This is a genomic window from Litoribrevibacter albus, assembly GCF_030159995.1.
In the GTDB taxonomy this organism is placed as follows: Bacteria; Pseudomonadota; Gammaproteobacteria; order Pseudomonadales; family Litoribrevibacteraceae; genus Litoribrevibacter; species Litoribrevibacter albus.
In genome coordinates, this window is the sequence record NZ_BSNM01000026.1 from 57,672 (window position 1) to 115,342 (window position 57,671).

Annotated in this window: 52 protein-coding genes and 1 tRNA gene (2 of these 53 cut by a window edge); 23 read left to right on the forward strand and 30 right to left on the reverse strand. The window is 45.1% G+C overall.

The window, feature by feature from the left end; all coding sequences use genetic code 11:
- From QQL66_RS19000 to QQL66_RS19010, 3 genes are all read left to right on the forward strand, one after another.
- On the forward strand, positions 1-1,010 hold the 3' portion of the coding sequence (locus tag QQL66_RS19000; RefSeq protein ID WP_284383648.1) for an acyl-CoA dehydrogenase C-terminal domain-containing protein. Its footprint begins 793 nt before the window's first position; 1,010 of the gene's 1,803 nt are visible here — the last part of the coding sequence; its start codon lies beyond the left edge, outside the window; it ends in the stop codon at positions 1,008-1,010.
- Positions 1,011-1,155: 145 nt separating this feature from the next.
- Entirely contained in the window at positions 1,156-2,070 is a 915-nt protein-coding gene (locus QQL66_RS19005; protein ID WP_284383650.1) for a prenyltransferase, read from the forward strand.
- 132 nt (positions 2,071-2,202) lie between these two features.
- The gene (locus QQL66_RS19010) at positions 2,203-4,002 is read left to right on the forward strand and encodes an acyl-CoA dehydrogenase C-terminal domain-containing protein (RefSeq protein ID WP_284383653.1); all 1,800 of its coding nucleotides are present in this window, start codon (positions 2,203-2,205) and stop codon (positions 4,000-4,002) included.
- 109 nt (positions 4,003-4,111) lie between these two features.
- Here QQL66_RS19010 and QQL66_RS19015 read toward each other — a convergent pair whose 3' ends face one another.
- Entirely contained in the window at positions 4,112-4,786 is a 675-nt protein-coding gene (locus QQL66_RS19015) for an endonuclease (RefSeq protein WP_284383654.1), read from the reverse strand.
- A gap of 214 nt (positions 4,787-5,000) precedes the next feature.
- Positions 5,001-5,486: a DUF4442 domain-containing protein gene (locus QQL66_RS19020; protein ID WP_284383655.1), complete on the reverse strand. Its 486-nt coding sequence runs from the start codon at positions 5,484-5,486 to the stop codon at positions 5,001-5,003.
- Between the two features lie 241 nt (positions 5,487-5,727).
- Here QQL66_RS19020 and QQL66_RS19025 point away from each other — a divergent pair, with 241 nt between their 5' ends.
- Positions 5,728-6,639: a LysR family transcriptional regulator gene (locus tag QQL66_RS19025; protein ID WP_284383657.1), complete on the forward strand. Its 912-nt coding sequence runs from the start codon at positions 5,728-5,730 to the stop codon at positions 6,637-6,639.
- Positions 6,640-6,936: 297 nt separating this feature from the next.
- Here the strand turns inward: QQL66_RS19025 and QQL66_RS19030 are convergent, their stop codons facing one another.
- Positions 6,937-7,917 carry a YbgA family protein gene (locus QQL66_RS19030; protein ID WP_284383658.1) on the reverse strand — a complete coding sequence of 327 codons (981 nt, stop codon included), beginning with the start codon at positions 7,915-7,917 and terminating at the stop codon, positions 6,937-6,939.
- 117 nt (positions 7,918-8,034) lie between these two features.
- Here QQL66_RS19030 and QQL66_RS19035 point away from each other — a divergent pair, with 117 nt between their 5' ends.
- The 3 genes from QQL66_RS19035 (at position 8,035) to QQL66_RS19045 (ending at position 10,778) form a co-directional block, all read left to right on the forward strand.
- Complete coding sequence (locus QQL66_RS19035; protein WP_284383659.1) at positions 8,035-8,949, forward strand: TIGR01777 family oxidoreductase; 915 nt, start codon at positions 8,035-8,037, stop codon at positions 8,947-8,949.
- A gap of 61 nt (positions 8,950-9,010) precedes the next feature.
- Positions 9,011-9,985, forward strand: coding sequence for a ferrochelatase (gene hemH / locus QQL66_RS19040; RefSeq protein ID WP_284383660.1), 975 nt, complete (start codon positions 9,011-9,013; stop codon positions 9,983-9,985).
- Positions 9,963-10,778, forward strand: a complete 816-nt coding sequence (locus QQL66_RS19045) for a hypothetical protein (RefSeq protein ID WP_284383662.1) — start codon at positions 9,963-9,965, stop codon at positions 10,776-10,778. Before hemH ends, QQL66_RS19045 begins: the two co-directional genes overlap by 23 nt.
- Positions 10,779-10,806: 28 nt before the next feature.
- Here the strand turns inward: QQL66_RS19045 and QQL66_RS19050 are convergent, their stop codons facing one another.
- Positions 10,807-11,046, reverse strand: a complete 240-nt coding sequence (locus tag QQL66_RS19050) for a hypothetical protein (RefSeq protein WP_284383663.1) — start codon at positions 11,044-11,046, stop codon at positions 10,807-10,809.
- Between the two features lie 194 nt (positions 11,047-11,240).
- Here QQL66_RS19050 and QQL66_RS19055 point away from each other — a divergent pair, with 194 nt between their 5' ends.
- Positions 11,241-11,603: a histidine triad nucleotide-binding protein gene (locus tag QQL66_RS19055; protein WP_284383664.1), complete on the forward strand. Its 363-nt coding sequence runs from the start codon at positions 11,241-11,243 to the stop codon at positions 11,601-11,603.
- A 135-nt stretch (positions 11,604-11,738) separates the two neighbouring features.
- On the opposite strand, the gene QQL66_RS19060 is transcribed toward QQL66_RS19055, so the two are convergent.
- From QQL66_RS19060 to QQL66_RS19070, 3 genes are all read right to left on the reverse strand, one after another.
- Positions 11,739-13,217, reverse strand: coding sequence for a GGDEF domain-containing protein (locus QQL66_RS19060; RefSeq protein WP_284383665.1), 1,479 nt, complete (start codon positions 13,215-13,217; stop codon positions 11,739-11,741).
- A gap of 76 nt (positions 13,218-13,293) precedes the next feature.
- Positions 13,294-16,422 carry an efflux RND transporter permease subunit gene (locus QQL66_RS19065; protein WP_284383666.1) on the reverse strand — a complete coding sequence of 1,043 codons (3,129 nt, stop codon included), beginning with the start codon at positions 16,420-16,422 and terminating at the stop codon, positions 13,294-13,296.
- A complete protein-coding gene (locus QQL66_RS19070; protein ID WP_284383667.1) occupies positions 16,423-17,514 on the reverse strand; it encodes an efflux RND transporter periplasmic adaptor subunit in 1,092 nt (363 codons plus the stop codon).
- A gap of 241 nt (positions 17,515-17,755) precedes the next feature.
- Between QQL66_RS19070 and QQL66_RS19075 the strand changes: the two genes are divergently transcribed.
- Positions 17,756-19,015, forward strand: coding sequence for a methyl-accepting chemotaxis protein (locus QQL66_RS19075; RefSeq protein WP_284383668.1), 1,260 nt, complete (start codon positions 17,756-17,758; stop codon positions 19,013-19,015).
- A 22-nt stretch (positions 19,016-19,037) separates the two neighbouring features.
- On the opposite strand, the gene QQL66_RS19080 is transcribed toward QQL66_RS19075, so the two are convergent.
- The 6 genes from QQL66_RS19080 to rpsU all read right to left on the reverse strand — a co-directional run bounded on the left by QQL66_RS19080 (position 19,038) and on the right by rpsU (position 24,962).
- A complete protein-coding gene (locus tag QQL66_RS19080; protein ID WP_284383669.1) occupies positions 19,038-19,601 on the reverse strand; it encodes a DUF4136 domain-containing protein in 564 nt (187 codons plus the stop codon).
- 193 nt (positions 19,602-19,794) lie between these two features.
- Positions 19,795-19,871 (reverse strand) — tRNA-Ile (locus QQL66_RS19085).
- An 87-nt stretch (positions 19,872-19,958) separates the two neighbouring features.
- The gene (gene rpoD / locus QQL66_RS19090; protein WP_284383670.1) at positions 19,959-21,806 is read right to left on the reverse strand and encodes an RNA polymerase sigma factor RpoD; all 1,848 of its coding nucleotides are present in this window, start codon (positions 21,804-21,806) and stop codon (positions 19,959-19,961) included.
- Between the two features lie 236 nt (positions 21,807-22,042).
- Positions 22,043-24,049 carry a DNA primase gene (gene dnaG, locus QQL66_RS19095; protein ID WP_284383671.1) on the reverse strand — a complete coding sequence of 669 codons (2,007 nt, stop codon included), beginning with the start codon at positions 24,047-24,049 and terminating at the stop codon, positions 22,043-22,045.
- Between the two features lie 72 nt (positions 24,050-24,121).
- Positions 24,122-24,586, reverse strand: a complete 465-nt coding sequence (locus QQL66_RS19100) for a GatB/YqeY domain-containing protein (protein WP_284383672.1) — start codon at positions 24,584-24,586, stop codon at positions 24,122-24,124.
- A gap of 160 nt (positions 24,587-24,746) precedes the next feature.
- Positions 24,747-24,962, reverse strand: a complete 216-nt coding sequence (rpsU, locus tag QQL66_RS19105; RefSeq protein WP_284383673.1) for a 30S ribosomal protein S21 — start codon at positions 24,960-24,962, stop codon at positions 24,747-24,749.
- A 297-nt stretch (positions 24,963-25,259) separates the two neighbouring features.
- Between rpsU and tsaD the strand changes: the two genes are divergently transcribed.
- Positions 25,260-26,288, forward strand: a complete 1,029-nt coding sequence (gene tsaD / locus QQL66_RS19110; RefSeq protein ID WP_284383675.1) for a tRNA (adenosine(37)-N6)-threonylcarbamoyltransferase complex transferase subunit TsaD — start codon at positions 25,260-25,262, stop codon at positions 26,286-26,288.
- A gap of 8 nt (positions 26,289-26,296) precedes the next feature.
- On the opposite strand, the gene QQL66_RS19115 is transcribed toward tsaD, so the two are convergent.
- Positions 26,297-27,133, reverse strand: coding sequence for a substrate-binding periplasmic protein (locus QQL66_RS19115; protein WP_284383677.1), 837 nt, complete (start codon positions 27,131-27,133; stop codon positions 26,297-26,299).
- A 106-nt stretch (positions 27,134-27,239) separates the two neighbouring features.
- Positions 27,240-27,833, reverse strand: a complete 594-nt coding sequence (plsY, locus tag QQL66_RS19120; protein ID WP_284383679.1) for a glycerol-3-phosphate 1-O-acyltransferase PlsY — start codon at positions 27,831-27,833, stop codon at positions 27,240-27,242.
- A gap of 101 nt (positions 27,834-27,934) precedes the next feature.
- Here plsY and folB point away from each other — a divergent pair, with 101 nt between their 5' ends.
- Complete coding sequence (gene folB / locus QQL66_RS19125; RefSeq protein WP_284383680.1) at positions 27,935-28,297, forward strand: dihydroneopterin aldolase; 363 nt, start codon at positions 27,935-27,937, stop codon at positions 28,295-28,297.
- 3 nt (positions 28,298-28,300) lie between these two features.
- Positions 28,301-28,816, forward strand: coding sequence for a 2-amino-4-hydroxy-6-hydroxymethyldihydropteridine diphosphokinase (gene folK / locus QQL66_RS19130; protein ID WP_284383681.1), 516 nt, complete (start codon positions 28,301-28,303; stop codon positions 28,814-28,816).
- A gap of 42 nt (positions 28,817-28,858) precedes the next feature.
- On the opposite strand, the gene QQL66_RS19135 is transcribed toward folK, so the two are convergent.
- Positions 28,859-29,632: a pteridine reductase gene (locus tag QQL66_RS19135; protein ID WP_284383683.1), complete on the reverse strand. Its 774-nt coding sequence runs from the start codon at positions 29,630-29,632 to the stop codon at positions 28,859-28,861.
- A gap of 148 nt (positions 29,633-29,780) precedes the next feature.
- Between QQL66_RS19135 and QQL66_RS19140 the strand changes: the two genes are divergently transcribed.
- Positions 29,781-30,146: a hypothetical protein gene (locus tag QQL66_RS19140; protein ID WP_284383684.1), complete on the forward strand. Its 366-nt coding sequence runs from the start codon at positions 29,781-29,783 to the stop codon at positions 30,144-30,146.
- A gap of 7 nt (positions 30,147-30,153) precedes the next feature.
- Positions 30,154-32,019, forward strand: coding sequence for an Lnb N-terminal periplasmic domain-containing protein (locus tag QQL66_RS19145; protein WP_284383686.1), 1,866 nt, complete (start codon positions 30,154-30,156; stop codon positions 32,017-32,019).
- A gap of 83 nt (positions 32,020-32,102) precedes the next feature.
- Here QQL66_RS19145 and QQL66_RS19150 read toward each other — a convergent pair whose 3' ends face one another.
- The 11 genes from QQL66_RS19150 to QQL66_RS19200 form a co-directional block, all read right to left on the reverse strand.
- Positions 32,103-32,447 carry an Abi-alpha family protein gene (locus QQL66_RS19150; protein ID WP_284383688.1) on the reverse strand — a complete coding sequence of 115 codons (345 nt, stop codon included), beginning with the start codon at positions 32,445-32,447 and terminating at the stop codon, positions 32,103-32,105.
- 74 nt (positions 32,448-32,521) lie between these two features.
- Positions 32,522-33,313: a competence protein CoiA gene (locus QQL66_RS19155; protein WP_284383689.1), complete on the reverse strand. Its 792-nt coding sequence runs from the start codon at positions 33,311-33,313 to the stop codon at positions 32,522-32,524.
- Positions 33,314-33,441: 128 nt separating this feature from the next.
- A complete protein-coding gene (locus QQL66_RS19160; RefSeq protein ID WP_284383690.1) occupies positions 33,442-33,915 on the reverse strand; it encodes a hypothetical protein in 474 nt (157 codons plus the stop codon).
- Between the two features lie 14 nt (positions 33,916-33,929).
- On the reverse strand, positions 33,930-34,532 hold the full coding sequence (locus QQL66_RS19165) for a hypothetical protein (protein ID WP_284383691.1): 603 nt from the start codon (positions 34,530-34,532) through the stop codon (positions 33,930-33,932).
- 758 nt (positions 34,533-35,290) lie between these two features.
- Positions 35,291-36,196 (reverse strand): hypothetical protein, encoded by a 906-nt coding sequence (locus QQL66_RS19170; protein WP_284383692.1) that lies wholly within the window; start codon positions 36,194-36,196, stop codon positions 35,291-35,293.
- Between the two features lie 145 nt (positions 36,197-36,341).
- Positions 36,342-36,752, reverse strand: a complete 411-nt coding sequence (locus QQL66_RS19175; protein WP_284383694.1) for a hypothetical protein — start codon at positions 36,750-36,752, stop codon at positions 36,342-36,344.
- 186 nt (positions 36,753-36,938) lie between these two features.
- Positions 36,939-37,754: an NERD domain-containing protein gene (locus QQL66_RS19180; protein ID WP_284383695.1), complete on the reverse strand. Its 816-nt coding sequence runs from the start codon at positions 37,752-37,754 to the stop codon at positions 36,939-36,941.
- A gap of 375 nt (positions 37,755-38,129) precedes the next feature.
- The gene (locus QQL66_RS19185) at positions 38,130-39,908 is read right to left on the reverse strand and encodes an AAA family ATPase (RefSeq protein ID WP_284383697.1); all 1,779 of its coding nucleotides are present in this window, start codon (positions 39,906-39,908) and stop codon (positions 38,130-38,132) included.
- 206 nt (positions 39,909-40,114) lie between these two features.
- Positions 40,115-40,546 carry a hypothetical protein gene (locus tag QQL66_RS19190; protein WP_284383699.1) on the reverse strand — a complete coding sequence of 144 codons (432 nt, stop codon included), beginning with the start codon at positions 40,544-40,546 and terminating at the stop codon, positions 40,115-40,117.
- Between the two features lie 17 nt (positions 40,547-40,563).
- Positions 40,564-40,932, reverse strand: a complete 369-nt coding sequence (locus tag QQL66_RS19195) for a hypothetical protein (RefSeq protein WP_284383700.1) — start codon at positions 40,930-40,932, stop codon at positions 40,564-40,566.
- 192 nt (positions 40,933-41,124) lie between these two features.
- A complete protein-coding gene (locus tag QQL66_RS19200; protein WP_284383701.1) occupies positions 41,125-41,271 on the reverse strand; it encodes a hypothetical protein in 147 nt (48 codons plus the stop codon).
- 218 nt (positions 41,272-41,489) lie between these two features.
- Here QQL66_RS19200 and QQL66_RS19205 point away from each other — a divergent pair, with 218 nt between their 5' ends.
- The 5 genes from QQL66_RS19205 (at position 41,490) to QQL66_RS19225 (ending at position 50,218) form a co-directional block, all read left to right on the forward strand.
- On the forward strand, positions 41,490-42,374 hold the full coding sequence (locus tag QQL66_RS19205; protein ID WP_284383702.1) for a helix-turn-helix transcriptional regulator: 885 nt from the start codon (positions 41,490-41,492) through the stop codon (positions 42,372-42,374).
- Positions 42,375-42,671: 297 nt separating this feature from the next.
- The gene (locus QQL66_RS19210; protein WP_284383703.1) at positions 42,672-43,193 is read left to right on the forward strand and encodes a DUF6988 family protein; all 522 of its coding nucleotides are present in this window, start codon (positions 42,672-42,674) and stop codon (positions 43,191-43,193) included.
- Positions 43,194-43,593: 400 nt separating this feature from the next.
- Positions 43,594-46,248 (forward strand): pyruvate dehydrogenase (acetyl-transferring), homodimeric type, encoded by a 2,655-nt coding sequence (gene aceE / locus QQL66_RS19215; RefSeq protein WP_284383704.1) that lies wholly within the window; start codon positions 43,594-43,596, stop codon positions 46,246-46,248.
- A gap of 179 nt (positions 46,249-46,427) precedes the next feature.
- Positions 46,428-48,158, forward strand: coding sequence for a dihydrolipoyllysine-residue acetyltransferase (aceF, locus tag QQL66_RS19220; RefSeq protein ID WP_284383705.1), 1,731 nt, complete (start codon positions 46,428-46,430; stop codon positions 48,156-48,158).
- Between the two features lie 26 nt (positions 48,159-48,184).
- A complete protein-coding gene (locus QQL66_RS19225) occupies positions 48,185-50,218 on the forward strand; it encodes a methyl-accepting chemotaxis protein (RefSeq protein WP_284383706.1) in 2,034 nt (677 codons plus the stop codon).
- A gap of 72 nt (positions 50,219-50,290) precedes the next feature.
- Here QQL66_RS19225 and QQL66_RS19230 read toward each other — a convergent pair whose 3' ends face one another.
- From QQL66_RS19230 to QQL66_RS19240, 3 genes are all read right to left on the reverse strand, one after another.
- The gene (locus tag QQL66_RS19230; protein WP_284383856.1) at positions 50,291-51,265 is read right to left on the reverse strand and encodes a transporter; all 975 of its coding nucleotides are present in this window, start codon (positions 51,263-51,265) and stop codon (positions 50,291-50,293) included.
- A 110-nt stretch (positions 51,266-51,375) separates the two neighbouring features.
- Positions 51,376-51,738, reverse strand: a complete 363-nt coding sequence (locus tag QQL66_RS19235) for a hypothetical protein (RefSeq protein ID WP_284383707.1) — start codon at positions 51,736-51,738, stop codon at positions 51,376-51,378.
- A gap of 94 nt (positions 51,739-51,832) precedes the next feature.
- A complete protein-coding gene (locus tag QQL66_RS19240; protein WP_284383708.1) occupies positions 51,833-53,686 on the reverse strand; it encodes a serine protease in 1,854 nt (617 codons plus the stop codon).
- A 270-nt stretch (positions 53,687-53,956) separates the two neighbouring features.
- Between QQL66_RS19240 and QQL66_RS19245 the strand changes: the two genes are divergently transcribed.
- From QQL66_RS19245 to QQL66_RS19260, 4 genes are all read left to right on the forward strand, one after another.
- Positions 53,957-54,871, forward strand: coding sequence for a DUF6502 family protein (locus QQL66_RS19245; RefSeq protein WP_284383709.1), 915 nt, complete (start codon positions 53,957-53,959; stop codon positions 54,869-54,871).
- On the forward strand, positions 54,855-56,390 hold the full coding sequence (locus QQL66_RS19250) for a DUF5666 domain-containing protein (RefSeq protein ID WP_284383711.1): 1,536 nt from the start codon (positions 54,855-54,857) through the stop codon (positions 56,388-56,390). The genes QQL66_RS19245 and QQL66_RS19250 overlap by 17 nt, the downstream gene beginning before the upstream one ends.
- An 80-nt stretch (positions 56,391-56,470) precedes the next feature.
- Positions 56,471-56,971, forward strand: coding sequence for a M48 metallopeptidase family protein (locus QQL66_RS19255; RefSeq protein ID WP_284383712.1), 501 nt, complete (start codon positions 56,471-56,473; stop codon positions 56,969-56,971).
- 126 nt (positions 56,972-57,097) lie between these two features.
- A protein-coding gene (locus QQL66_RS19260; RefSeq protein WP_284383714.1) for an ABC transporter transmembrane domain-containing protein crosses the window boundary here: on the forward strand, positions 57,098-57,671 show its 5' portion. It continues 1,205 nt past the right edge of the window; 574 of the gene's 1,779 nt are visible here — the first part of the coding sequence; it begins with the start codon at positions 57,098-57,100; its stop codon lies beyond the right edge, outside the window.

The following is a 57,671-nucleotide window of genomic DNA, read 5'->3' on the forward strand; positions in this document are numbered from 1 at the left end:
GTGTAATGAACTTCGACGGTGCAAAAGGCTGGTTGATCGGTCCTGAGAACAAAGGTCTGAACTGCATGTTCACGTTCATGAACTTTGCTCGTATCGGTACTGCACTACAAGGTAGCTCTGCAATGGAATCTTCATTCCAAGGCGCGCTAACTTACGCAAAAGATCGTTTGGCAATGCGTTCTCTTTCTGGTCCTAAGGCACCTGAGAAAGCAGCTGACCCAATTATCGTTCACCCAGACGTTCGTCGTATGCTATTGACGATCAAGTCTCTTGGTGAAGGTGGTCGTGCACTAGCTTACCTAACGGCTAAGCAAGCGGACATCGTTAAGTCTCCAAATTCTTCTGAAGAAGCGAAGAAAGAAGCTGACGAACTACTAGGTTTCCTAACGCCAATCGCGAAAGCATTCCTAACTGAAGTAGGCTTCGAGTGTACTTCTCACGGTATGCAAGTATACGGTGGTCACGGTTTCATCGCCGAGTGGGGCATGGAGCAGCTAATGCGTGACGTTCGTATTTCTATGATGTACGAAGGAACCACTGGTATCCAGGCGCTTGACCTACTAGGTCGTAAAGTTCTAATGACTCAAGGTGAGGCGTTGAAGCGCTTTACTAAGATCGTTCACAAGTTCTGTAAAGAGAACGAAGGTAACGAAGCAATCGCTCAGTTTGTTGCGCCTCTAGCAGAGCACAACAAAGAGTGGGGCGACCTAACTATGAAGATCGGTATGGCTGCAATGAAGAATCGCGATGAAGTTGGCGCGTCTTCTGTAGACTACCTAATGTACTCTGGTTATGTATGTCTTGCTTACCTATGGGCAGAAATGGCTAAAGTTGCTCAAGAGAAACTTGATGCTGGTACTGAAGAAGAAGCTTTCTACAAGGCTAAGCTTCAGACTGCTAAGTTCTACTTCGATCGCATCTTGCCTCGTACTCGTGCACATGCAGTAACTATGCTGTCTGGTGCTGAGAACTTGATGGATATGGAAGAAGAAAACTTCGCATTCCTATAAGTTTCTAAGTGCTCTTATTTTAAGAGTCCTGGATACAGAAAAAACCGCAGCCTAGGCTGCGGTTTTTTTGTTTTAGGGCATACTATCTTTGTCATTTACCTGCTAGTGTTTTCTTTTCATTGAAACGTTTGGCTTAGGTGTCTCTATGGATAGTGCTCTTTGGTTGAGATATGGACTGGGTGTCAGTCGTGCCCCTTTCTTAACCCTTTCTTTGGTTTCTATCGTATTTGCTTGGTCTTTGGCATTTTTCCAGACGGGTTTACCTTCCTTCTTTGACAGCTTTTTGATTCTTATTGCTATGATCTCGTCCCATATCGGGGTGAATGCACTAAATGAATATCAGGACTTTAAGTCGGGATTAGACTTATCCACAGATAAAACCATCTTTAGTGGTGGCAGTGGCACGCTGGTGGATCATCCGGAGTTTGCAGAAAGGGCAAAACAGATTGCATTTGGTGCCATTGGTTTGGCGGTGCTAATCGGCTTGTGGTTTGTTTTTTCGGTGGGTATTGAGCTATTGCCGGTGGGGGTGTTGGGTTTATGGATTGTGATGAATTACACCACGGTGATTAATCGTCATCCCTGGTTGTGTCTGGTGGCGCCAGGGTTTGGTATTGGTATATTGGCCACTTTAGGCTCGGTGTACATTTTATCAGGTGGCCTTAGCTGGGAGGCTGTTTTTTGGGGGCTGGGATATGCTCTGTTGTTGAATAACTTACTGTTATTAAATCAGTTTCCCGATAAGCAGGCTGATGAAGCGGTTCAGCGTTGTCATATGTGGATTGCCAAGGGACCCGTTGTGTCTTTAGCATTGTTTCGAGCGCAGTGGATAAGTGCTTTTGCATTAGTTGCTATCAGCGTTTTGTTTGCAGATCTTCCTTGGTTCGGGTTGAGTATTTTGTGTGTGATGATGTTGGTATATCCGTTATGGAGATATACGCAGTCGGAGCAGTGTTTGTCTGACAATCTGCTCTCGGCTTTGGGTAAAAATGTCTTGTTGTGTCATGCATATCCGGCCAGTTTGAGCGCCATTTTAATTATTTCTCGTTGGCTTACTTGACCAAGCGTCTGCTCGTTATACAAATGACTTTTAATCTAGTAAAATCCCCTGCCATCGTACAAGTTGGCAATCCATGCCTGGGCTGTTTAAGCCTATAAACAGATAAAGCGAACCACAAAGCTGGAGAATAAAATGGCTGAATATAAAGCGCCTTTGCGTGATATGCAGTTCCTTCTTAAGGATGTGTTTGAAGCAGATAAACTATGGGCTCGTTTGCCTGGTGTTGCAGATGTTGTTGATCCTGACACCGCAGATGCCATTCTTGAAGAAGCGGCAAAGATTGCAAACGAAGTGCTGGCTCCTCTAAACCGTGAAGCTGATGAGCAGGGTTCTAAGTGGGAAGACGGAAAAGTTACTCCTCCTGAAGGTTTTGCTGAAGCGTATCAGACTTACATTGAAGGTGGCTGGAATGGTCTTGGTGGTAACCCAGAATTTGGTGGTATGGGTATGCCTAAGACGCTTGTTGGTCAATTCGAAGAAATGATTCAAGGTTCTTGTATGTCGTTTGGTCTTGCACCAATGTTGACTGCAGGTTCATGTCTTTCAATCAATGCGCACGCTAGCCAGGAATTGAAAGAGAAATACCTTCCAAACATGTACTCAGGCGTTTGGTCTGGTGCGATGGACTTGACTGAGCCGCACTCAGGTACGGATTTGGGTATCATCCGCACGAAAGCTGAGCCAAATGGCGACGGTTCTTTCAACATCACAGGTACCAAGATCTTCATCACCTGGGGTGAGCATGACATGGCTGAGAACATCATTCATTTGGTGTTGGCTAAGCTTCCTGATGCACCGAAAGGTCCTAAAGGGATTTCTCTATTCCTAGTACCTAAGTTCCTAGTAAACGATGACGGTTCATTGGGTGAGCGTAACGACTTCTCTTGTGGTTCTATCGAGAAGAAGATGGGTATTAAAGGTTCTGCTACTTGTGTAATGAACTACGACGGCGCGAAAGGCTGGTTAGTTGGTGAAGAGAACCAAGGTCTGGCATGTATGTTCACTATGATGAACTACGAGCGTCTTGCGGTAGGTATCCAAGGTATCGGTGCTGCTGAAGCGTCTTACCAGAGTGCTGTTGAGTATGCGCGTGATCGTCTACAGAGCCGTTCACCAAAAGGTGCTCAGAGCCCGGATAAAGTGGCTGACCCTATCATTGTTCACCCAGACGTTCGCCGTATGCTTCTAACCATGAAGGCATATACTGAAGCGGGTCGTGCATTCTCTACTTACACCTCTACTTGGTTGGATCGTGCTAAGTTCACTGAAGATGCTGATGAGAAGAAACTAGCTGACGCGATGGTTGCTCTTCTAACGCCAGTTGCTAAGGCATTCTTGTCTGATAAAGCGCTTGAGTCTGCAATCGCAGGTCAGCAAGTGTTTGGTGGTCATGGCTTCATCCGTGAGTGGGGTCAAGAGCAGCACGTTCGTGACATCCGTATTACTCAGATTTATGAAGGTGCGAACGGCATTCAGGCGCTAGACCTTATGGGTCGTAAGATCGCTATGAACGGCGGTTCTATCTACAAGCTGTTCTCTGACGAGATGAAAGCATTCGCTGCTGAAAACGAAGGTGATGCGGCAATGGCTGAGTTCATCGAGCCGTTGAAAACTGCAATTGAGAACCTTGATGGCCTAACTGCTCACGTTCTTGAAGCTGCACAGTCTGATGTTCATGAGATTGGTTCTGCGTCTGTAGAATATCTACATGTGTTTGGTCTGACTGCTTACGCTTACATGTGGGCTAAGATGGTTAAAGTGTCTCAGGCGAAAATCGCTGAAGGTGATACTTCTGGCTTCTATGACTCAAAAGTATCTACTGCACGTTTCTACTTCAAGCGTCTACTTCCAACTTACGAAGGTCTAACATCTTCTGTTAAGAATGGTGCTGAAGTATTGTTTGAATTGGACGAAGACAAGTTTGTTTTCTAAGTCGATTTCGAACTAATAAAAAAAGCTCGCTTCGGCGAGCTTTTTTTATGGGGCTTGATCCGTCCTGAAATGAATTTGGTAAAAAGTGGAAGCTTGTATTCAGCCGTACTTATTTATTCACTTTCATTTCAATATCTTTTACCGCATGTGGGTTGTCGATGAAGCGGTTACGATTACCCTGGATTTTTTCTACAAGAATATTTCTGTCTCTTTCAGCCTGATCAACCGGATCTTTTTCATTCCATTCCATCAGCATATAAACGCCATCAAGGATAGGAAGGTCATAAGCATCGTGCATGTAGAAAATGATACGAGCGATATTACCTTTAATATCGTCAGCGGGTTCGACGGTTTGGAAATTAGACTTGTAGGAACAGTTTAAATTCGGGAACTGATCTTTACTGCTAGGAAGCTCTGCGTAGCGGGAATTACGTCGGTTTAATTCTACTCTTGGCGTTACCGGGTAGATGTTGTGTAAGTCCGATGCTGCAAACTTATAATCTGTGTTCGATCTTCTACAGCGGCTTTTGGTCCCACAGTTGTAGAAATCAATCATTAGTTGTGTGTTATAAACATGCCCGGCAATGATTCGACGTGTTTTACCTTCAAATGGCTGCTTGCAGAAAAATGATTCTCCGCCTTGGCTGTAGATTTCATCCCAGAAGATATCGTTACTTGCTTTTTTCGGGTCATCGATTTTTGTCTGGCCATCGGCAACAGAATGCAGCGAAGTAAAGATACCTAACGTGATCAGACAGGCGCTTTTTAGGCCTAGGTAATTCATTGACTTCAATCCCAATCGAACGTTTATTATTGTTAGAACTGAGAACAGTGTAACAGCCTTGCTACAATTTTAAAGATCTAAGGAATAATTATTTGACACTAATATTAAATTATGTCAGACGTTTGTTTGAATGTGTCAAAGTGTAAGAAAAAAGGACTAGATTTATCATTGTGTAACGAGTCAGGAGGCAGGGCACCTCCTGAGTTTTTGTCGATTAGCTGCGCTTTTTAGGTACCCAAGCCCAGATCATTTCGCATTCTACAGGCTCTTTATTGTCTTCGTCTGTTACTGTGATTTTGACGCTGACTTCGCCCTTATCCTGATTGATCATCAACTGACGCTCGGCTTCAGATAATTCAGCAACGGCCGTTAAGTTACCTTTAGCACGACGAACATAGTTCAAGTTCATTGATTTGATTAGCAGTAACTTGTCGTCAGGGCAGTTCATTCCGCACAGGAAGCCTGTTGCAGACTCAGCCAATAGTGCCATTGCCGCTGCATGAACGCCTTTAATGTGGTTTTGAACGCGTTTTTTATTCTTTAATACAAGTACACTACGTTCTTGGCCTAATTCTTCGATTTGGATACCAGAAGTACCAGCGAAAGGAATTACACGCCCAAAAAACATGGATAGAGTTTTGCCTTTAAGTGGTGATGGCAACTTGTTGATGTTAGAAACAATGGTAAGTAATTGACTCATAGTATTAATTCTCTCTGATTGATTGCACGCATTTTATACTGATTTGGTGAAGGTAAAAAAGTTGATATGTCACCAATCTTTTTAAAAATGGATAATTTACTCTAAAATCAGTGGATAATGATTTAGTTGAATTGCTATTTAGCAATTTTTTAATAGATATCTTGTGCTAAAGTATGTCTAAGACAGTAATGACTTACTTTTAAGATAATAAAAACAATGCCTTTAAGCCGGAACCTAGAAGATGGATCTTAACGATTTTCTAATTTTCACCCGAGTTGTAGATTGTGGCAGCCTCACAGCCGCTGGTCGTGAGCTCAATATGCCGAAATCTACGATCAGTCGTCGTATTACTCAGTTGGAAGAGCGCTTAGCCGTACGTCTGTTAGATCGTACTACACGTCATCTCAAGCTAACTGAGATTGGTGAGCGTTATTACGGGCATTGTCAGAGAATTCTTCGTGAAATAGAAGAGGCCGAAGCCAGTCTTTCCGATCTCCAACAAAAACCGCAAGGTCGATTGAATATATCTACGCCAGTTGAGTTTGGTATGTACTACATGGGCGGCTTGGTCTCGTCGTTTATGGATAAGTACCCGGAGATTCAGTGTCGTGTGGATTTATCCGGTCGAGCAACGGATTTGCTGGAAGATGACATTGATATTGCCCTGAAGATTGGTGATTTACCTGATTCAAACTTTGTGGCAACCCGTTTAGGGGTGTTGTCCCGTGGTATCTATGTAAGCCCTGAATACATTGAGCGTAATGGTCCGTTAGACACGCACGAGCAGTTGATTGAATCAAACTGTATCGTCATGCAGCAAAGCCAGCATCTACCCTGGAACCTGCTGGACCCTCAAGGTGTACCGGTACAGGCGCGAGTAAAAGGAAGCCTGGTTGCAAATAACATCACCTTTATTCGGGATGCGGTTATTGGTGGTTTAGGAGTTGGGTTACTGCCTGTGGATATTACGGCGAAGGCCGTACAGGATGGCAAGCTGATCAGCGTGCTTGAAGAATATACGGTACCACCTTCCACACTTCATGCTGTTTACCTTTCTCGTCGCTATGTGCCGCCAAAAATCACGGCGTTCATTAACCATTTGAAAGAAAATCTGGCAATGGCTGCGTTTGAAGCGATTGAAAATATCACCTGATTTCAAAAAAGTGACGAAAATTTGAACAATTAAAGGCGCTTTACTGGCGCCTTTTTTGACTTTGTAACTTTATGTTTCATGTAATGGAACTGTCAGTTCGAATATAGGGGCTTTTAAAAGATTTTTAGCTGGCTATAGTAGTTACTAGTCTGTTTCGAGATGCTCTCGCATCCGGTTGATAGGCTAGGCTATTCAATCCTTTTGTTAGGCAGTACCAGACACGGAACATGTCTGTCGTTGTTGGCCCTAAACAGTAAGTTTAGGGCTTTTTTTTTGCCTGTAATTTGATGATCCCTTCTAAATACCGTTTCTTAGCCCTAAATTGTGTGGATAAGGTTGCAAGTACAGTTGCTGCTCTATGTAGTCATTACCAATTTTTCGGGTGTAGTGTTGAAGTAGCGTAATAGGCACTACAAGGGGCACGATGCCCAATCGGTAATCATTTATGACCTGAGTTAACTCTTGTTGCTCAATCGCGCTGAGCTTGCCTTTGAAATAGCCTCGAATGTGGAGCAGGGTGTTGGTATGTGTTTTCTTCGTGGCCCGCTTCTCAAGATGTGTCATTAACAATTGAATATAATCATGGGCAATGTCTTCAAGGGGACGACTTTTTAAGTCAGATAGTAATTTGCCGGTTTCTTTATAGCCTTTAACTGAATGAGCCATGAGCTGGTATTTGATGCGCTGATGGAAGTTAATCAGGCCCTTAGAGGTTAGCCCTTGTTGAATAAATAAACGCCAGTGATGATATACAAACACTCGCACCAGGAAGTTTTCCAGTAATACCGGATCGTGTAAGCGGCCCTCTTCCTCCACCGGGATTAAAGGGTGTTGTTCTTTAAAGGCGTTTGCAAAGATCCCGGCACTGCTGTTTTGGGCGTAGCCATTGTCGGCATAGACCTTAACTCTGAACACTCCACAGCTGGGCGATTTCTGCATAAAGATGTAGCCGCTGAGGTGATCCAGCTCTTTGACTCGTTGAGCGCTATAGTTCGCAAGTGCATCTGTGACGTCAATGCGGTTGTCTTTGGTTTCAACAATGCGTTGTGTTTGATCGTCCCCAACCATTCTCAGAGTCCGTCTGGGAACGCCTAATCCTGCACCTAATTCAGGACAGCTAGGAACATAATCAAAGTACTGACCGAGTTGTTCGGTGCATAGCTTTGAGTGTTTGTGTCCACCATCAAATCTAACCTTGTCGCCTAACAAGCACTGGCTGATGCCAACAGGGATCTTGTGTGTTAACTGACCGTTATTCGAAATGTTTGGGCTGAACATGATCTGGTTCCTCGTACATTGAATGTCAGGTGATCTAAATCGCATTTGATTAGGTATAACCAAATATTCGCACTAGGCTTTTTTAATATACGACGCTTCGTCAAAAGAGGATCACTTATGCGTGTACTGGTGACAGGCGGTACTGGGTTTGTTGGTAAGGCTTTGGTCAAGGCGCTTATTAATCAAAATTATCAAGTAACGATTGTGACACGGCAGGAGCCGTCAAAGGTTGAATGGTTAGGCAACAGTTCGGATCAAGTAGCCTGGTTGGTCTGGGACTTTTCTCATAGCGGTGATGCTCCTTCTATACAAGCGCAGGACGTTGTGATCAATCTTGCGGGAGAGGGGATTGCTGATAAGCGTTGGACGGAGTCGAGAAAACGATCACTTCGTCAGAGTCGAATTGATTTCACCAATAACTTAATTCAGTGGGTGAGAAGCCAGTCTTGGAAGCCCTCTCATTGGCTAAATGCCTCTGCCATAGGTATTTACGGGACTGGCTCTGAGGTCTTTACTGAAGATGATAGAGCTGGTGACGACTTTGCTGCTCAGTTGTGTGAGGATTGGGAGGCCGTGGTAACTGATCAGATAGACTGGCCGTGTCGAACGGTGTTGATGCGCTTTGGTGTTGTTCTGGGCCATGGAGGGATGCTTAAAAAATTGAAGCCCTCCTTTGTGATGGGCATGGGGGCAACGTTAGGAACGGGCGAGCAAGGCTTCACGTGGATTCATATGGAAGATCTGCTCAGAGCTATTTTGTGGTTGTTGGATCATCCTGAAATCGATGGGTCGTTGAATTTGACGGCTCCTGCGTCAGTTACTAATGCGGAGTTTACTGAGGCGCTGGCTCATTCGCTTCATCGACCCGCCTGGCTGATGATGCCTCCTTTTGTCTTGAAGTTAATGTTTGGTGAAATGGCTGAAACACTTTTGCTTTCAGGTCAACGGGTTTATCCGAAAAGGCTTGAGCAGGAAGGCTTTACTTTCAAATACCCTGACATAAACACTGCGTTGAATAATTTATTCCGGTAATATTCGTCCAGTTTGAGAGAGTGTTGCACTTATTATCTGAATATAGGGAAACGTTAAAACTATGAGCAAAAAAGTGGGCGTGTTGTTAATCAATCTCGGAACCCCTGAACAGCCTACCCCTCAATCCGTCAGACAATTTCTCGCGGAGTTTTTATCGGATCGTCGAGTTGTTGATATCCCTAAACTGCTTTGGATGGTGATTTTGCATGGCGTTATTTTACGCATTCGTCCAAAGAAAGTAGCTAAGCTTTACCAAAGCATTTGGTTTGATGATGGTTCTCCATTGATGCATTACAGTCGTAAGCAGCAACGGGCGTTACAGCAAGCGCTGGCAGGCCAGGACATTCCGGTGGAGTTGGCGATGACTTATGGTAATCCCTCTATGGTGGATGCGGGTAAGTCGCTGGCTAAACAGGGCGTCGAGCACATCATTGCGTTGCCTTTGTATCCTCAGAATTCTCGTACTTCTACGGCTGCGGCGTTTGATAGTTTGGCGCGTGGATTGGCCAAGTGTCCTCATGTCCCGGGCTTAACCTGGATCAGTGATTACCATGATCATCCTGAATATATTGCCGCCTTGGCTGCATCAGTTGAAGAGTACTGGAAAGCATTCGGCCGTGGAGATCACCTGTTGATGTCATTCCACGGGATTCCTGAGCGTCTTGAGCGCATAGGTGATCCTTATCCGAAACAGTGTCGAACGACGGCTAAGTTACTGGCAGAGAAACTAGGTTTGTCGTCTGACCAATGGCAGGAAGCGTTTCAATCGCGCTTTGGCCGCGAAGAATGGGTCAAACCCTACACCGATGCAACGCTGGTAGCCTGGGGGCAGAAAGGCATGGGGCGTGTGGATGTGGTTGCGCCGAGTTTCTCTGTTGATTGCCTGGAAACTCTGGAAGAAATTCAGATTCAAAATAAAGAAATTTACCTCGAAGCGGGTGGTAAAGATTACCACTACATCCCAGCGTTGAATGCAGACCCGCGTCATATTGAATTCCTGGCCAGGTTGGTGAATGAGTATTTGCCGTTCAAATAGCGCTATGATGTGGCGCATTCTCGTGATCATTAGCTGTGGGATTTGTTCTCTGTTGTGGGGGCTTCCTGCTGCTATGGCCTTTCAATCCTCTCAGCCCTCTCAATCAACCCAGAATACAGCTGATCATTTATGGCATATCGTGGGGACGGGGTATCGACCTGGCACGCAAGAGGTGCTTTTTTATGAGTACCACCGTCTTAGCTTTGACGAACAAGGGTCGATTCAAACGAGACATGTTGAATATCGATTGCCTGATCACACCTTGAAGAGTGTTAAAACGATTGATTATTCTTCTGGTAATTCATGGACTCCGAGCTTTAGTTACGAAGATCTGCAAGCGGGCTACCGTGTCGGTGTGGAGGTAGATGCCGGTTTCGGGCGTTTGTATCGGGAATCGAAAGGTGAAGCTTATGAAGAAACTCGTTTGTCGATCAGTGAGCTAACGGTCATTGATGCAGGGTTTGATGCCTTTATTCAGAAAGTCTGGCCGCGCTTGACGCAAAAAGAAGACGTGTTGTTTTCGATTTTTGCGCCGCTTAAATTGGATCAGTACGATTTTTCTATAAGAATGGTTCAGCGGGTAGAAAACCAGTGTCACCTTGAAATGTCACTCGATTGGTGGCCTGTGGAGTTGTTCATATCACCGGTACAGTTGGAATACGATTGTGATACGCAGCGATTACTGAGGTATCAGGGGATTACCAATTTACGGGATAACAACCTCGATCAATATACAGTAGATATTCACTATCAGTGGTTCAGTGATTATCTGCCGTTCCGGGTTACCGAGTGAGGCGTATAAGCCGGGGTCGCTTTGCTGTTTAGCGGCCGTCCATGATTGCAAAGGTTAAGAATAATGAAGCAAACCCTATCGCAATAACGGAACCTAGTGTGGGTACGGCCATCATTGCACCAGAGGCAAATAACCATAATGTACGTACACGGCCTTCTCGTTTCCTGCGAAGAATAACTCTCTGATTACCGTGAGCAATGGGTTCCCATTCACAATCGACTAGATAGTTCCTAAGGGTATAGATCAGCAGTAGTAGTGTTTTGGTCATATTATCACCCAAGAGTTGTGTTAATCGGGCTTGGTTGATCTCGTACAGAAAATTTCAGTCAGCTCTTAAAATCTAGTTCTCCTTGAGATTGCGTGCTATGTTAATGCTCGTTGTTAATTGTTTTCACTGGGTTTTATTTTCCTAAGTGACTCTCATCTCTTGTATTTTTAATTGTACAAATATTGGAAAACAGCATGTCAGAAACCATCTTTACCAAGATCATTAATCGAGAAATTCCTGCGGATATTATTTACGAAGATGATCTCGCGTTAGCTTTTAAGGACATTAACCCTCAGGCGCCGGTGCACTTTTTGGTGATTCCTAAGAAAGTTATTCCGACCATTAATGCCATTGAGCCTGAAGATCGCGAAATCGTTGGCCACTTATACACAGTTGCCGCTAAAATTGCTCAAGAGATGGAATTTGCAGAAGATGGTTATCGTGCGGTGATGAACTGCAATGAGCATGGTGGTCAGACTGTGTACCACATTCACTTGCATGTGTTGGCCGGAAAGCCAATGGGCTGGCCGCCGTACACTGAGAAACTGAAAGTATAGGTTCTTTCAGTTAGTATCGGTTCTTTCAGTTAGTATCGGTTCTTTCAGTTAGTATCTAAAAGCGCTTGTGTATAGGGGGTCTATATGACGAGCGTCAGGCCGCAGTCTCATGCGGCCTGAAATCATTCTGCTGTTCTATCCTACTTCCACTCGATTTCGACCATTTTGTTTTGCTTTATAAAGGAAGTTATCGGTACGTTTGAACAGCTCTGTGAGCGGCTCTTTCGGTTGTCTTAGTGATATGCCAATGGAGATGGTTATTCCTTCGGGAATGTGTTCTTTAATGATCTCAATTTGCGAAGCTAACTCACGTAATCGATTCGCAAAGGCTTCCAATTGTTCAAGGTTGTCACCTTCCGTGATGATGACAAATTCTTCTCCGCCAAAACGATAGACCAGGTCCGATTCACGGCAATAGGCTTTTAGATGTTCCGCCAGGGCCTTCAATACTAAGTCACCAATTGCGTGGCCATAGGTATCATTCACCGATTTAAACTTATCGACATCGATAATCATTAAACCAAAGTGCTGGATTTTTTCCCGGTCGTGCAGATGAAGGCGTGGTGGAACAAACAGGTTGTAGTGTTGACGATTGTTCAGCTTGGTTAATTCATCGGTAAAAGTAAGTTCACGGATTCTGAAGTGATAAGCAATAAATTTATGGAGTACGGCGCAAACGACCAAAATCAGGAGCATGTTCGTCAGTGTTTCTGAAATTTCCTTGTAGAGAATATCTATTTCCTGATCAATCGGGATCATGAACAGCAAAGACCATCGATCCGAAATGGGCGCTTCACTTAGCAGGGCTTTCTCATGAATTGCGCCATCCAGTTGATAGTAGGGGATGTTGAATTCTCTGTTTGGACTGAGCTTTAATATTTTATCCGGCTGGAAAGCTTCCAGGTTTTTAAGGGGTTTCCCGGAAGGCGTTTTAAACAGCTCGGTATTGGTTAATTCTAAACGCACCTTCTCTGTGGTGTTGGTTAAGAAATGAAATCCTGCCAAATAATGTTTATTCACTAATAGCAGTTCGGTGTTGCGAATCTTTAGTAGCGGGAACCAGGTAATGTCATGGGCAATTACGATTTGGCCGACAGGGTGATCCCCCTCTTTAACCAAAATGCTCGAGAGCAAGCTGGGTTGCTCACTGGCGATGTCATAGTAGATATCCCAGGCAAAGCCTTGTCTGTTGGTGCGATTGAACAGGGGGCGATGTGATAAGGAGTTATTTTGTATGAGGCTGAAGTTCTTTGAGGAACGGTAAAGAATCTCTCCTTCAATGGTGGTAATCACTGAGATTTGGCTGTGAGTGCTTTTTAACAACTGTGAGTAGTCGGAAAGCTCGGCATCAGATGGCGCTTCTCGGCGTTTCATCAAATTAATCAAATCTGTTTGTTTTGCGAGTAAACGACTGCTTAATTCAATGCGCTTGATAACTTCGCGGGATTTATGTTCTGTAATTTCGGAGAATACTTGCAGATTATGGTTGAGATCCAGGGTGGACTTGGCTTTGCCCTTTGAGAACTCGATGATTTCATTTGTACCATGCAGGACAACAAGGGTGATACCCAAGAGCCATAATAGAGCTAACCAGGTTTTCTTGTGGATTTTCATTAGTATTGGTACTTATTCCGTTAGCAAAAGGCCCTCAATTGAGGGCCTTAGTGATAATCAATTAACTGTTTACTGATTATAGATGGGATAAGTGCCGATACTGTATTCGATAAAGTATTGTATAGAGCACCGGAATCACAATCAGTGTTAACACGGTGGCGAATCCTAAACCAAAAATGATAACCACCGCCATACTTTCGAAGAAGGCATCGAACAATAGGGGGATCATTCCTAGCATGGTGGTAATGGCGGCCATGCTGACAGGTCGTACACGGCTGACTGCAGACATAAATACGGCTTGATAGGGCTCGATGCCGTTAGCCAGTTCAGTATTGATTTGATCCACCAGAACAATGCCGTTCTTCACGATCATTCCCGATAAGCTCAGCATCCCCAATAGCGCCATAAAGCCAAAGGCTTTGCCGGTCAGAAGGAAACCGATAACAATACCGATCATGGCGAGCGGTACGCAGGCCCAGATAATAATGGGGGTACGTACGGCACTGAACAACAGAATGGTGACAATGAACATTAACAAATAGCCCATTGGCAGTGCCCCAAATAATGCGCCTTTCGCTTTTCCGGAGCTCTCGAATTCTCCCCCCCAGGTGAGGTGATACCCTTGTGGTAGTTCGATGGCTTCAATTTTGGGGCGTAATCGACTGAACACTTGTGCTGCGGTTTCGTTGCCTAAAATATTCGGGTCTGCCTGAATTGTCAGTGTGCGTTTACGATCCCGCCTGTGGATAACTTGATCTTCCCATTCTGTATTGAAGTCAGAAACAACTTGGGAGATGGCGACATAGTTATTGGTGATAGGGCTCCACACCTGTAAATTCGGTAAGCTGTTCACCGTTTGACGCTGATGATCAGGCAAGCGCACCTCGATAGGTAACAGGTCTGTTCCGTCCCGATACAAGCCAATCGGGGACCCGACGAAGCTCATCAACAGCAGTTGATCAAGATCGGACTTGTTAATACCCAGCTTACGAGCACGGGCCTCGGAGAACTCAGGTCGAATGACTTTGGCCCGGTTACGCCAGTCATGGCGAATGTAGCTCGCGCCAGGGTCCTGGTACATGATCTCTTCAACCTGAACCGCCAGCCGGCGAAGTACATCCGGGTCTGCACCAGTTAAACGGGCTTCAATCTTGGCATCATCAGAAGGGCCCAGCATCAGGCGCTTAAACTTCACTTGTGCATCCGGAAAATGATCATCGAAGTAGCTGGTCAGTTCCGCGATGAAGGGTTGTATGTCTTCCAGGCTGTCCGTTCGGATGATCAGTTGGGCATAGTTGCTGTACTGCTTTTCGGGCGAGTAAGTCAAAATAAAGCGCTGTGCCCCTTTGCCCACCGTTGCTGTCACATGCTGCACAAACTCTTTTTGTAAAATGTATTGTTCTGCCTGCTGGATATCGTAATGGGTATCTCGAATATCCGTGCCTTGTGGCTTCCAGTAATCGATCAGGAAAATCGGGGTGGTTGATGGTGGGAAGAACGACTGCTTAATGTTCGCAAAGCCTACAATGCTACCCGCCAAGGCGATCACCATCACAATCATGGTCGGTACTCGGTGCCTCATTGAGAAGTCCAACAAGGTTTTGTAACCGGTAAAAAAGGCTCCTTGATAGGGATCGTGTTCCGGCGCTTGATATTGCCCGTTTTCGTCTGCGTCTTGCTCAGGTGTTTCATGTGTATTTTGTGATTGAAGCGAGTCCTTGGACTGATCTTTGAACAAAAAATCGGCCAGGAACGGGGTAATGGTAATGGCGGTAATCCAGCTTAGGAAAAGTGAAATCGACAGCACGTAGAATAAGGTCTGACAGAACTCACCCGTGGCATCGTCCGAGGTGCCAATTGGTGCGAAGGCGAGAATGGCAATGATGGTCGCACCAAGCAAAGGCCAGACGGTTTGCTTGATGATCGCTTGCGCGGAACTCAGTGTGGATTGCCCCTTTTGTCGACCGATCAAAATGCCTTCAGTGACGACAATGGCGTTATCTACCAGCATACCTAAGGCAATGATCAGAGCCCCGAGGGAGATGCGTTGCAGATCAATCACAAACACCTTCATAAAAATGAAGGTGCCAAGCACGGTGAGGAACAAGACGGTGCCGATTAGCAGGCCACTCTTGAACCCCATAAACAGTAGGAGTACGACGATAACGATTACCACGGCTTCGGCCAGGTTCAGTACGAAATCACTGATCGAGCGGGAGACTTCGTCAGGCTGAAAGTACATGGTATCGATTTCAATGCCGATAGGGCGATAGCCTTCGAGCTCATTCAAACGGGCACGGAGCGTCTCTCCAACGCTGACAACATTGACACCGGATGCGAAGGAAACTCCCACGTTGATCGCAGGTTGCCCATTAAAACGAACAATGTTGGTGGGAATTTCATCGTAACCGCGTTCTACCGTGGCAACATCCCCCAGGTAAATCAGGTTTTGAGCACCTTGTTCACTGATCAGCAGGTTTTCTAATTGATCTACCGACTCAAACTCACCGGTCGGGTGCAGTCGAATATTTTCCTGTCCTACATGGATGGAACCAGCATTGGATACGGAGTTTTGGTTGCCAACGATGCTGTAGATCCGCTGTAGCGAAATTCCCAATGAGGCCAGCTTGTTCTTGTCGATATTGATGAATACTTTTTCCGGTTGAATACCGGCAACGCTGACTTTGCCGACGCCATCGACCAACACCAACTCGCGCTTCAAAAAGTCCACGTAGTCACTAAGTTCTTTTTGGCTGTAGCCTTCCCCTGTGATATTGAACATGATGCCGTAGACATCCCCGAAATCGTCATTAACTAATGGGGTTTTGACACCGGGCGGTAAATTACGGCTGGCGTCTTTCACTTTTCGGCGCAACTCATCCCAGATTTGGGGAAGGTAGTTGGCGTCGTATTTGTCTTTAATGGTGACAGTAATTTGAGATAAGCCGGGCGTGGATATAGACGTAATCTCATCCACGTAGGCGAGTTGTTGAATGGCGTTTTCCAGCAGATAGGTGACTTCTTCTTCCACTTGTTGAGGGGAGGCCCCTGGGTAGCGGGTGACAACGATGGCGTCCTTGATGGTGAATTCAGGGTCTTCTAACCTGCCTAACTCATCGAAGGATAAAATACCGCCAATGAGCAGAATTAACGTAACCAGCCAACTGGTGACTTTGTTGTTGATGAAATAGCCTGCAGTATCCATTTACAGTCCTCGCTCTCGTTCCCACGGACGAACCTGCATTCCTTCTTTAATGTTGGTTACTCCGGCCGTTACTATGATGTCTCCCGGTTTCAAGCCTCCGAAGACTTCTATGCCAGCGCTGGTGAGCTGACCCACCTGGACTTCTGCGAGGTGTGCGGTGTGGTTGTCAGGATCAATCTTCCACACATTACGAACTTTGCTGTCGGCTGTTTGGGTGTCGTAAGAGAACACCGCACTGGACGGGATCTGGTAATCCGGTAATACCGCTGTTGAGATAATCCGCATGTCCATCGCGACATTGGCTGTCATGCCGGGCAGAACGTTGAAATCGGTGGGCATTTCCATTTCGAGTTGGACTTCGTAACTCAAGGTCTGTGGGTCTGCTTCTGTGCTGTGTTCTTTATAACTGGCGAGGTAAGTGTTACCAGGATTCGCATCAAAAGTGATGACCGGTTGGTAATCGCGCGCCTCGGTATTTAAATGGGCGATCATGGACTCCGGTAGTTGAAAACTGATGGTTAATACGTTGTCCGACTGCAAGTGCAGAATGACTTGTTGCGCTTGAATGTTCTGATGATTCTCTACTAAGACCTTTGATACGACACCGGCAAACGGGGCGGTTAACTTGGTGTAGGCCAAATCTTGTTTAGCCAGATCGAGTGCCGACTTGGTCGATAGGTATTGTGCTTTCTTTTGATCGACGGTCGAAATGGCGACCAATTTCTTTTCCAGCATTTTTTTGAAGCGATTGTATTCCACCTTGGCTAAATCAAAGCGCGCCTGACGGTCATCTACCTGAAGTTGATAATCGGTAGGGTCGAGTTGTGCGAGCAGTTGCCCTTTCTCCACCTTTTGTCCGGCTTTAACGGGCAGCTTTTTCAATTCACCGGCGACTCGAAAGGCCAATACCGACTGGTCACTGGCTTCCACTTCTCCTGGAAAGTTGCGAATAGAAGCACTGTTGGCTTCACCGAGCATCAGTAATTTGGCTGGTCGAATGATGTCCTTTTTGACAGGAATTTCTTTGTCACAACCCACGAGCAGAGTGAGCGGGATCATTAACCCAAATAAAAGGCGAATCGACGGTTTCATTTAAAGCCTCACAGCAGATTGGATTCAACAGAATGTGCACATTAACTGTAGAGGAAGGATAGGAATTCATAAACTCAATTTATTAACCATTCTGGCCTATTCTTATGGAATTGGTTTGTTTCTGCTGGTGTAAATAACCCTTTAATAAATAAGGTTTTATCGGGGGAATTGTTTTGGTGATGAACTAAAGGCTTCTGGCAAACAAGCGATAACTAAAGAAATACAGTAGAAGGTTCTTTATATGAATCGTGTGGTTTCTATTTATCTTTTTTTACCTATTGTTGGTGTGTGGAGTGCACTCGTTATCTTGATCAGTCTGTATCAGCCTGGCCTGATCTGGAGTGGATTACTGATGCTGGTGGCTATTGCCATTACCGGATGGGTTCTCTGGCAATCCGTTTCCCGCTCGTTAGAGCGTGTTTCGAATCTTTATCAATTGGATAACGCCGATAAGCTGTTCGATTTCACTTGGCACTTAAATCCTGATGATGTGTCTCCCTTATATCGGGATATGGCGAATAAAGTAAACGATAAAGCGTCTCAGGCAGACGAGCTAATCGGAAACATTAATCAATCGGTGGTACGTCTGATTCCTATGTCTCAGGAGCTCAGTGAAACCTACAGTAATCTCTCTCAAAAAGCCGTTATTCAAGCGAAGAATGGTTTGTGTATCAGTGAGGTAGTGCATCGTCTGGTGGACATCAATGAGAAGGTAAGTCATGACGTTGCTGGCATCATGGACGACCTTCAATCCGGACAGGAGACGGCTGAATCTGCTCAGTCGTCAGTGGACTCCTCGGTAAAAAGCATTCATCAGTTGTCGGAAGTCATGGACGATGCCGGGCATCAAATAGCTCAGTTGAAAGAGCATGGCGAGGGCATTGTCGCTATTCTGGATGTGATTAACTCTATTGCGGAGCAAACCAATTTACTGGCGCTCAATGCGGCCATTGAGGCGGCTCGTGCCGGTGAGGCCGGCCGTGGCTTTGCTGTGGTTGCGGATGAAGTGCGCGGCTTGGCTGAACGCACTTATGCGTCCACGGTTGAAGTCAAAGACATGATTGAGTTGATTCAGTCCATTACTCAAAAAGTTGTGGTGAGTATGGAGCAAGGGCGGAGTGTAACTGAGGAAGCGGTTGAGAAAACCACGCATTCCCGTGATGAGCTGTACAAGATTACCGGTATTGTGGAACAGGTAAACGCCAGCGCAGGAAGAGTGCGTGCTGAGCTGGAAGAGCAGAAGAGCTATTCCGATGAGACTAACAGTTCGGTCGAAAGTCTCATTTCCCTAAATTCAGATGCACTTGAGAGTACCCGAATGCAAGCCGTCTCCTCGGATGACCTATATAAACTGTGTCATACCATTGAAGGGATGCTGCAAAATTTTGTAGTCAGTGAGCGGGAATACAGTAGGGCTAAACGGAAAGGGCGGAAAAAAGACATCATTGTAGAGGCCAGCAATACTGCCTCCATAGGTGATAATGATGTGGAACTGTTTTAGCTAACGTTCCACATCAGCGTTCTTACTGTTTGGAAGGGATGGTGTGATTCATTCGACGAGATAAGCGATCAATGTGCTGATTAATGTCTTTCATTGAATCGTGCTCGATATCCTGACTATTAAAGGTGACTTCGTAAGCAGGTGTTTGAGTATCGTCTTGGAAAATCGTTAGCGTAAAACGCGCACTATAAGACATTTGAGAGGTTCCCATATCCGCTCTTTGTTTGGTAATGCCTGAATCTCTGGAAAAGCTGATGGAGGCTTCTGAAACGTCTGGTTGCTCGACCACCACCATAGGTTTGATCTTATAGTCGTAATCGACGTACAAATCAGCAGATGAATCAGTCAACTGATATCCTTTTTTCGACATCAACTCATCGACCGAAGCACGAACTCTTTGATCTACTCTATAGGCTTTGGTGTCTCCGGTAGTACGTTCTGGAATTGGCTTAGAGCGCCATGCATAGCTGGTGGCCTGAGTAAATGCTTCTTCACTTTTTAGCTCTGAAGTTACCGAAAACAATGAACAAGCGGTGAGGCTGAGTAACGTGGTGACAAGGGATATTCCCATCAAAACTTTTTTCATTAGATTCAATCCGTTAAGTCGTTAACTTCATATAGTGTAATCCTTGGAGTACGGAAGTATGAAGTGTTTTTGGAAATAATTGTGGGCTGATGGCTTGGAAGTTATTTAGATGACCTATGAGGAAGCTAATAGCTTTCTAGGTATCGAGAAAGGTGATTTCTATTTGTCTTTATGGAGAAAAATCTTCGGAAAATGGTGGGCCTGCACGGACTTGAACCGTGGACCTATCGATTATGAGTCGAGTGCTCTAACCAGCTGAGCTACAGGCCCTTCTTCCTTGATAGACGAGACGTGCTATCGAAATGTGCGCGACATTATACCGAGTAGATATATGTCGCGCTACACTTTTGACGAGTTTTATTCGTCTAAGAAACCGCGTAGATGTTCTGAGCGGCTTGGGTGGCGAAGCTTGCGAAGTGCTTTGGCTTCGATCTGACGAATACGCTCACGCGTTACGTCGAATTGCTTACCAACTTCTTCCAGGGTGTGATCGGTGTTCATGTTGATACCGAAACGCATGCGAAGCACTTTCGCTTCACGAGCAGTCAGACCAGAAAGAACTTCTTTGGTTGCTTCAGATAGACCATCGCTTGTCGCTGTATCCACAGGCGAGCTGATGTTAACGTCTTCAATAAAGTCACCAAGATGCGAATCTTCATCGTCACCCACCGGGGTTTCCATGGAGATAGGTTCTTTAGCAATTTTAAGCACCTTACGAATTTTATCTTCCGGCATGTCCATGCGCTCTGCCAATTCTTCTGGTGTCGCTTCGCGACCCATTTCCTGAAGCATTTGGCGAGAGATACGGTTCAACTTGTTGATCGTTTCGATCATGTGAACCGGAATACGAATGGTACGTGCCTGGTCTGCAATCGAACGAGTGATCGCCTGACGAATCCACCAAGTCGCGTAAGTAGAGAACTTGTAACCACGGCGGTATTCGAACTTATCAACGGCTTTCATCAAACCGATGTTACCTTCCTGGATCAGATCAAGGAATTGAAGGCCACGGTTGGTGTACTTCTTGGCAATCGAAATCACAAGACGAAGGTTCGCTTCGACCATTTCTTTCTTCGCACGACGCGCTTTGGCTTCGCCAATCGACATGCGACGGTTGATTTCTTTAATTTCAGGAATGGTCAGACTGGTGGATTCTTCGATTTCCTTCAGTTTGCGCTGAGCGCGAACGATCTCAATACGGTAAACCTCAAGCATTTGCGAGAAAGGCTCATCCGCATCGATGTGGCTTTGAATCCAATCCAGATTTACTTCATTGCCCGGGAATTCTTTAATGAACGTTTTGCGTGGCATTTTTGCTTTACGGATACAAAGATCCATAACCGCTTTTTCTTGACGACGGATGTTGTCAAGGGTGCCACGAACTGTTTCAACACCAAAGTCATAGTACTTAGGTGTTAGCTTGATTGGTGCGAAGATTTCACTTGCTTTAAGAAGCGCTTCACTGGCTTCTTTACTGCTTCGGCCACCTTTTTCGGCTGCTGCAAGGAACGCTGTCCATGCGGTTTCTAACTCAGAGAAACGCTCTTTAGCAACTTCAGGGTCAGGGCCTTTGATTTCTTCGTCTTCTGATGAGTCGTCATTGTCATCATCGTCGTCGCTTTCATCGTCATCGACTTCGCTTGGTTCAGCTTCAGGGCTGTCACTCGCGACTGCAACGGTTTCGTCGTCAGCCAATGGGTCAATAAAGCCACTGAAGATGTCACTGATGCGACCTTCTTCACTTTCCAGGGCTTCCTTGAAATCGGCAATAACGGTATCCACGATGCCAGGGAAGTAGGCAACCGCAGACATGGTTTCTCTTAAGCCTTCTTCGATACGCTTGGCGATGACAATTTCGCCTTCACGTGTCAGAAGCTCAACCGTACCCATTTCACGCATGTACATACGAACGGGGTCAGTTGTTCGTGTACCGTCGCTTTCTACAGCAGCAAGTGCAGCAGCAGCTTCCTCGGCGGCAGCTTCGTCTGATGAGACTTCACCCATCAAAAGGGAATCAGCATCTGGTGCAGTTTCAACAACAGTGATTCCCATGTCGTTGATCATGCGGATGATATCTTCGACCTGATCTGGATCTGAGATATCCTCGGGCAAGTGATCGTTTACTTCTGCGTAAGTAAGATAACCTTGCTCTTTACCGCGTGTAATAAGCTCTTTTAGACTCGATTGTTGGGACTTCTCGGACATATCCTGCCTGTAAAAAATCGATGAAGATGGAGAACACGAAAGCGAACAATTTTAGCACATAAAATGTACTTGTTCCATAAAGTAACTTGGGGTTGTTACCTAAAAAAACAACACTTCATTGAAAACTTCCTTCTTTTCACTAAATATGCTGGGCATGTTCAGTTGATTCGTACCGATAGTATTTAAGACACAAGTTTGATTGAAAGATTCGAAAATAACTTGGTCAATACCTGCCTTTAGGTTGAAGACTTATTCTTGGGGGCTGCCTTTTTTTTAGATTGCCACTGAAAATATAGACGGATTTCGTCTGATGTCGCGCTTCTGTTATCAATTTTTTCTTTAATTGAGAGCATTTTTAATGTTTCTTGCTCCTCAATGAGTTTTTTAATGGTGCTTTCCAGTTCGCTGACCAGGTTGATATTTTCAAAATGCGGCGGATTAGCTAAGGCGTTTTCCAGAAGAGGAAAGTGCTCGGAATCTTGAAAGAAACCGGTTAATTGGCCTGTACTTACCGGGCCGGATGTACTTTTTAAGTGATGTAGGATTTCACTTAAGAGTGCTTCCTGATGGGTGTTTGCACTGAACTGGAATGATTGTTCGGACAGCTCTGCGCTCAGACCAGGGTTATGCACAATCAGGCGTAATGCTTTGTTGGCTAATTTGCTTTCGAGTGCAGTAGAGGGTGATGATTCGCTGGCTTGGTAATACTCTTCAATGCCAGGTTCGTAATCTGAGTAACCGTCTGGAATGTCATTACTTGAGTAGTAATCATCAAATTCTGGGGCTGCGTGATGTGTTTCGGCCTCGTTGGTAGTAAACGAGGTTTTGGCACCAAAGGGTGTTTTGGTATCAAACGATGACTTTGAGGTTGTTTTATCGCCTTTGGTTTTGCCTGATGTTTTGCTTGGTGCCTTGTTGGCGGCAGGTTTGGTCGTCGTTAATTGTTTGTTTAGCGTGTCTTCGGTTAAACCAGTACGACGTGCCAGCTCTTGCGTAAGGAGATTGCGGATGAAGTCCCCTGGTACTTGCTGAATCATTGGCATGGCTTCTTTGGCCATGCGAGCTTTGCCTTCCAGTGTGGAGGTGTCTTCAAATTGACTAAACAGAAATTGATCCACGCTTTTGGCGTTTTCTAACGCCTGATCAAAGGCTGCCTTGCCGCCGGCAGACACCAGTGTGTCAGGGTCTTCTCCATCATCCAGAAACAGGAAGCTGACTTCACGGCCATCGATAAGCTGGCTTAACGAATGCTCTAGTGCTTTTTTGGCTGCTTTCAAACCGGCGGAATCGCCATCAAAACAAAACACAATGTGTGAGGTTTGTTTAAATAGAAGGCGCACGTGGTCTTCGGTAAGAGCAGTTCCTAAGCAGGCAACGGCATTGTGAATGTTGTGTTGCGCCAGGGCGATCACATCCATATAGCCTTCTACTACAACTAATTGTTTTGGGTGGCGATCGTGTTTACGTGTCTGTTGTAGCCCGTAAAGGGTTTGGCTCTTATGGAAAATCGGTGTTTCTGGTGAGTTGTAGTATTTGGGTTTCTCGTCTTTTGCCAGTACCCGTCCGCCAAACGCGATGGTGCGCCCGCTGGTATCAATGATAGGGAAAATGATGCGGTCACGGAATCGATCGTAGTAGTCGTCGGGCTTTTGCTCTTTTTCTGCAAGAAGACCGGCGATTGAAAGCAGTTGGCGGGTGTCTTTATCGGTGCCGAGTGCTTTAAGTAGGTTATCCCATCCGGCCGGTGCAAATCCGAGTTGGAACGCTTTGGCGGTATGGCCAGTCATGCCACGCCCTTTGAGATAGTTGACGGCTCTTTGTTTGGTCGGATGTTGCCTGAGCTGTTGTTGGAAATAGGTGTTGGCCTTTTCCATTAACTCATAGAGCTTTTGCTTTTGTTCTTTGTCTTTTTGATATTTTTCCTGGCTTTGGCGAGAGCTTTCTTCTCTTGGTACTTCCATGCCAAGCATGCCAGCCATGGTTTCGATGGCTTCAACGAAATCGAGGCGGTCATGCTCAATCAAAAAGGTCAGGGCGTTGCCGCTAGCACCGCAGCCAAAGCAATGATACAGCTGCTTGCTTTCGCTGACGCTAAATGATGGGCTTTTTTCGTTGTGAAACGGACATAAGCCCACGTGGTTGCTGCCGGTTTTTTTGAGCTTGATTCTGTTACCGATGAGCTCTACTAAATCAGTGCGAGCGACAACGTCATCGATAAATTGCTCAGGAATGCGTCCGGCCATAGGGTGCTAATGCTGCTTATTTAAAAGAAAATTGCGTAACGTGAATTACGATAGAGAGTAACGTAATTCCGCTTATTGTAGAGCAGCTTTAACCAATTGGCTGACTTGGCCCATGTCGGCTTTGCCTACCACTTGGGGTTTGATGACACCCATCAATTTACCCATGTCTTGCATGCCGGCTGCACCGGTATCTGCTTTGGCTTTGGCGATGATCTCGTTAAGCTCTTCTTCGGTCAGTTGCGCTGGTAAGAACTCAGACAGGATACCAACTTCCAGAATTTCTTGATCGTATAGGTCTTGGCGATCTGCGTCTTTATATTGGCTGGCTGCGTCTTTGCGTTGCTTGATCATTTTGTCGATGGTCGCGATGGCGCGAGTATCATCAATAATCGCATCACGCTCCATGCCTTCGTCTACACGGATTTGTTTGAATGCCGCTTGTGCACCGCGTAGTACAGTAAGACGAGCTTTGTCTTTTGAACGCATTGCCTCTTTCACGGCAGCTTTGATTTTATCTTCCAGTAATTCACCTGACATGATGGTCTCCTTGGCCGAGCTGGCGCAGACTGTATAAAAGAAATTTGGAAAGGGGGAGGGTTGTACAGAAATTCCCCAGAGAGCTTATAGTTTCTGTGGCCCAGAAACAACAAAAGAAGCCGAAGCTTCTTTTGTACTGGTCACTGCAATAAGTTCAAGCTTAGTAGAGGCGCTCGAAACGCTTCTGTTCGCGCTGAACTTTTTTAGCGTGACGCTTAACTGCTGCTGCTAGCTTGCGCTTGCGAACAGAAGTTGGCTTTTCGTAGAATTCGCGACGACGTACTTCAGAAAGAACGCCCGCTTTCTCGCAAGAACGCTTGAAACGGCGCAATGCGATGTCAAATGGTTCGTTTTCTTTAACTTTTACCGCTGGCATCAATAATTACCTATTGTTGTGTGACCAGTTATAACTTTCGTCTTGTTTGCGCTTCACAAATCAAAACGATAGTGTCAATTCGTGAGGCCGCACATTCTAAATACGTTGTAGAAAAAAGTAAATCCCTATTTAGTCATTTAAATGGAATTATCCACACATTATAGAGAAGTCAGTTTATTGGTCAATTTTTGTTCGTTATGGCTCTGCTGGGCTACCCAATTGAAGTCGGAATCATTAAACTAGCCGCCGTTTGTATTTCCCCTTTAGATTAATGTAAGCGAATTGGCTGGAGTAGGTATGTTGGTACTCGGTATTGAGACATCGTGTGATGAAACGGGCGTGGCTCTGTATGACTCAGAGAAAGGTCTGTTGGCGGATGCCTTATACAGTCAGATCGATATGCATAACGAATACGGTGGAGTGGTGCCTGAGCTGGCATCGCGAGATCACGTTAAAAAATTATTGCCGCTGATTCAGGCGACCTTGGATCAAGCTGAGGTTACTTCTGAACAGGTGGATGCGATTGCCTTTACCAAAGGCCCGGGGTTGGTTGGTGCGTTAATGGTGGGAACCATGACGGCTCGAGCCATTGCTTTTGCCTGGGGAATTCCCGCGTTAGGTGTGCATCATATGGAAGGTCACTTGTTGGCTCCTATGTTGGAAGATACGCCGCCAACGTTTCCGTTTGTGGCCTTGTTGGTGTCCGGTGGACATACTCAGCTGGTACAGGTTGAGGGCATCGGCCAATACCAGTTGTTGGGTGAATCTCTGGATGATGCGGCAGGCGAAGCCTTTGATAAGGCGGCGAAGATGATGAATCTGCCGTATCCGGGTGGACCGCATATCGCGAAATTAGCGAGTCAGGGAACGCCTGGGCGGTTTACCTTTCCACGCCCGATGGTGGATCGTCCTGGTTTGGATTTCAGTTTCAGTGGTCTGAAAACCTATACCCTAAATACCGTTCAAGCTTTGGAAAAAGAGCAGGGCGAGCTTTCGGATCAAGATAAAGCGGACATTGCTCATGCCTTCCAGGAAGCAGTGGTCGAAACATTAGCCATTAAATGTCGTCGTGCGCTAGAACAAACCGGTATGAAACAACTGGTTATGGCGGGTGGCGTATCGGCGAACATTCGTTTACGTGAAAAGTTAGAGCAAGCGTTGGCAAAAGTCGGCGGCCAGGTATTCTATGCGCGTCCTCAGTTTTGTACTGACAACGGTGCCATGATTGCGTTTGCCGGGCTACAGCGATTACAAGCCGGTCAACAAGATGATTTGGCGGTGAAGCCGGTAGCTCGTTGGCCATTGACCGAATTGCCTGCGATATAACGGGTTTGTTATTTTCGGATGTGTGCTTCTTCTGTCCCTTGCCATTTGTTGGTAATACGAAGAAATGTTCCGTTTTCGATAATACGTCGTTTGCCTTCATCAAAGTCGGTCAGAAGCTGTTTGCCGTGGGGATGATTTTTTGCGGTAACAGCGTATTCATCTGTTGAATCAAAGACCGGTAACTGCTTGAAGCGTTGTTTTTTATTAGCCTGTTTTAGTGCGTAATCAAAGTTAAGTTTGTAACCAGCCAGGCCGTCCACATGACCGTGATCAAGCATGTAAAAACCCTGCAGAATTTCATTGATCTCGTACTTTACAATCCGATCTCGGGTTTGCCATTTCGGCCCATAGTTCCAGCCCCGTAAGACGCCAATGAGTAAACCATCCAAGGAATCAAGCCCGTTCCAGACCAGTGTCGAACTGGGTTTAACGTAGATCAAAAATTCAACATGATTAATCGGTTCATGGGAATACTGGAAAAATTGAGTGCGCTCTTCGTTGAATCCGGTTGGAAATAAAATATCGAGATTGCCTTTCTTTACTTCATCGAACGCGCGTGGCCAGGGATAGACATGCAGTTCAATGGTGTACCCCATTTCGTGGAAACTCTCTCGCAGAATATCCAAGCTGTAGCCTTGCAGTCGTTCTGAGTCCTGGCCTGGTGGGAGTATCTCCTGCAGTAACAGTTTTGCATTAGGTTTATCGAAATTAAAAGGCGGGTTATGTGTTGAGGTTGCCACAGTTACACGCTTTTCCATAGCGTTAACCAAACCATGAGCATCAGCTAATACGCTGCTGCACCACCAACAGAAGAGTACGATTATCAGATTGCGCACAAGTTTCATTTTCCAATGCCTATCTGGGGGTAAGTGAGGACGAGTCATAAATATCCGCAATCCCAGTATAGTTCTCTCTAAAAGAGGCGTTTTAATCATTGGATCTTGACGATCATTATTCTGCGAAGCTTTTCTTTGAAGCAATCAGTTGTTTGATGTTACTTCTATGGCTGAACACTAAGACTAGGCTGCATGCGAGCCAGAGCAGAGTGAACGGGTCATCAAGAATAAAGGCCACGGTTGGGCTGATGAGTGCAGCCGTGAGCGCTGCGTGTCCAGAGATTCGGGTAATGAATAGGGCGATTAACCAACAAAAAAGTGTGAACAGTGCTAATCCCCAGGAAGTAGCCAGCATCACGCCAAGAATCGTTGCGACGCCTTTTCCACCTTTGAATTGGAAAAAAATTGGGTAAATATGCCCGAGAATCACTGCCAGCCCGGTGAGTGTTATCCACAGCAAATTCGGTTCAAACCAGACTTGATAGGCCCAAACCACACAGAAGCCTTTGAAAACATCTCCCAGCAGGGTAAGCAGCGCGATGCTTTTGCCATAAAGGCGCATCATGTTGGTGGCGCCGGCATTGCCTGAGCCAGCTTGTCTTGGATCATTCAAGCCTTGAAAGCGACTAATGACAAGTGCTGTTGGTAAGGATCCCAGCAGATAGGCAAGGACTAAAAACAGCAGTGAAAAGAGGATGGAATGTTCCATGATGCTCGTCTGGTTAAGAAAGTCGTCTCGGTCTGTGAGATCCTCTGCTATCATACGCCCTTTCAATTCAAAGACCATCATTTAAGACCACAGCATCTATCATGGATAAAACCTTTATTCGCGACTTAAAAGTGCACGCCATTATTGGCGTTTATGACTTTGAGCGAAAACATGCCCAACCACTTAGTTTTGATATCGAAATGACCTCTGACCTGACAAAAGCAGGCGAGAGTGATGATCTGAATTATGCGATTAATTACGCTGCGGTTAGCCAGGACGTGATTGATCTGACCAAATCGCTCAAACCTCAGTTGATTGAGCGCTTGGCGGATGCGGTGGCGGCTATGATATTGGAAAAGTATCAGCCGGAGTCGGTCACTATTCGAATCTCAAAACCGGATGCGGTGGCTGCGGCATCAGCGGTTGGCGTCGAAATTACGCGTTCAAAGAATTCTCAGAGGTAAGTTATGGCGGCGGTATACGTTAGCATTGGCACAAATATAGATCGTTATACCCATGTGACAGCGGCGCTAAATCATTTGCAGGCCTTTTTTGGGCCGCTGGATGTCTCTCAAGTGTACGAGAGCGAGGCGGTGGGGTTCGACGGTGATAACTTTTTAAATCTGGTGGCTAAATTTGAGACGAAATTACCTGTGGGTGAGTTGTCACGTTGGCTCAAACGGTTAGAAGACGATTATGGCCGTTGTCGTGATTCTGAGAAATTCAGCGCGCGTACTTTGGATATCGACATTTTGACCTATGACGATTTATTGGGTGAAGTGGATGGTATCGAGTTACCTCGTGATGAAGTCACCAAGAATGCTTTTGTTTTATTGCCTTTGTCTGAAATTGCATCAGACGTTCAACATCCTGCATACGATCGTAACTACGGTCAGATGTGGGCGGACTATGATAAGTCCAAGCAAAAGCTTTGGACGGTGGATTTTCAATGGCAGGATCAATGGATTTCCCGAGCGCAATAAATGTGCTCGGTATGAAAGGTTAAACTGTCGAATAACAACGCTTCAACTATACAGTCTACGACCACCATCCACAGAAATGATCTCCCCGGTTATGTAACTGGGGCCTGTTGCTAAAAACAACGCTGTCTCGACAATGTCTTCCATGCTGCCCATGCGTGCGGCAGGAATTTTCTCTAGCGTCTGTTGTTTGTAACTCTCTGACACATCCCCCTCTTGATCCGGCCAAAGAATGGCACCAGGTGCAATACCATTAACCCGAATCTTGGGTGCCAAGTCTTTCGCCAGGGATAACGTCATCATCTGGTTAGCGGCTTTCGCCATGCAGTAAATCGTGTGATCTTTCAGTGGTCTTTGTGCATGGATATCCAGCATGTTGATGACACAGCTCGGCTGATGGGACGTGGTTTCTTCTGAGGTCAATAATGGCAATAAGGCCTGAGTTAAGAACAGCGGGGCTTTGGCGTTGCTTTCAAAGAGTTCGTTCCAATGCTCTTCCGTTGTATTACCTATTTGTGTCGGGTAGAAGGCCGAAGCGTTGTTGATCAGTACATCGAGACGATCTGTGATATCTGATATCTGGGCGACCAGTTGATCAATGTCGCTCAGTTTCCCCTGACATGGAAAGGCCGACTCCGGGCGTATGCTATTGAGCTCAGTTAATAGTGATTCCGCCGCCTCCGAAGAGCGGTGGTAATGAACAATTACCTTGAAACCTTTGCTGTGGAATGCTCTGCTCATGGCGGCACCAAGGCGTTGGGCGGCACCTGTGATTAATACGGTTAGTGTAGTTTTAGCGGTTTGATCTGAGTTTTTCATAGAAATGCGTCATCAATTGCCTGATAAGAGGGCTTACCTGACTTGGTTAAAAAAAGTTACTTTATTCTCGGTGTTAGATCTATATACTGCGCAACGCATTTTTAATGTGAAGAATGAATAGCTTATAAGAGAACTATAAGGATATAAAATGAAAAAAACGTTTATCCAGGCTATTGCTGCGTCAGCAGTTGTTTTAGCGTCAGGTTGTGCTTCGATTATTAACGATGATACTCAACAAATTAATGTGATTTCTTCAAACGGTGAAAAGTTTGAAGGTTCTATTGATGGTGTGCCTTTTGAAGGCCCTGGTATTGTTTCTGTTGAGCGTGCTAATAGAACTAAGATTATTGTTTCAAATACTGAAGCGTGTGCAAAGCAAACCGTTATGAATAAGAGCGTAGACCCAGTGTTCTTTGTAAACGTTCTATCTGGTGGTGCGTTTGGTTCAACCACAGACTATGCAACCGAAAAAATGTGGAAATACGACGATACAGTAGTTGTTAGCTGTAAGTAATATTTCGATGTTGCGTTGTTTAAAAGGGAGCATTTTTGCTTCCTTTTTCATTTGTCTGATACAGACGTCTGTTTTTGCTGAAGAATTAATTCGTGTTGGCGAATCCGCTTTATTGACGACGGCGCTATCTGAGCGAGCATTGTCACAAGGGCTGGATCAGCATCCGACTTGGTTAGCTTTACTGCATTCGAAAAATGGGGAATCCAGAATTTCGGATGAGAACTTTATCCTTTCACGTTCACATTTCTCTTCCCGAAACGAGTTGTTGGCGAGCATTGATGTTCTGTTTGGCCGCCAATTGGATGCTCAATATTTGTGTAAGTTTCCCGCCAGGACTTTATGGCTTAGTACGTCATTGTCCTTGAAATCTCCGGATTTCAGTCACTGTGAATCTTTTGTTGAATTTAAAGAAAAAGCCCCTGTCGATAAGGTGTCGTTAGTTTATTCGTCAGAAAACCTGACTCAGCCCTCCAGCATGATGGGACATGTATTTCTAAAACTGGGTGGTCAGGGGAGTGATGGTCATCAGGTAGAGCACGCTGTTTCATACTTTACTGAGATTACTGGGATCAATGTTCCTAAGATAATATTTGAGAGTTTGTTTTTAGGAAAAAAAGGGTACTTTGCGCTTTCGCCTTATGCGGAAAAAGAGAAATATTATCTAGACGCTGAGCAAAGAAATCTATGGAGTTACCAGTTACGGTTGAGTCCAGGTCAGGCTGAGTTAATTCAGGCGCATATTTGGGAATTAAAACAAGCCCGGCTGGAGTACTTTTTCCAAGATTACAATTGCGCCACGTTACTTACTTTCTTGCTGGGCACAGCCCATTCCGAGCTGTTATCAGAAGATGAGTTATGGATTACGCCTCTAGATTTAGTAAAGCTTGTGAATCAGTACAAGCTTGTAGATCAAGTGACTGTGATTCCGGCGAATAAATGGAAGCTTCGAATGCTGTCTGAAAACTTAAATGATGACGTTCAGCAGCAGATAATGAATGCAATTACGACACAGAACTTTGATGTGATTAAAGATCGCTCTTTCGATTCAAATGCTTTTTTAATGGCTGAATTAACCGGAAGTTATCTTGATTATATGTTGGAGCAAGGGACGTTGGCTCCAAACGACTGGGCTCAGTTAACTGATACATTAAACGAAACTCGTTCAACTTTGAGCGATGACTTTTCGATTGATGTTTCTCAGTACAAAAATCCGCTTAAGACGCCGCCTGATTCACAAGTTTTTGGGGGCTTTGTTTATGAGCAGGGGACTGAAAAACTTAAATTTGGTTTTTTGCCAACGTCTCATACCCTAGAAGACGATAACCGACAATTTTTCAGCGAGAATGAACTTAAACTGGGTAGCCTTTCTTTGTTGTATTCTCCCGAGAAGTCTCGCCTTGAATTGGAAGAATTTGAACTTTATTCTGCGGTTTCGTTGATTCCCTATGACCGTTTTTCTGGTGGCGTATCGGGTCGCTTCAGGTTCGGGATTGAACAGCATTATGATGAGCATTTGAATAACAAGAGCGCTGTAAATATTGGCGGCGGTATTGGGCTAGGACAATCTTTCAGTCAGGATGGTTTTTTCTATGGGTTGTTGGCGGGTGGAGTAGCTGCAACCAGTGAAGAAGAATATCTTTACCTTGATCCTGAAATCGGAATGGTGCTGCATGAGGTGTTTGATATGAAAAGTATTATTTCCTATCAATACTTATGGAATCAGCGAGCGTCCAAGTCTGATATATCATCGCTTAAATTTGTTCAATCGAAGTTTATTAATCAAAATTTTAGTGTGATCTTTCAGTATGAGCATTTGTGGAATGATGCTCAGGCAGAAGATCGCTTTGAGTTATTGTCGAAATATTATTTTTAAAGAAGAATTGGGTGTTCTTACCCGAATTAAGATAAAAGTTGATCGGTTGGTTAGATTTGTAAACTTTTGCTTCTATATCCTTTTTAATTCATAGAGTTGTCTAAACTAGAAGATATTAGATTTGAAAATAGATGCTGTATTTCTTCTTCATTTATCGCAAACTTCGCCTCGTTTAATGCTTGAAGGGCAACCCTAGGCCTTTCGAATGTTATTTGTTCTGGTGGTAAGCATGCTAAGTTGTGAGCTGTCATTCGTAAGACATTGGTTAGAGCGTGAACGCCATCTTCTACTAAAAAGATACCTGCATTAGCCATTCTAGCAATAGAAGTTAAACCTTTTGAGATTTCTTTAGTGAAAGGCTTAAGGGCATCTTCATAAATAGGTACAGCAAGTTTCTCTGCTATAACGTTGTTGTTTTCGTTTGTCATAAATGTCCTATTGTAATTTACCGCCCGAAGTACCTGCTTCAGTTATACTAATAGGGTGGTTAAACGTCTTTTTTCTAGAAAGACTTTAATGCTTCTGATGATGTTGAGCCGCCAAAATCTTTGATGAAATCATCTTTCAAATATGCAGCTATGCAATAGCTACTATGATCATTAAAACGCATTAGTTGCCATAAAACTCCTGTTCCGAAGTCAAATAGTACCGGCTTACTTGATTTGAACCATACGTATCTCGGATTCCTCCACTTGAATAGATAGTGTCCAATATGGGTATGTTCGATTATATCTTTGATCTCTTCTGAACTATGGATCTCAACAAGTTGATGGGGGCCTGCATAGTCAGAGATATGGAAAAAAGTGAAACTCTTTCTATATCCAAAATTCTTAGAGAAATCTTCATTAACTGCGATGTTGTTACATAGTGGATGGTTAGGGTCTGGTAATTTGGCACCGTATCTCATGTTGTGTACAAACTTTTCGCCATTAACTACCCAGATCATGTCGTTGTAGAACTCTTCTCTAGAAACTAATTCAGTTTCAGAGATGGGGGAATTCTGAAATTCAATAACTATAGAGTTATTGTTTTTGACATCAGCAATATGCTTTTCACCTTTAGAGTCGAAATGAACTACTTCTTGGTTTACATCGGGCCAATGACTTTTCCAGTCTCTATGCCATTGAGTTTCATTTTCCCACCATGTGTCGCACTTATTATGCCGCATATGAGCCCAGTGCCATTTAATTTTGCTACCACATTTAGCAATGGTTTCAGTACCACAAAAATAGCACTTTCCTCTTAGTCTTGGGGCCGCTTTTACTTTCCTATTCTCAACTAGTGAATATTTCAATTGCATCCCTTTTGCTCGAAACTGGTCTCATAACCTTCCAAGACCTCGTGTTTTTCCGGTTTACCGGGAAACCGGTAGGAACAGGAGTTAGGTGGAGAAAAGAGGCTGCAATATCTCAAATATGAATCTTATAGTTTTCTCTGTACATACTTTGCGATATCCATTTGAGGCTCTTCAGCTTCGAAATATTCCTGTAGTGTATAAGCCATTTTCTCTAGTGGTGCTTCATCATATTCATAGGTTCGAAGTTCCTGAATATAACGGTTAATAAAGCCATGATCTCCCAAGAACTTCCATTGCTGAACATGTACTAACTCATGGAAATGTAAGGAAAGATCATTTTCATACCCCTTCTTTATGAAGTACAAATTCTTATACGTTATCCCTTCAAGATCCTTTTCAAGAAACCCGCTAAGCCCTTTCTCATGAAATTCTGGAAAGTTAGGCTTAGGTATTTCATCAGTAACAACAAAGTAACTGTTATCCAGCGTTTCAGGAGAGTAAAAACCTTGGAAGGCTTTTTCCAGCACTCTACAGCTGATTGCTTCTTCAGAGTATTCTGATAGAACTTGGTTAATCCATAGATCAATCTTCTCTAGCATATACGGGCATTATTTTATTTATTAGGAGTGGACAGTTCTCCAAACACGTTAGCGACATATTTAGAAAAATACTGATTCTTGTTGTATGAAATAAGTGGTAAACAGCTATCTCTAAGGGATGGCCAAGTTTTGCAACCCTGTGATAGTTTTTCAGAGCTTATGAAGTCAAGTACCCATCCTGCGAAGCGAATATCATTATTGATGAGGAATTGAAGTAAATCTTTTGAATTTGCTAAGCCACCTCCAGAACCTTCAAAGGCCATTCGTCCTTTAGAGAAAACATACCACTCTTTAGTTTCCATATCTTCTACAACAACAAGAGGTAAATGCCAAGCAGTTGAAGGCTTATCTTCAATAACAATGTGAACCATCGGAGATTTAACTAGATCAATTACATCGTACAAATCGTTTACTATATCGAAGGTTCTATAGTTATTGTTATATACAATGTTTGCACCATAAATTCCTTTAATATCTGGGTCATGTGAAGAGTCTGGTGCAGGGGGAGCATGCTCGTCGTCACTTTTCGGAGGGGAGCTTAGTAAAGACTTTAGTCGGTCGTATGTATAGTTGCCAACTGTTCCAGAAATCATCATCTTCAACAGTTCTTCAATCATAAAAACTCCGTTATTTAATCTATTAATTTGGATTCTCTGTTGTCATGGATAGAAGCGTCCTATGAGCACACAGTCAACGCTTATGTTTGTATCTTTGTATGAGCTTTTTAACTTGTATGTTAGGTGTACACCTAAGATAGTCTCTTAAAAACTACTGGTCAAATTAACACTGTTTTTTTATGCAGTTATCAGGACGCGACTAATAATTATTAAGTGATTGGTACTAATCTAGGGGAAAGGCTAATACTTCGGAGGTTTTACCGGTAAACCGGCAGGATCGGTAATTTGGTGTAAATTATTCGACAGAGAGTTTGAATTCGCGGCTAAAGAATAGAGTGGTTCAGTGATGGGCGACGTGGAGTCTTTAATAACTAGTGGGGGCAATGAAGGAGCCAATGCAGGCTAAGAGTGGAAAAAGTTAGGAAATTATTGCAACAAAATTAAAATTCGTCTTTTTTTAATAGCACGCAATATCACCACCAATGCTACTAACTCGGTAATCAAGCCACTGATGGCATTTATCAGCTCTGTAAGTTCCGATAAAAGCATTATTTTTTCCCGATCAAATTTGATTGCTATCTTTAAAGCATAGATTGCTAATCTTTGTAGTACCCCCTCCAGAGATCTTTATGACCCTATAATCCTAGTTAGGTGTTCAATATCAAATCAAGTTTCTGGTTTCGGTATCGAAACTTCTTCAAATACAGTCCGTGTATCGAATCTCATAGCCTATCCAACATGCTCTGTGCTAGTTTTTCTTAGAGGTAGGACTTTTTTAAGTAATGTTGTTTATAGACCTCAATAAGTAAGCACCACTCAAGTCTCTCCTGATCGTGTACTAGGCCATTCCATTCGTGATTTTTTGCTAGAAGGTTGAATAATATACATTGGAAAACAAACATTTGACTCGTTGCGTGTTCCAGGGTTATTAAACACTGTTCTGATTGAGCCCCTCCAAAAGTTAGCCTACTTTGTTCATCGTTCTCATTGTCTGCATATGCACTAATGAATTGAGTTATAAAGTCTGCATGAGAGTATTGTGAAAGCCACGTATAGTTTTCCTCTCGTTTATCCGAGATATTGATGTCTTTTTCAAATTCAGTACAAAGTTCACTCTCAAACTTTTTCAGAGTATTTCTAACTACTTTAGGAGAATAGTATTTTCTCCATTGCTTATATTCTTGACTACTGTCTTCACAATCGGTGATATATGCTGTCAACATCTCTTGATCAAAAAGCATTGCGTTCAGAGTATCTGACATCTCTGAGAACCATCTCAGTAATGTTTTAGCTTGGCAATCAAAGCCTTTCTGACAGAGATCTCTGATTGATATTGCAGTATTTGAGAGGTTGTTAGCTAACGATAGAATCGCCATATTTTTTCGATAGTGGTTACATTTCATGCTAGGGTAAATCAACTCTTCCTCACTTATCCTAGAGCTGAATATCATAGCCAGTTCGAAAAGAGCTAAAACGCTTAAGTTAATTGATGTGATGTGTGGTTTCCACTTCTCCGGCACACCTTCAAAATCTGTTAGAATTAACCCTTCTTTTTGGCTCGCTTCAAATAAGTTTTCTTCCAGCTTAGAAAGGAAAGCTTCTCTGTCATTGACTAAAGTGAGCCACTCTTCTCTTATTAACTTTTCTATATCACTCTGATTCATTCATGCACCAATAGACATTTATAATGTTCTCAGTATTACTAGCTTCTAAGCCAAGAGTGGCATTAGAGCTTCGAGTTTCAGAGGCATCTTAACTGTTAAGCTCTTAGTTATTTGGCTTTAGTGCGTACCTGATATAAGGATAATCTTAGTCCTTATCTTTTTTAGTGTCTTTTTGGAATGCATCAGGAATCATTGCAAACCCAGTCACAGCGAGTAGCGCAGTCAGAAACCCCCAGAGATTAGACGTTTCGATGAGTATTAATGTCCAGTATGTGAATATTCCGGCAATAGATGCACCAATTAGTAAATCATCCCAGTTGTATACGTGATACCAACGCTTTCTATCAATAGAGTAAGTTGCAAGTATTCCAACTTTTATATGGCTTTTAATAATATCGTAACCAAAGTCACCCTCTTTCAGTTTGCTCAAAATCTCCAAATCATCTTTTAATTCATCTTTAAGGGCTTGAGTTGGGTGCTTAGATCGAATCTGTGCTATTCCTAGAATTAGGGTTACTAGGATACCGATGGCCTTAAAGAAAATGTCCCAATCCATAAGAGTCTCACAATGTTTTTAGGTTTATGTTAGTAAGCATGATACTTGGCTTCGTAAAATTCAATCCATACTTTATGGGATGATCTTAGTGTGAGAATCATGTTGGTAGGTCGTTGAAAGTTCCTCAAATTTCCCGTTCCTGCCGGTTTACCGGTAAACTAGCAAACTCGGTAAATTAACAACCTTTCATATTGAGGTAGTGTCTTCAGTCTGAACAACCGCTCGACACTTCGGGAAGGTGCTGCATCCCCAAAATTCCTGCCCAGCGTTACCTCCTTTCTTAGCTAACCTCTTTACCATAGAGTTACCGCACTTAGGACAGACGGGGTTGTCTTGACTAACAGCTTCTCTGCTATGGCGTTGTTTCAGGTTTCTAACGTGTTCTCGGTCGGTCTTAAACGATGGCTTTAATCGTCCTTCTTGAATTTGTTTAACGATCTTGTTGATCTTTCCTTCATCTAGAACTCGTTCTTTATGGTTTTTAATGAAGCGGGTTAATCCTCCACCATAAGTCACGTTGTTAGGCATTTCGGTTTTGAAGGTACTTTCGCCGACGAATACTACTACCGAGATCAATAGAGATTCTTCTATATCTAAGCATTGGGCTAGCGTCTGGGTGTGTTTGTAATTTTGGTGTAGTGGGTTTTGGAATTTGAAGTTCTTCTTGTAGATCTTTTGTGTCCAGGTTCGTTGCTTTTCTGAACCAAAAATCCAGCCTTTCATATTCTTAGTTTCGACTACAAAGATGCCAAATGGAGATACCACGATGTGATCAATCTGTGTTGTTCCGTCATCAGCTTCTAGAGTCACGTTATTGATAACTTGGTAAAGCTTACTATCGAGAAATACCTTCAGGGCTAAACGTACCAACAACTCACCTATATAACCCTTGAACCAAGCAGACTTGGCTAAGCCAATGATGAATAGAATAGGTATTAGGTATTTAAGTTGGGCAAAAATGGCTGAGTAGAATGTAGCGACTATTTGATCGACATCGAGCATGGCTTCTTCCTTGTAAGTGATCAACGTCCTGTTGAGGTTTTAATGTGCTTGGTTTGGGGGATTAAATCAATGCTGGATTGAAAGTTTGGAGGGATGTTTAGAGTGGGATATCGGGGTAAAAGGAAAGAGTTAAGTTTATAGCTGCTATAGACATACTATGTACTTGAGGGCTTTCTCTGGATAAATCTTCTATACATTGAATAGGTAATAAGATAAGAGGGGTAACGCGCAATGTTTGCGGGTGCTTATATTTGCTCCGCTCAGAGTTTGTTACCTACACCTAATAGTCATCGCGTTTCTTCTATTGAGCTTGCCAGTAAATCGGCAAAACCAGTAGTTGAGACATTTTATTCTCTCTGTCCGTATAGCTTAAACCTAAACATCATGCCCATTCGAGGTATGGATAAACTTTACAAGCTGATCCATTCGTTGTTTCAAGTCCAGAGTCGTCAAATTGGGAGAGTAATTTTCAACATAGTAGCGAGCTACCTTGACCTTACTGGCAGTTCTTTCTTTTGAGTCTCGTTTTTTACGATAGTTGAGTAGATTTTCCCATTCTCCTTTCTTGATCAAACCAAGTGCAGAGGGATGAACTGACCTCACGCTTTCTTCAATCTGATCAAAATCTAGATAATTTTCAACCTCTCTTCCCTTTGTAACCCACGCAAATCCAGGCCCCGCATCAAACTCATTTTTTAGCCTTTGTTTGGTGGTGTTGATTTTTGCTTTAGGCTTATCTTTATCGCTATCGAACATGATGACAGTGTTTCGGTTAAGCTTCCTGACAGAGATGAGGTCATCTACAGCTTCATTTGCACTATCCTGATCAGACGCTGTTAGATGGCTAAATAATCTTCCTCCATAGAACATGATTGAATAGTGAACGCCTTCAATTAATTCAGGGGAATGATGCTCTAACCAGTAGTTCAAATATATTCTATCAGAAGGCCCTTCAACCCAAATTACACAGTTAGCTTGTAGGATATCGGAAGCCTTGTAGCCTAGATCATTACAGATATTTGATCGTTGCTTTGTACTTGATATTGCTTCTACTCTAGAGACTCCATCATGCTGTGTGACATGAAAGATTTCGGACTCAACGGCATCCAATAAGTGAGCGGAATGAGTTGTGAAAAAATATTGGTTGTCCGTTTTTTCGGCTAGATATTTAACAAGCTTTCTTTGTAATAAAGGGTGTAAATGCAGCTCAGGTTCTTCAATGCAGAGGATAGTTTCATCGAGTAGGGTTGCAGCAGCGGCAATAATAATTACTTCATGGACGCCTGTACCTAATGATTCTAATGGAAGTGTCTTGCCATCCATGTGAATCAGAATCATATTCCTCTCATAAGGTATTTCTATCTCTGCGGTTGGGTTTTCTAGTACGTCCTGAACAAATTGATTTATTAGCCGAAACTTTTCCTTTAATTCTTGTTTGGTTAGAGGTGGATTTTGAATCTTTGCCAATCGTTCAATAATCCCCTCACCGCTGTAATCACTAGCTTTGGAGCCTTCTTGACCCACTTTCCGAATAGCAGGGATTACCTCAATATTAGGTACTGAGCTAGGTATATATTTAAAAACTTGAAAGATACTTTTAATCCAATCCTCTTTCTGTCCTGGAAATAGATCGTTTGTAAGAGCTTCTTTAAGACTTTGCCACTCGGTGGTAGTTAAAACGTTCTGAATCTTCTCGACGTCTATATCTAGTTCTAGGTGAGCATTTGGATTAGTTGATGTCGCTGCATAAGTGAACCAAACAGTACCTTCACCGCCAAAAAACTCTGAGCAAAGAATTCTTTTTGCTAGTTTTCGATGATTTTCATGATTCCATGCATTAGGAAGTCTTGAATTGATGAAATCATCGATCTCATCTTCGAACAATGGAAAAGAAATCTTGCTTTGTATTGTGACGCTGGAAATATGCTGATCAGTTTCTTTAAAGGGATTTGCTTGCCTACTGTTTCTATAGGTGTAGTTCGGATTCGCTTTGCTTACTAAGTATGAATATTGCTCATTAAGAAAATTGATGATGTTGGATTTACCAACATTGTTTTGACCAATGATTAAATTAACTTTCTTAAGAGGGCCAATCTTGATCAGCTCATCACCGACACTTCGATAACCAGAAAACCCAAATCCTTTAAGTAACACGTAAACGTCCTTTGCTTATTACCGTACAGAGTACCTAAAAATATCATATCCCTTTCTAACTGGTCGACTAGTTACTAAAAGGCCACCCGCAGGTGGCCTAAACTTCTGTAAAAACTCCCGTTCTACCGTTCTACCGTTCTACCGTTCTACCGTTCTACCGTTCTACCGGTAAACCGGCAAAACCAGCAGTTGAACTCCTGTCTTCGCTACAGTCCGTACACCTCAATCCAGACTTCACCATCATCCGTTTCTTGAGCCGAATAGGTGATATCAACCTCGTTACCGTTTGCTATCAGCAAGCGCGCAGCGCAGGAGGTAGATACTAGCGCTTCATTTATTTCCGTAGTGCGTATTGCATCCAGCTCCATCTTACCTTCGGGATACTTATCTTCGACTTTCTCAACAACCGTTTTTAATAACGGGTTGTCATCCTGCTTTTGAACCGCCTTTTCATAGTTGAGTTCATCATAGATCCCATCCTTAGCAGCCATAGTCGCAAAGTTAGACTGACGCACTTCTGTAAGGATGATGCTAAGAACGGTATCCGTAACATCACTGTCATTACACTCAGGTACTGACGAACCACAACCAGCTAGAGCCAGAAAGGGAAGAATCGTTAGGTATGTCGTTAATTTCATGTACTGTACTCCCTGCGTTATCCGCCCATGCTTGATAGATAGCTGTCATAAGCTGACCAGACAAAGCCCACTACAAACACAACAGCAAAGACGATTACACCCCAGAATGACCACTTCTTCTGAACTGCGTTAAATTCTTCAACACTGTTCCATTGCTTGTTCTGCCATGCCCATTCCCGCCCCTTAAAGCCAAGAACGAAGGGCATTACAAAGCCAACGTAAGGGATCAGAGTTAACAAACCAATCCAGGTTTTATTGCCAATTGCCCATACCCAGCTGAGAAAGAATGCCCCCCAACACCAACCTTTAATCTCATCAGGAACCGCAGCATCCTTACCCTTGCCCGACGTATTTACAGACGCGTCTGTCATGTATCCATCACTCATAATTATTCCCTTTTATTTTATTAATATCGGCTTAACAGCCACCCTTGCACACACCGCCAGAAGCCTTACAGCTATTACACACCCAGCGGTCACATCTACTACAGAAAACACCATTATTCGGGCCACAGATCGTCTTGCATTTATGGCATTTGACCTTGCCATCCGCTGTAAAGTGAGTTGTTGAAACCATGGTTAATCAGCCTCACCCGTACCGTCACAACGATGGCAGAAGTGCCGTCCTGTATTCCCACAAGCTACACAATGATCAACACCACCATGAGCGCAATGATCACAAGAGGTTTGTCCTGTACCACCACAATCTCTACACGTTTCAGACATAACGTTTCTCCGTTTTTCTAGTTATTCAACACACCAATAATTATGGGAAACGACCGATTCAGGTTGTGACCGGAAATAAAAAATCCGTGCAACTTTTTGTATCTAGGGATCAGCCCTTTAGTTATGCCGCTTATGTCAATTTCGCTGACCTTTTTAGGGATGTTTCAGGATGATTCGCTAGGTCACAACCTGAACCTACCACCCCGTAAACTAGAGCAATGGCGAACGACTCCAAGAGCGACAAACTGACAGCCCGTTTGGTTGAGATACTGATGAAATTTAATCAGGGGGAACGTGTGAGCGTGCAGAGCGTGATGGACGAGTTTCAGATATCCAGATCTACTGCCCAACGGGACTTACGCAGACTGGAAGCCTGTGGAGCAACTAAGCAGGGTAAGTTGTACTCGATGGACCCCATATTGCTCGGCCATTCACCCACTAAGGGAATGAAGCAGCGGTTTATTCAACTAGGATTAGTCGATCTTTTCCCTAACTTTGATCAAGCGTACAAGGCGACGTTTAACAGCAACGGGCAATCGCCTTACTTATTCAAGAATGTACGGGTTGAGGACGGAACAGATTACCGAAGAAGTTTCCATGAGTTGACTTTAGCGATCCAGAAACAACAACTCTGCAAGATCACCTACAAGAAGCAACAATACAATCCCATACAGCCTTATCGACTGATTAATGATAGAGGTGTGTGGTTCCTTGCTGCCTTACATCAAAACACGCTAAAGCTCTTCCGTATGAGCAAGGTCAGTCAAGCGTTACGAACATCCCAAAGCTTTGAACTCAACCCAAAGGTTAAACAGCAGATTGAGCAGTTGGCTATACGGAATATCCATGATGAAGCTACCACGGTCGTGCTGAAGGTCGATGGCGATATAGCTAATCACTTTCTGGATACAGAGTTAGTGCCAGATCAGCGAGTGTTGAAGCAATTAGAAGATGGGAGTTTGATTGTGAGTTCAGAGATCAGCAGTTATAAGCAGATTATTCCAGCGATTAAATATTGGTTGCCGGATGTGGAGGTGGTCAGCCCTGTTGAATTGAGAGAACAGGTGAGATTGGAGCTGCAGTTGATTGTGGATAAGCTTTGATTCATCCAAGCATACATTATTTATTATCCACAGCTGAAACTTGGTTTGATCAGAAGTAATAGTGTTGGGTATCAATGAACGAGGCTTAGACTTAAAAGAGGCTCTTGCAAAATATTTAAGTATTGAACAAGCTGTATAGAAAGTTCATTGATAGTGTGATGTAAGCAATTTGGAGTAAACGTTATAGATAAACTACTCTCAGAATCGGCCCAGCTAGAGGGAGAGTTAATAGCGTTCCTAAGTGTTCGAGCTTTTGACGATTCCGATAGGCTTAAAGCTGCAAAAATTCTGTGTAGTGTGGTTTTTGAGCATGCTCAGAGTGCAAAAATTCTTATTGCTGCTGGAAATTTTACATCTGCGGTCAGTCTGGTGAGATTGCAATTCGAAGCGCTTGTTAGAGCTATGTGGTTACTATATTCCGCATCTGATACTGCTGTTGCTAAGTTGATGTCAGAGTTAACTTATGAAAGTTCTAAGCGTGCCGAAAAACTTCCAATGATGTCAGAAATGCTTATAAAGCTTGAAAGCAAAGCACCTGAACAGGCAATGGAACTTCTGAAAGAGTTTAAAGAGTATTCTTGGAAACCGCTTAGTTCGTATGTTCATGGTGGCATTCATGCCATGCAAAGACATGGTAAAGGGTATCCTAGCGATCTTTTAGAGCAAGTATTAAAAGCATCAAATGGTGTTCTACTAATGACAGGTATGTTACTTGTAATCCTCTCAGGAGATTCTAGGTACAGTGGAAAGATACCAAGGGTTCAGATTAAATACTCGGATTGTTTACCACCGATAAAGCTTCCTCATAGCGTAAGTTAATCGAAGAAATAACTACTAAATTAAGATCTAGAAAGCACCAAGTGCGCTCTAGTCTCTAAATGAACAGGGTATGTACCTACCCCTCTCACTATTGATTAAAGCAGCTGACTTTAACGGCAAACCAACATCAGCATCACTCTATGAGCAACTTCACCCCCTTCAGCGTAATTTAAACACGCACATATCCCGCACATCCAAAAAATCAGAGACCGGAATTGAACAGGAGCGGGAAATCGAAAGAGCCTTTTATTCATTCATTAAAGCTGTATTGATGAAGAAAAATGCTCAATAAACAATGGCGTAAGCATCGAATTGTCTATACTGAAATCCATTAGTTTTTAGATGAACACAAGGTTGTTTGTTTTTTGTTCATTGTGATAGCAAAGGATTCGGAGAGCTCATGAGTCAGCACGATATTGATCCTACGGAAACAGAAGAATGGTTAGCGGCCTTTCAATCGGTCATTCAATACAGCGGTAAGCAGCGCGCACAATTCCTCCTCGATACATTACTTAATAAAGCCAGTCAGTTAGGGTCAATGACGCCATATGCGTTGACCACACCGTATCGGAATTCCATTCCCAAAGCAGCGGAGCCGCCCTACCCGGGCGATGTGTTTATGGAGCGTCGAATTCGCTCGATCATCCGCTGGAACGCTTTGGCAATGGTAATGCGGGCGAATAAGGAGTCATCGGACATCGGTGGTCACATCGCGAGTTTTTCTTCGAGTGCCACGCTCTATGATATCGGCTTCAACCACTTCTTCCGGGCGCCGTCCGATCAGCATGGCGGAGATTTGGTCTACGTGCAGGGGCACAGTTCACCTGGTGTTTATGCGCGTTCATTTTTGGAAGGGCGATTGAGTGAAGAGCGTCTGGACCATTTTCGTCGTGAAGTAGATGGCGAAGGGCTTTCTTCCTATCCACACCCTTGGTTGATGCCGGATTATTGGCAATTTCCCACCGTTTCTATGGGGCTTGGGCCGCTTCAGGCTATTTATCAGGCGCACTTCATGAAATACCTGACCAATCGTGGTTTGGTAGACAACCAGGATCGTAAAGTCTGGGCATACATTGGTGACGGTGAAACGGATGAGCCTGAAACGCTTGGCGCCATCGCTTTAGCGGGCCGGGAGAAGCTCGATAACCTGATCTTTGTTGTGAACTGTAATCTACAGCGTTTGGATGGTCCGGTACGGGGTAATGGCAAGATCATTCAGGAGTTGGAAGGGCAGTTCCGTGGTGCTGGTTGGAATGTTATCAAGGTGGTTTGGGGGCGTCATTGGGACCCTCTTTTAGAGAAAGATAAGAACGGTGTTCTGGAACGGCGCATGAATGAAGTAGTGGATGGTGAATACCAGAACTACAAAACCAAAGGCGGTTCCTATACGCGTGAACATTTCTTCGGGGCGTACCCTGAATTGCTGGAACTGGTGAAAGATTACACCGATGAGCAGCTCTATCAGCTTAACCGTGGCGGTCATGATCCGTATAAGATTTATGCGGCGTATGCGGCGGCGGCCAGTCATAAAGGTCAGCCGACGGTGATCCTCGCCAAGACGGTGAAAGGCTACGGAATGGGGCAGTCGGGTGAGGCTCAGAACAAAACTCACTCCGTTAAGAAACTGGAAATGGAATCGCTGAAAGCATTTCGTGATCGTTTCGATATTCCTGTGTCGGATGAGCAATTGGAGTCTTTGCCTTATTACCGACCGGATCAGGATTCCGCAGAAATGCGTTATATGAACAAACAGCGTGAGAAGCTGGGTGGGCATTATCCGGTTAGACGAAGTCAGTCAGAAGCGTTGGCGATTCCAAGTTTGGCGTCTTTAAAGGCGCATCTGAAAGGGTCTAATGGCCGTGAAATTTCAACCACCATGGCCTTTGTGCGTTTGCTATCTACCTTGGTAAAAGACAAAAAACTGGGCGAACGAATTGTGCCGATTATTCCGGATGAGGCGCGTACCTTCGGGATGGAAGGGATGTTCCGTCAGTTAGGCATCTATTCCGCTGTGGGGCAGTTGTATGATCCGCACGATTCCGGTCAGTTGATGTACTACAAGGAGGACATCACAGGTCGTATTCTGGAGGAAGGCATCAATGAAGCAGGGGCAATGGCTGCCTGGATTGCGGCTGCGACGTCCTACAGCAGCAATAATTTCCCGATGGTGCCGTTCTATATCTTCTACTCCATGTTTGGTTTCCAACGCATTGGCGACTTGGCCTGGGCTGCCGGGGATATCCAGGCCCGAGGATTCTTACTTGGCGGTACAGCCGGTCGAACCACGCTCAACGGTGAAGGCTTGCAGCATCAGGATGGGCACTCGCATGTACTGGCTTCAACTATTCCGAATTGTCGTGCGTATGACCCAACCTATGGGTATGAGCTGACAACCATCATTCAACACGGTTTGCAGGAAATGTACGGCGATCAGAAGAGCGTCTATTACTACATTACTGTGATGAATGAGAACTACGAACACCCGGACATGCCTGAAGGTGCAGAGGAAGGCATCATCAAAGGGATGTATCTGCTCAAAGAAGATAAGACCAACCGAAAAGCGCGCGTTCAGTTAATGGGCAGTGGCACCATCTTGAGAGAGGTAGAAGCCGCTGCTGAATACCTGTCTGAAAAATACGACATTGCGTGTGATGTCTGGAGCGTCACCAGCTTTAATGAATTGGGCCGTGATGTTCAGTCCGTTGACCGTTGGAACATGCTTCACGCCGATAAAAAGCCAAAGCTGTCTTACGTCAAAGAGTGTCTTCAAAATCGTGGGCAGGCCGCAGTCGCTGCCACGGATTACATGAAAGCTTATTCAGATCAGATCAGGAAGGATGTACCGATGGAGTATGTCACTTTGGGTACGGACGGCTTTGGTCGAAGCGATACCCGTCAGAAGCTACGTAATTTCTTCGAGGTGGATCGCGATTACATTTGTATAGCTGCGCTGTACGCACTGTCACAACAGGGTGTGGTGAAACCTGCTGTGGTTAAGAAGGCGATGAAAGAATTCAACATAGATGCAGAGAAAATTGATCCGATGCTGCTGTAATTCGTTCGCACTGTGACACTTTCAGAATGCGGCTCTGAGAATGTCGATCTGAGAGTGCTGTTTTGAGAGTGCTGTTTTGAGTGTGCTGTTAACGAGCGATGGTCGGTGTAGGGCCGGCCCTGTTTGATCAATACGCAGTGATCGGTCTGCAAGGAAAAGATACATGAGGGTTGAATAGGATGGATGAAATTAAAGTGCCTGACCTGGGTGGTTTTGAAGGCGTCGAGGTCATTGAAATCTCGGTTTCCCCCGGCGATGTAGTAGAGCAGGACGACGCCATCATTGTTGTGGAAACAGACAAAGCCACAATGGAAATTCCAGCACCGAAAGCCGGTAAAATTTTGGAATTGAAAGTCAAAGAAGGCGATAAAGTCAGCGAGGGGGATTTGGTCGCTACCATGGAATCTGCCGGTGCCTCGGAAAGCCAGATCCAAGCCGATACAGTTGCTCAATCTGAAACTTCTCCTGAATCTTCGCCTGCGAAGCAGCCGGTTCAGGCAGATACGTCCTCCGAATCTTCATCCAAAGCGCAACCCGCTACTTCTGAGCAAACGCTTACTTCTGAACAAACGGTTATTTCTGAACAAGCTGTCAAAGTGCCCGATTTAGGGGGCTTTTCAGGGGTTGAGGTGATTGAGGTTTCGGTCTCCGTCGGGCAGCAGGTCGATGAAGAAGATACCCTGTTGGTTCTGGAAACCGACAAAGCAACGATGGAAATCCCTGCGCCGATGGCGGGAGAGGTTCTGAGCATCCAGGTGTCTGTGGGTGATAAGGTAAATGAGGGAGATACTATTGCTGTACTTAAAGGTACTGCTATTATAGAGGGATCGGATAAAGTGTCGACTGTTTCACAAACTATGTCGGCATCAGAGTCTGAAGAAAAGGTTAAAGTTCAAACCGTTAGCGCCGATAGTTCTAAAGACAAGGAGCCACAGTCCGTTAGCCAGAGATTAAATGCCATCAACAATGGCAATGCTGGTGGAAGCGGGAAAACCAGTGAGAAGGTCTATGCTGGGCCTGCGGTTCGGAAATTAGCAAGGGAATTTGGCGTTTCGCTGGACGACGTAGTAGGTACCACTGGAGCCAGTGGGCCGAGAAGCAGAATATTACAAGAAGATGTCCAGAATTATGTAAAACACCGTCTGAATGAGGCACCTACATCGCCACAAGGTGGCATGGGGATTGAGCCAATACCAGAAGTGGATTTCAGTCGGTTCGGGAATGTTCGACAAGAGCCATTAAGTCGAATACAAAAAATCAGTTCTCAGCATCTTCATCGTTGCTGGTTGAATATTCCCCATGTAACTCAGTTTGATGAGATAGATATTACGGAACTGGAAGACTTTAGGAAGTCAGTCAATGCTCAAGGTACATATGATACCAAACTGACGTTAGTTCCTTTCTTGGTTAAAGCAGTTCAGAAAGTTTTGATGGAAATGCCCCGGTTCAATGCGTCCTTGGCACCTGACGGAGAGTCGTTGATTGTTAAGGAGTTCTATAACATCGGGGTTGCGGTTGACACGGATCAGGGGCTTATGGTCCCGGTTGTAAAAAATGTGGATACAAAAAGTGTCTTGAACATTGCAGCGGATTGCATGCAATATGCTCAACAAGCGAGAGCCGGTAAGCTCAAGCCAGACGCACTTCAAGGCAGTTGTTTTTCAATTTCCAGCTTAGGGGGAATCGGTGGTACGCAGTTTACGCCGATTGTAAATGCCCCGGAAGTTGCCATTTTGGGTGTGTCGAAAGCCGCAATTAAGCCCATTTGGCAGGAAGGTGAATGGCAACCAAGATTAATTCTGCCAGTGGCTTTGTCTTATGATCATCGGGTAATTGATGGCGTCCTGGCAGCGAAATTTACGACACGGCTGAAACAGCTGCTCGAAGACAGCAGGCATCTGCTGCTTTAAAGCTTTGAATAAAAATTGGTGTATATATGAAGCTGATCATACGTCCTTTCGTCAAGTTGATGAATCAACTGAATTACGCTTACAAATTCAGTTTAATCAACATCATGTTTCTCCTTCCTTTGTTGTTACTAAGCTATGGATTAGTTGAGGAATTAGAATCTGATATCGAAGCGACGGAAAGTCAGATTGAAGGTGTGCAACTTCTTCAAGATACCTTTGCTCTGTTGAGATCAACCGCAGAATATCGGGACCTCAAAGCTGCGTTTATCTACAAGGATAACCCGGACATGCGCGGTATCATTGTGGAAACGGAAGCCAAGGTTGATGCCGCCTTCAGTAAACTGTCCGAATGGCAACCAAGCTGGGACAAAGACGGCAGAATCGTTACTCAGCTCGGGTTGGCTAATGAGAGTTGGCAAAAGCTGAAAACGGATAACGTTCGTGATTACTATGCCGATGAGCAAGTGAAGCGTTATCAGGACATGCTGAACCCGATCATTCGTATTCTAAAAACCACCACTCGTGCTTCCGGTTTGGCGCAAGCGCCTGATCCTGCGGTACTTAGCCTTCAGGAAATGCTGGTTCGTTTGTATCCAGAATTTTCCCCATTGGTGGCTAAGGTACGTGCGACGGGGATGGTTGCCTTTAATGCTGGTTTCCTTGATTCCGGCACCTCCGATTCTTTGAATGAAGCCTACGATGGCTTTGTTGATACGTTGAAACGTTTCGAAAAAGATGTGGGTGTTCTGATGGAAGAAGACCCACGCTTGGCACGTGCATTAGATGAGCCAGTGATGAATCTGGTGGGCGGTATGAACAACATGATGGGTTACCTCGATGAGCGACTCATTTCTGCCATGCAGCTCGAAGGCACCTGGGACGTGTACTTCAAAGACATTACCGGTTACGTCGATACCTTGTTCATGGTGATGAATAGTACCGTCACGCCCTTGATGACACGCATTCTTCAAAACCGTTACGAAGAGCAAAGCTCGACACTGCGGATGTTCCTGGTGGCCATTACCGTGCTGCTGGTGGTCGTGTTGCTGATGTTCCTGGCCTTCTATGTCTCTGTGAACGAAACCATTTCCAGCTTCCGTGATTCTGCAACCAAAGTATCCAATGGTGATATGAAAGTGCGGATGAACCTGAAGACTCGTGATGAAATGGGCCAGTTAACCACAGAATTTAATACCATGGTTCAGCGCATTCATGATCTTATTCAAGCCGTAAGCATGACGGCGGTGGAAGTAGATACCCAGTCCAGTAAGTTGGAATCCATCTCGACGAAAAGCCGTGACTCTGTAGGTCGCCAAATGCAGGAAACCGAGCAGGTGACGGTAGCGGTGAACGAAATGACCGCACAGGTTCAGCAAGTAGAAGAGAACGCAGGTCAAGCGACGCAAGAAGCTGAAAAAGCGATGCAAGAAGCCAGTATGGGCTCTCAACAAGTGGATGCGGCGTTGAAGAACATTGATATTCTTGCCTCTGAAATTGAAAACTCGGTGTCGGTGATTAACCGGGTGGCGAAAGACAGTGCTAACATCAGTCAGGTTCTGGACGTGATTAAAGGCATTGCAGAACAAACCAACCTGTTGGCCTTGAATGCGGCCATTGAAGCGGCACGTGCCGGCGAGCAAGGTCGAGGCTTTGCGGTGGTGGCTGACGAAGTGCGGACATTGGCACAACGTACCCAGTCGTCTACAGAAGAAATTGAAGAAATGATTTCCCGTCTGCAATCCGGTGTGAAAGACGCTGTGAAAGCGATGGAAGTGAGCCATGACCGTGCAACTCAAACGGTAGACGAGTCCGGTAAAGTGGGCGAAGTGTTAGGCAACATTACCAACATGATCGGCACCATTACCGCGATGAGCCAGCAAATTGCGTTGGCCTGTAGTGAACAAACCAAGGTGGTGGTCGAAATTGACCGCAATATTAACTCCATTGCGGACTTGAGCCAGGAAACCTCCGGGGATGCGGAAAGCACTGCCAGAGCGTCAGCGGAAATGGCTCAGTTAACTCGTTCGTTGCAGGAACTCATTAGCGCCTTCAAAGTGTAAGCGAGCTAAGAACAAACGAAGGGCCTCAATGCGAGGCCCTTTTTTGTGCGTGACGTTTATGCAATGGCCTATTTAACGTCGCTTTTTACGAATAAAACTCTTACTGATTTGCAGACCCCCAAAATAGTCCGCACTGGATTCACCAAATCCCATACCGGCGGAAAAGCTAAGTTTCCAGCCATAATTTAATTTCTGGTGAAAGGTCGCCGTCAGAGATTGAACTGCCTCGCTGGACTCAGTAGCGGCTTCTTTGTGGCTGTAGCTCAGGCTAAGGCTTTGGCTTCGGCTGAACAAATAGCGCTCGCCCATCGAAAAGAACAGTCGATTGTTGTAATCGGTGTTGTCTGTGTCTTCCATCCATTGATGACCGACTTTCAGATCCGTAATCCAACGGCCGCTTCTCAGGTAGCCGGAGCTAAAGAGTTGATAGTCGGTTTCCCCGGTACCCAAATGTTCACTTTCATCCGCCGTGGGGAGTTTAATTCCACCGCCAATATTAAGACCCGTGTTAGGAAAGGGCTTCCAGGGCAGGGCATATTGGCTGGAAAGCCTGAGATCTCCAAACCCCTGACGGCGGGTATCTTCTTCACTGGCTTCAATAATGAGTTCGCCGCCTTCCCGAAGCACGAGCACATTCTCCGGGCCGGTAATGTTCAGATAGGGAATTTGTGCATGGAAGCTCCAGTTATCTCTTTGGTAGCTGGCGCGGAAAGGAATACTGATAACATCCGTTGCTTCGGTTGAGCTGTAGTCACCGTGGCTGAAGTAGCTGCCGATGGCAAAGGTGAGCTTTTCATGGATAAATTGGTCATCAGTCTGTGCTCCTCTAAGTCTCTTTGGTCGAGGGCGGTTAGCGCTATTTGCCGGTGGTTCAAATATGGTGGTTTGACTGTTCTGTTGTTCACTTTGTGCAGACGATTGTGGCTCGGGTATTGGTGATGCGGATTCCGATGGCGCGTCTTCTATTTGGTTAGGCACACCTTCTATTAAGTTAGGCTCTGCCCAACTGCGGGTGGAGTTTGCCAGGAGGCCGACGCATACGAGCATCACGCCTGTTACCGGGTGAAAAGAAAAGCGCCGGGAGAAAAGAGCATCACAGATCATAAAGAGAACATCTAAACCAAATTAAATCGCTTCTAAGTATAGGGGGATGTTAGCTACTTGATAAGTAACTGGTTTTTGAGTGTTATCGGACGTTCTGTGTTGATGTCTTTTAACCAAATACGTTTGGTCAGGTAGATCGGTTTGGGCATTTTACGGCAGCGGTCAGGGGTAATTCGGTGAATGGCGAGGACGGTCATGTTGTCGGCTTCATTAAACTCAACGTCAAAGTCTTGCGGGGAGGTGCAGCCGCGACTGATGGCTTTGAAGTGGATAAGTAAGTGTTGCTCACTTTGCTCAAGGAAAATGGCATGAATAGGTTCGAGGGTGGAGGAGGATTGTGCCTGAGCACATCCTAAGATTGAGGTTAAAAGTAGAGCACTCATTAAGGCTATGGGGTGTTGTTTGATCTTGTACATCATCAGCTCCTGATCAAAAAAGCCAGGCGGTCAGGGACATGACCGCCTGATGCGTAATACACGCTAACGAAGGGTTCTAGAGAAGACGGTTAAGTTAGGACGGTTTACCCGATGATTTCTTTCCTTTGCGTGACAGGAACCGTAGACCCAGAAGGCTCAGTATTGAGAAGAACCAGATATCCGAACTGCCGCCACCTGAACTGCCATCGCCTGAGCTGCTTGAATCCGCGTTCGAATCTGCACCGGCTTCGGTTTTCTTGAAATTAACGCTGCTGATGCTGGCTTTGGCTTCAGCTGTGTTTGCAGAGTTTTTGCTGTATACCCAACCCACTTTGTGTTTGCCAGCGGTCAATGTGGTGCTGTGATGTTTTTCATCGGCTTTGGCTCGTGAGCCTGAAATGGTCAGTACAATCTCGCCATCGACCAGGAAGTGAATGGCATTCTCAGGTGCGTCGCCGGTCAGATTAATGTTGAATTCAAGAACCCCAGGGCCTTCGATTTCGGTCATTAATAACGAATCTTCGTCTTCATTGACCTGATCGCAGGAAAGTTCAAAACCGTCGCCAAGCACGTCTTCCGACCATTGAGTGTTGCCATCAAAGAACCACTCTTCATCGTCGATGCCTTCCATGCCGTCAAAGTCGTCACTTAACTCCAGTTTATCCAGCGCCAAACCAAAGAGTTCTACTTGTGCAGTGGGTGTTTCTGCGTCAGAGGACGAAATGCTCAAGACGCCTTCATGCTCTTCGCTGTCATTAGCCGAGAACGCGATATGAATTTCACACTCTTCTTCTGTGGCCAGTGTTTTGCCTTCACACTGATTGTCCGTCAGTTCAAAGTGCGTGGTGTTATCAAGACTGACGCCCTGTACGGTCAGTGCTTGGTCGGTGTCGTTGAACAGATAGAGAACGTCTTCTGCCTTATTGCCCTGACCTGTAGCGATTAAATCTACATAGGCAGGTAAATCGAATGCGGTGTTTTCGAAATCTGTGTCAGGGCTTTCGTCATCGGGATAATCCGTATCTGGATTATCGGTATCAGGAGTGTCGGTATCAGGCGTGTCGGTATCTCCTTCATCAGGTGACGGTCCGGTATTTTGATACGGTGGGATTTCCCCCGCTTGCGCCTTGGCAATCCACTCCTGGTAATTGGCGACTTTGGTGTATACGCCGAAGTAATCCGGTTGAGCACAGCCTTCACCAAAGCTGACCACACCGGTTTGAATCCATTTGGAATCTTTTTGGAAGACTAATGGGCCGCCACTGTCACCCTGGCACGAGTCTTTGCCACCTTCGGCAAGACCTGCACAGACCATGTTATCGGTGATGTTGATGCCTAGTTTTTGATAATTGGTATTACAGGTGTCGTGGTCGGCCAGTGGTACTTGCACTTCATGCAAAATGTTCGGGAAATCTTCGCCGGTGGTGGAGCGGTTGCCCCAGCCCATGACGGTTAAGTTAGCGCCCACTGACAGTGCTGCCATGGTATCTGCAGTGGCGAGGGTCACAGGTGAACGCTTCGATGCGCCGCTTAGCTCAAGCAAAGCGATGTCATGGTCATCACCGTATTCGCTGTTCATGTAGATATTTTTAACGGTGAGGGTTTCTTCCTGTGTGCTCGTTTGATTGAGATCGTATTCGCTGACAACCACTTTTACACCTTGAGCGCTTTCGTTCTCAATACAGTGCGCGGCGGTAAGTACGTAGTTAGCGGCCACCAGACTGCCGCCACAGAAGTGTTGGCTGTCGCCGGCAGACTGAATGGATACCATCCAAGGGTAACTGTTGGCGATGGCTTCCGATCCTCCGATGATTCGAATCATTCGGTTGGAATCTTTGCTGCTGTCTTTCGCTAGTTGAGGCGTCGTCTGAACGCTTGCGTGAGTATTTGCGGCCAAGGCCCCTGAAATTGCAACGGCTAACGCTGCTTTGCTAAAACGAGTGCTCATCACGTTATTCTCCACTGTTCTTGCTGTTAATTGTCTTGCTGTTAATTGTTTTGCTATCAATTGCGTGTTTTCGCTGTGCTTGGAAGACCACTTAGTTCACTGCGATCTGATTATTTGTGGGAAATATTCCCTCTTTTGTTTTGTGTAAGATATGTGGGAAAATTTCCCTTGTCAAAGTTTCGCGACTAAAATATGTACAAATTCGACGAATGAATCACAGAAATGAGAATTGAGTGGGAATAAATCCCTCAAGGGGCTATGATTGGCATTATGTCTGCTAAACCTCCTATCTCGACCGAAGCCGCAGAGCCACCAAAAGCGGTGTTACTGGCGCTGAAGAAGCTGCTCCGGCCTTTAGTGCGTCTTCTTTTGTCCTTCCAAATTACCCTGCCGTATTTAATTGAGTTGCTGAAACGTACCTATGTCGAAGTAGCTGAGGAGGACTTTAAACTCGATAACAAGAAGCAAACAGACACCCGAATCAGTCTGTTGACGGGCGTTCATCGCAAAGATACCCGCCGGCTTCGCCATCCCGATCATCACGAAGATATTCCTGAAGCGACCACCAGCATAGGTGCCCAGCTGGTGGCCCATTGGGTATCACAATCGGAGTATCTGGATGAGCAGGGAGAACCCAAGCGGCTCCCGCTTAAAGCAGAACAAGCGGGGGATGCTGATTTCGAATCTCTGGTGGCTTCAGTGTGTAAGCAAGACATTCGTGCGCGAGTGGTTCTTGATGAGTGGCAACGGTTAGGGATGGCTTCGTTAATCGATGGCAAGTGGGTTGAATTAAATAAAAAAGCCTTTATTGCCGACACCAGTCTGGATGAAAAAGCCTTTTTCTTCGGTATGAATCTATCCGATCATCTGGAAGCGGCCAGCCAGAACCTACGGTCCGATCGCCCACCCTTCATTGAGCGCTGTGTCTATTACGATGGCTTGAACGATGACGCCATTCAGGAACTGCAACGCATGGCCGAAGCGCAGGGGATGGAGATGTTGCAGTCTCTGAATAAGCGCGCGCTTGAACTTCGGCAACAACAAGTGGGTGCAGAGCCATCGCCAGCAGAGCAATCGCCAGCAGAACCATCGGTAGCAGACTCATCAGGCCACTGCCAACGGATGAATCTGGGTTTTTATTTCTTCCATGAACGCGACAAAGAGCAAGATGATGTTCAGTCCTAAGCTGACTCAACTGCTCTGCGTATGCCTGTTGATATTGGTAGGCTGCGCTGCACCTCAGAATTTGTTGTCACAGAAAACCGATGTGAACCGTGGCGGTCAGACCACCAGTGAGAACACTGGCGGCATTGGTGGCACAGGCATCATCTCTGATGATGGACATTCCGGTGCTTCCGGGATCGGGGGGACCGGGCAAGTTGCGGATCGTGGTATCGGCGGAACAGGTCAGATTGCTGATCGAGGCATCGGTGGCACAGGACAAATTGCCGGCCCGGATCAACGTCTGGAGAATGGCATCGGTGGTACAGGCCAACAGGCTCATCTCGATACCAACTCCTCGGGTAATGGTTCGGGATCTGGTTCGGGCGGTACCGGCGGTATTGGTGGCACCGGCATTGTTGGAACCATTACCGGGTTTGGCAGTATCTGGGTCAATAATACGCACGTGACCTTTGACGACAGCACGCCCATTACCATCAACAAACAGCCGGCGACTGCGGGCGACTTTGAAATTGGCCAAGTGGTGGCGGTGACATCACTGCGACATCAGGAAGAGGCCATCGATACCGAGAGCTGGCATTCTCCTCAAGAGGTGTTCTTTGGTGAGGCTCCAGCGGATCAGCCGAACACGACCTTCAAAGCCAAGTCCATCGATGTGATCTATGAGGTTGTGGGGCCGGTCAGTCAGGTGTTGTCGACAGATCATAAACTGAACGTGCTGAATCAGAATGTGTTCGTGACTGAGCGTACGGCGATATTGGATCGACGTACCGGTAAGCCATTGTCGTTGGCTGAACTCTGCATCGATGATTACATTCAGGTGAGCGGCTTGAGACAGGCCGACGGCGGTATTGTTGCCAGTCGTCTGGATGTGGTGGAAGCGTCTTCACAAGTGGAATTAATCGGTGTCTTGTCTCAGTCGGAGGATGGGCAGTGGCGTATAAATGATCAAACGGTGGTGATCGATGCTGCACTCCTTGCTATGGGAAGTGATCACCTGAATGACCGTGTCTTGATCTCCGGGGTAATGGATGATGATCAGATTGTCGTTGAGAGCATGGATCAGGATTCCATTGAGCTGGTGTTTGAGCAGGTCAATGAGCTGATCTACGAAGGTTATCTGTTTGAAGATGATTTGGATGGCGCGATCAACGTTGGTGGTTATGAGTTCAGTTTGCCGGAGGTAATTGATCTTGGGGACGGCGATTGGGACGACGAACCGATTCGAATCAACGCCCAACAATTGGATGCGGGTGAGTACGAAGCCTATGACGTTTGGGTCGATGAAAACGAGGTCTATCTGGACTTACTGCCTGACAGTGATTGGGATTCCCTTCAGGATGACCAGTATTTCGAGGATGATGTATACGATGAGTCCTTTGAAGATGATTACTATGACGATGGTTCTTCCGACGACGGCTACTATGACGAAAGTTTTGAAGAAGAATATTATGAAGACGAATACTATGAAGAGGTGTATTACGAAGATGAGGTCTATGAAGAAGACGTTTATCAGGAATAAATACCTCTCGCTTCGCGCTTTCGTTTAAACTGCTAGCCTTGCTGCATTTTGGCAGTCTCTCTTTTCTTGGTTTATCTGGTATGTCACTAAAGTATTTATCCGCTTACGCTCCTTCGGTTCAACAACAGGTTCAGGTGTTGCTGGATCAGAACCGGCTTGCTGACTTCTTATTGAAGAAGTATCCGAAACCGCATGATGTCACCAGTGACGGTGCCTTGAGAGATTACGCGATGGATTTAAAGAATCAGTTCATGCGTAAATCGAACCCGCTGAGCAAGGTAGCCTACGATAATAAGATTCATGTAGTGAACCATGCGCTGGGTTTGCATACCTATAAATCACAGGTGCAGGGTGGCAAATTAAAAAGTAAAAATGAAATTCGTGTCAGTACCCTGTTTAAAAAATCGCCTGAGCCCTTATTAAATATGATTGTGGTGCATGAGTTAGCGCATTTAAAAGAAAAAGATCACAACAAAGCGTTTTATAAACTCTGTGAGCACATGTTGCCTGACTACCATCAATTGGAATTTGAAAGTCGCTTGTATTTGACGCAAATCGAGTTTTTTGGCGCGATCTATTAGTCATAAAATTCCCTGTTGTATCTACAACTGCAAGGTCTCGATAACGTAACTGGTTGATCTGTCCGGTGTATTCAGAGGTGCCTCGGGGTACGTCTGTATCCAATGCAATTCTAGAGAGAGAATTTTATGTTGTCCTGGCTTTGGTCTTTTATCAAACCCTATCGAACCCGGTTAGTAATTGCAGCCATTGCCCTGGTGGCAACGACGGCACTGACCTTATCGTTAGGGCAAGGCGTGCGGTTGATGTTGGATCAGGGCTTTGCTGCTCAGTCTTTGGATGGATTAGCCGACGCACTGTCGATGTTCGGGCTGATCGTGGTGGCGCTGTCTTTGGGGGCTTACTTCCGGTTTTACATGGTGTCCTGGATTGGTGAGCGTGTGGTGGCGGACATTCGAAAACGTCTGTATCAACATTTATTGAGCCTGCCGCCCAGTTTCTTCGAAGACAACCTCAGCGGTGAAATTCAAAGCCGCATTACTACCGATACAACCTTGCTTCAAACCGTCATCGGTTCTTCTTTCTCGTTCGCATTGCGGAACAGCTTAACCTTCCTGGGCGGCTTGGCATTGATGTTCTACAGCAATGTGAAATTGTCGCTGATCATGCTGATTGTTGTGCCTCTGATTGTGTTTCCGTTGATTTTCTTTGGCCGAAAGGTGAAGAAGCTGTCCCGCGAAAGCCAGGACAAAGTGGCGTCTG

Excerpts from the sequence above, each read along its gene's own strand:
- QQL66_RS19005 (WP_284383650.1), top strand. The coding sequence starts at position 1,156 with ATGGATAGTGCTCTTTGGTTGAGATATGGACTGGGTGTCAGTCGTGCC.
- QQL66_RS19010 (WP_284383653.1), top strand. The coding sequence starts at position 2,203 with ATGGCTGAATATAAAGCGCCTTTGCGTGATATGCAGTTCCTTCTTAAG.
- QQL66_RS19015 (WP_284383654.1), bottom strand. The coding sequence starts at position 4,786 with ATGAATTACCTAGGCCTAAAAAGCGCCTGTCTGATCACGTTAGGTATC.
- QQL66_RS19020 (WP_284383655.1), bottom strand. The coding sequence starts at position 5,486 with ATGAGTCAATTACTTACCATTGTTTCTAACATCAACAAGTTGCCATCA.
- QQL66_RS19025 (WP_284383657.1), top strand. The coding sequence starts at position 5,728 with ATGGATCTTAACGATTTTCTAATTTTCACCCGAGTTGTAGATTGTGGC.
- QQL66_RS19030 (WP_284383658.1), bottom strand. The coding sequence starts at position 7,917 with ATGTTCAGCCCAAACATTTCGAATAACGGTCAGTTAACACACAAGATC.
- QQL66_RS19035 (WP_284383659.1), top strand. The coding sequence starts at position 8,035 with ATGCGTGTACTGGTGACAGGCGGTACTGGGTTTGTTGGTAAGGCTTTG.
- hemH (WP_284383660.1), top strand. The coding sequence starts at position 9,011 with ATGAGCAAAAAAGTGGGCGTGTTGTTAATCAATCTCGGAACCCCTGAA.
- QQL66_RS19045 (WP_284383662.1), top strand. The coding sequence starts at position 9,963 with ATGAGTATTTGCCGTTCAAATAGCGCTATGATGTGGCGCATTCTCGTG.
- QQL66_RS19050 (WP_284383663.1), bottom strand. The coding sequence starts at position 11,046 with ATGACCAAAACACTACTACTGCTGATCTATACCCTTAGGAACTATCTA.
- QQL66_RS19055 (WP_284383664.1), top strand. The coding sequence starts at position 11,241 with ATGTCAGAAACCATCTTTACCAAGATCATTAATCGAGAAATTCCTGCG.
- QQL66_RS19060 (WP_284383665.1), bottom strand. The coding sequence starts at position 13,217 with ATGAAAATCCACAAGAAAACCTGGTTAGCTCTATTATGGCTCTTGGGT.
- QQL66_RS19065 (WP_284383666.1), bottom strand. The coding sequence starts at position 16,422 with ATGGATACTGCAGGCTATTTCATCAACAACAAAGTCACCAGTTGGCTG.
- QQL66_RS19070 (WP_284383667.1), bottom strand. The coding sequence starts at position 17,514 with ATGAAACCGTCGATTCGCCTTTTATTTGGGTTAATGATCCCGCTCACT.
- QQL66_RS19075 (WP_284383668.1), top strand. The coding sequence starts at position 17,756 with ATGAATCGTGTGGTTTCTATTTATCTTTTTTTACCTATTGTTGGTGTG.
- QQL66_RS19080 (WP_284383669.1), bottom strand. The coding sequence starts at position 19,601 with ATGAAAAAAGTTTTGATGGGAATATCCCTTGTCACCACGTTACTCAGC.
- rpoD (WP_284383670.1), bottom strand. The coding sequence starts at position 21,806 with ATGTCCGAGAAGTCCCAACAATCGAGTCTAAAAGAGCTTATTACACGC.
- dnaG (WP_284383671.1), bottom strand. The coding sequence starts at position 24,049 with ATGGCCGGACGCATTCCTGAGCAATTTATCGATGACGTTGTCGCTCGC.
- QQL66_RS19100 (WP_284383672.1), bottom strand. The coding sequence starts at position 24,586 with ATGTCAGGTGAATTACTGGAAGATAAAATCAAAGCTGCCGTGAAAGAG.
- rpsU (WP_284383673.1), bottom strand. The coding sequence starts at position 24,962 with ATGCCAGCGGTAAAAGTTAAAGAAAACGAACCATTTGACATCGCATTG.
- tsaD (WP_284383675.1), top strand. The coding sequence starts at position 25,260 with ATGTTGGTACTCGGTATTGAGACATCGTGTGATGAAACGGGCGTGGCT.
- QQL66_RS19115 (WP_284383677.1), bottom strand. The coding sequence starts at position 27,133 with ATGAAACTTGTGCGCAATCTGATAATCGTACTCTTCTGTTGGTGGTGC.
- plsY (WP_284383679.1), bottom strand. The coding sequence starts at position 27,833 with ATGGAACATTCCATCCTCTTTTCACTGCTGTTTTTAGTCCTTGCCTAT.
- folB (WP_284383680.1), top strand. The coding sequence starts at position 27,935 with ATGGATAAAACCTTTATTCGCGACTTAAAAGTGCACGCCATTATTGGC.
- folK (WP_284383681.1), top strand. The coding sequence starts at position 28,301 with ATGGCGGCGGTATACGTTAGCATTGGCACAAATATAGATCGTTATACC.
- QQL66_RS19135 (WP_284383683.1), bottom strand. The coding sequence starts at position 29,632 with ATGAAAAACTCAGATCAAACCGCTAAAACTACACTAACCGTATTAATC.
- QQL66_RS19140 (WP_284383684.1), top strand. The coding sequence starts at position 29,781 with ATGAAAAAAACGTTTATCCAGGCTATTGCTGCGTCAGCAGTTGTTTTA.
- QQL66_RS19145 (WP_284383686.1), top strand. The coding sequence starts at position 30,154 with ATGTTGCGTTGTTTAAAAGGGAGCATTTTTGCTTCCTTTTTCATTTGT.
- QQL66_RS19150 (WP_284383688.1), bottom strand. The coding sequence starts at position 32,447 with ATGACAAACGAAAACAACAACGTTATAGCAGAGAAACTTGCTGTACCT.
- QQL66_RS19160 (WP_284383690.1), bottom strand. The coding sequence starts at position 33,915 with ATGCTAGAGAAGATTGATCTATGGATTAACCAAGTTCTATCAGAATAC.
- QQL66_RS19165 (WP_284383691.1), bottom strand. The coding sequence starts at position 34,532 with ATGATTGAAGAACTGTTGAAGATGATGATTTCTGGAACAGTTGGCAAC.
- QQL66_RS19170 (WP_284383692.1), bottom strand. The coding sequence starts at position 36,196 with ATGAATCAGAGTGATATAGAAAAGTTAATAAGAGAAGAGTGGCTCACT.
- QQL66_RS19175 (WP_284383694.1), bottom strand. The coding sequence starts at position 36,752 with ATGGATTGGGACATTTTCTTTAAGGCCATCGGTATCCTAGTAACCCTA.
- QQL66_RS19180 (WP_284383695.1), bottom strand. The coding sequence starts at position 37,754 with ATGCTCGATGTCGATCAAATAGTCGCTACATTCTACTCAGCCATTTTT.
- QQL66_RS19190 (WP_284383699.1), bottom strand. The coding sequence starts at position 40,546 with ATGAAATTAACGACATACCTAACGATTCTTCCCTTTCTGGCTCTAGCT.
- QQL66_RS19195 (WP_284383700.1), bottom strand. The coding sequence starts at position 40,932 with ATGAGTGATGGATACATGACAGACGCGTCTGTAAATACGTCGGGCAAG.
- QQL66_RS19200 (WP_284383701.1), bottom strand. The coding sequence starts at position 41,271 with ATGTCTGAAACGTGTAGAGATTGTGGTGGTACAGGACAAACCTCTTGT.
- QQL66_RS19205 (WP_284383702.1), top strand. The coding sequence starts at position 41,490 with ATGGCGAACGACTCCAAGAGCGACAAACTGACAGCCCGTTTGGTTGAG.
- aceE (WP_284383704.1), top strand. The coding sequence starts at position 43,594 with ATGAGTCAGCACGATATTGATCCTACGGAAACAGAAGAATGGTTAGCG.
- aceF (WP_284383705.1), top strand. The coding sequence starts at position 46,428 with ATGGATGAAATTAAAGTGCCTGACCTGGGTGGTTTTGAAGGCGTCGAG.
- QQL66_RS19225 (WP_284383706.1), top strand. The coding sequence starts at position 48,185 with ATGAAGCTGATCATACGTCCTTTCGTCAAGTTGATGAATCAACTGAAT.
- QQL66_RS19230 (WP_284383856.1), bottom strand. The coding sequence starts at position 51,265 with ATGCTCGTATGCGTCGGCCTCCTGGCAAACTCCACCCGCAGTTGGGCA.
- QQL66_RS19235 (WP_284383707.1), bottom strand. The coding sequence starts at position 51,738 with ATGTACAAGATCAAACAACACCCCATAGCCTTAATGAGTGCTCTACTT.
- QQL66_RS19240 (WP_284383708.1), bottom strand. The coding sequence starts at position 53,686 with ATGAGCACTCGTTTTAGCAAAGCAGCGTTAGCCGTTGCAATTTCAGGG.
- QQL66_RS19245 (WP_284383709.1), top strand. The coding sequence starts at position 53,957 with ATGTCTGCTAAACCTCCTATCTCGACCGAAGCCGCAGAGCCACCAAAA.
- QQL66_RS19250 (WP_284383711.1), top strand. The coding sequence starts at position 54,855 with ATGATGTTCAGTCCTAAGCTGACTCAACTGCTCTGCGTATGCCTGTTG.
- QQL66_RS19255 (WP_284383712.1), top strand. The coding sequence starts at position 56,471 with ATGTCACTAAAGTATTTATCCGCTTACGCTCCTTCGGTTCAACAACAG.